The following is a 57,671-nucleotide window of genomic DNA, read 5'->3' as shown; positions in this document are numbered from 1 at the left end:
GTATTTTAGGATTGTTATAACGTTAAATTAAAGCTTTGTAACCGATCAAATTTAACTATACATATTTATAAATTACCACTACACATAGTGCTAAAATCGTTTATTTGCTTATATTTAGAGCCTTAACACAATTGAATTTTGTGTTTATTCTTTAAATCGATTCATCTTCTATAGATTTTAGCTTAAATGAAATTAATTAAAAGTATTCTCTACGTTTTAATGGTTGTTTTTACTATAGCAACTGATGCTCAGGAGATTCCTCCTATTCAAATTTTTACGCCGCAAGACTATGGTGCCGAAGATCAAAATTGGGCAATAGATCAGTCTTTAGATAACTATATTTATGTTACTAATAATAAAGGTTTATTAGAATATAATGGGGCGTCATGGACGCTTTATAATGCTCCGAATTCTGGAATTTTAAGATCAGTTAGAATTGTTGGTGATAAGATTTATACAGGAGGTTACATGGATTTTGGTTTTTGGACCAAAAACGAGCAAGGTAGGTTAGTATATTCCTCTTTAGTTAAACATAAAGATCTCTCGATTAAAGTAGAAGAAGATTTTTGGGGAATTATTAATATTGAAGGTTATGTTTTGTTTCAGTCTTTTGAGAAGATCTATATATACAATATAGCTGAAGACAGTTTTGATATTATACATTCTGATTCACGAATTAATAAAATGTTTAATGTAAATGGATCTATTTATTTTCAAAAAACTGATTTAGGTATTTATAGGATAGAAAATGGTGAACAAACATTAGTGTCTTCTTCAGAAATAATTAAACGTAAAGAGGTAGTTAATATTTTTAAGTCTAATTCTGGATTATTGTTTTTAACTAAAGAAGATGGTTTTTTTGATTTAACGAATGGAGAAATACATCCGTGGAATCAAGATTTAAATAATTTATTAAAAGGGTTTAGTATTTATAGTAGTGCTAGATTAAATGACGAAAGTTTTGTTTTAGGTACAATTGCTAATGGCATGTTACATGTCGATAAAAATGGTAAGCTACTACTGCAAATTAATCAATCCTATGGATTAAGTAATAATACCGTTTTGTCTTTAATGGATGATAGTTTTGGGAATATTTGGCTTGGATTAGATAATGGTATTAATGTTGTTAATTTAAATTCACCTTATAAAGTTTACACGGATAAACAAGGTGTTTTAGGCACAGTGTATGCGTCTGCAAAAACGGATAACTATTTATATTTAGGTACTAACCAGGGGTTATTCTATAAGTTAATTGATACAAATGATCAGTTTAAGTTTATTGAAGGTACAAAAGGTCAGGTTTGGAGCTTGGCAATTGTGCAAAGTACATTGTTTTGTGGTCATGATAAAGGAACGTTTATCATTAATGGCACTCAAGCAAAAAAAATATCCAGTGAAATTGGAACGTGGGGAGTAAAAGAAGTTAAGGGGTTTCCTAATCTTTTAGTTCAAGGTAATTACAAAGGTTTAAATGTTTTAGAACGTGTAGATGATGCCTGGAGGTATAGAAATAAAATTGAAGGTTTTAATACATCTTCAAGATATTTTGAGTTTGTTAATTCAAATGAATTGCTGGTAAATCATGAACATAAAGGTGTTTTTAAAATAAAGGTTGATGCAGATTTTCGTAAGGTTATAGACTATAGTAAATTGCCAATTAGTAAGGGTGACAAGTCGAGCATAGCAACATATAATAATAGAATACTCTATAATTATGAAGAAGGAGTTTTTGGTTATGATAGTACATCCGAAACATTTGTAAAGGATACAGTCCTAAGTAAATTACTTAGTGGCGAAAATTATTTTTCAGGTAAACTTTTAAGCGATAGTAATGGGAAAAAGCTTTGGGGCTTTTCTAAAGATGCTATTATTTATGTTGAGCCAGGGAAATTGTCTAGCGAACCACTAGTTAACTTAGTGCCTATTTCTAGTGAGGTACGTAAAAGTAAAACGGCATTTGAAAATATCCATGACTTGTCTAACAACAATTATTTAATTGGTACAACTGAAGGCTATCTAATCATTGACTTAAATAAATTAGAGCTTAAAGCATTAGATATCAATTTAAATAGGGTTGGATTTGGTAAACATCCAGACGAACTCTTTCCATCAGATTTAGTGAAGCCAGAACTGTTTTCTAATAAAAATAATAATATTAAGTTTCAATATAGTGTAACTAATTTTAGCAAGTTCGCCACAACGAGCTACCAGTATAGGTTAATAGGGTTATATGATAATTGGAGTAACTGGTCTTTAAGTTCAGAAGTTGTGTTTAAAAATTTAACCCATGGTGATTACACCTTTGAAGCTAGAGCAAGGTCAAATGGTATGATGTCTAATAATGTGTTATCTTATAGTTTTACTATAGAAAAACCATGGTACATTAAACCTTTAGCTATAGTGTCTTATTTTATCTTCGCTATACTTTTTATTTATATTCTGTACTACTTCAATAGAAAGCATTATAAAAAGCAACAACAAAAGCTTATTGCTAATAAAGAAAGAGAATTAAAATTAGAGCAATTAGAAAACCAGCGTCAGTTAATTCAGATCAAAAACAAAAACTTACAACAAAATATAGATAATAAGAGTAGAGAGCTTGGAATGGCAACAATGAATTTGGTAAAGCGAAATGAGTTACTTAATAATATTAAGAGTGAACTATCCAAAAGTAAATCACTTAACGATGTTAATAAAGTCGTAAAACGCATAAACTCAAGTATAAATGATACTAATGATTGGGAGCTGTTTGAGGAAGCCTTTAATAATGTGGATAAAGATTTTATGAAAAAGATAAAGGCAATTCACCCTTCTATTACTCCAAATGATTTAAGATTATGTGCGTATTTAAGACTAAACTTGTCTTCAAAAGAAATAGCTCCACTTTTTAATATTTCTCATAAAAGTGTGGAAGTGAAGCGTTATCGTCTTCGTAAAAAAATGGGCTTAGACCACGAACAGAGCTTATCTAATTATATAATTGAACTATAGCGCCTATACAGCGACAATTTTCAACTATACATTACCTATACAAGTCTGGTTTTTGGGACTTTATTAACTAATTATAAGTGATTTGTTAAGTTAAAGTTAATTCCGAGAATTCCGTAATTTAAAGGGTTAAGCAATGCTGTTTTGGTAATTTTTAATCGCATTTATTGCACTGTATGTTTTTTGTATAGCCTGTTTTTGGTAAATCACGATTTTTATTTTCTAATATTACGTTATCTAATAAACTAATTATGAAAATAAACTTTTTAACGCTCATTTCTTTCTTGTTTACAATGGCAGTATTTGGGCAAAATGTAGATGTTACTGGAACGGTTACTGAAGCTTCTTCAGGGCAACCGTTACCAGGTGTTAATGTAGTCCTTAAAAACACATCTAAAGGAGCTTCAACAAATTTTGATGGCGAGTTTACGTTATTAGACGTGCCATTAAATTCTGTAGTCGTTATTTCCTATTTAGGTTTTTTAACGCAAGAGATTACTATTGTTAATAGTGAACCTTTAAATGTTGTTCTAGTAGAAGACACGGAATCTCTTGATGAGGTGGTCGTTATTGGTTACGGAACACAAAAGAAACGAGATGTTACAGGAGCAGTATCTATTGTAGATTCAAAAACATTAGATGAACTTAAGCCTGTTAAAGTAGAACAAGCACTTCAAGGTACGGTCTCTGGTGTGAATGTAACATCACAATCAGGTGCGCCTGGTGCAGGACTAGATATTAGGATTCGTGGTATTTCTACTAACGGTACTAATGGTCCTTTAGTCATTATTGATGGGTATCAAGGTGATTTGGGTATTGTAAATCCTAACGACATTGAATCAATAACAGTACTTAAAGATGCCCAAGCAGCTATCTATGGTACAATTGGTGCAAATGGTGTTGTTTTAATTACAACAAAGAGTGGTAAAAAAGGTGGTAAAACTCAAGTTTCAATCAATAGTTATACAGGTTTTCAAGAGGCAACACGTCACTTATCATTATTGAATGCGACTGAGTATGCTTTAATATTGAATGAAAGCTATGCAAATGGTGGTCAAGCATTACCTTTCCCTAATGTTTCTGGATTAGGGCAGGGCACAGACTGGCAAGAAGAAGTTTTAAACAAGTCGGTGCCATTAATGAATCACGATTTTAGTATTTCAGGGGGCTCAGAGAAGATAGCCTATTCTATTAGTGGATCTCACCTGTATCAGCAAGGTATCGTCGGACCTAAAAAGTCTGATTTTAGAAGAAATACGGCGAGAGCTTCTATTAGCGGAGACATTTCAGATAAACTTAAATTTAATACGAATATTACATATACGTATTTAGATAGAGATTCTGTAAACGACTTTGGTTTAGGTTCGGTGTTGTTTAATGCCTTAAATATTCCGGCAACGTATTCTACACATGATACCAATGGAGATTTTACTTTAATTCCAAGCAGTTCAGGATTAGGAATTGAAATTATTAATCCATTGGCACAAATAGAGAACACTTATAATGATTATGATTTAAAGAAATTAAATGGTACAGCATCTCTAGAATACCAAATGCTAAATAATTTAAACGTCACTGGTAGAATTGGTTTTAATACCGCTAACAGTGAAAGTAAATCATTTGCTAAAATGGTAGACTACGGAGGCAAAGTATTTGATGTAGGGCGAAGTAGAGTAGATCAAAATGCCATAAATGACAATGATTACTCATTAGATATATTTGCGACCTATCAAAACACATTCTCTGATAAGCACAATGTTACTTTTACAGGTGGTACAACCATCTATCAAAGTTTTGGAAATGGTTTATTTGCTACAGGATATGATGTGCCAAATAACTCATGGAGCTTTGCAGATATTGCATTAGCTCAAGGAACTGGTGGAGATGGAGTAAGAGATGTTGGGTCTTATGCTTATGATGAAAGACGCTTGTCTTTCTTTACAAGATTGCAATACGATTTTAAAGGAAAGTACTTATTCTCTGCAATGTTACGTAGAGATTCATCAACTAAATTTGGTCCAGATAATAGAGTGGCTTATTTTCCATCAGCAACGGCTGGTTGGGTAATTTCAGATGAAGATTTCTTTGGAGACTCAAGTATATTTAGTTTTATGAAACTTAGAGCGAGTTACGGTATTTTAGGAAACGATCAAATTCCTAACAATGGCTACGTAGGTCAATTAAGTGGAGAAGCGACTTACCTTTTTGATGATGTATTAACAAATGGTAGAGCAATTGGACAATTACCAAACTCAGAATTACAATGGGAGGAAGCTAAAAAGTTTGATGTTGGTTTAGATTTTAGGCTATTAAATAATAAAATAGACATTACAACAGATTACTTTATAAACAAACGTGATAATTTATTAATTACTAACATCCCTGTTTCTGGTATCACTGGTGTATTTGGACCTGGTGGAGGATCACCGACAGTAAATGCTGGTGGAGTTGAAAATAGAGGATTTGAATTTGCAATTAATTATAGAGAAAACTTCTCAGATGATTTTAGAGTTTCCGCGAGCTACAATGTTACTACATTACAAAATGAAGTAACTGAAGTAAATAACAGTACAGGTTTCTTAGAAGCTGGTAATTTTAGTGTTGGTCAGCCTGTGATTTCAAGAATGGAAGTGGGGCAACCAATAGGCTACTTTTATGGTTATAAAACAGATGGTATTTTTCAAAACCAAGATGAGGTTAATGCACATCCTTCACAATTAGATTTAGGGGCAGAAGCATCACCAGGTGATATTAGATACGTAGATATTAATAACGATGGTGAAATTACAATAGATGATAGAACAAATCTGGGTGATCCAATTCCAGATGTTACAATGGGACTTAACCTAACATTAAACTACAAAGACTTTGATTTTACTGCATATGCATTTGCCTCTATAGGAAATGACATGGTAAGAAACTACGAAAGAACAGTAACTGATGTTAATAGATTAAATTATGTATTAGATAGATGGACAGGTGAAGGTACAAGTAATACAGTGCCAAGAGTCACTACTGCAGCGACAACAAACAGATTGTTTTCAGACTTTTTTGTTGAGGATGCATCTTACTTAAGAATACAAAATGTTCAAATAGGTTACTCAATTCCTCTAAATACAATTGAAAAAATAGGTCTTAGTAAAATGAGAATATATTTTGGTGTTAACAACCTTTACACATTTACAAAATATAAAGGTTTTGATCCAGGAGCTAGTAGTGGAGCACCGATAGGAGGAGGTATTGATTATGGTTTCTACCCAATACCAAGAACTTATTTATGTGGTGTAAACCTTAATTTTTAAAAAAAGAGAAAATGAAAAAAAATAGAATAACACAACTTATAGCTATCGTTATGGTAGTCTTTGCAATTCAATCTTGTTCTGACGAATTTATAGATAGAAATCCAGTGTACTCAATCGATTCCGAAAATTACTTTAACTCGGAAGACGATTATTACAAAGCATTAATTGCAGCGTATGACTTATTACAAACCACTTATGTTAATGCGTTGTTAGGTGAAATAGCCTCAGATAATACTCTAAGTGGAGGTGGAGACGCGACAGATGTTATTGGTTATCAACAAATCGATGATATGATCCATACTCCTGTGAATAGCAACCTTAGAGATATATGGAATTGGATGTTTGCAGGTGTAAATCGTGCAAACTATTTGTTAGAATTTCAAGATAGAACTGATTTTGAGGGAAAAGAGGTAATTATAGCAGAAGCAAAATTTTTAAGAGCTTATTATAATTTCGAATTAGTAAAGTGGTTTGGAGGTATTCCTTTGAAAGTAGACCAGCGTTTCGCTTTGGGTGATGAAAAAGTTACCCCAAGATCTTCACCTGAAGAGGTGTATGCATTAATTGAATCTGATTTGCAATTTGCAATTGATAATTTATCCTATGCAGCACCTCAAGTAGGACGAGCAACAAAAGGATCAGCTCAGGCTTTATTAGGAAAGGCGTATTTATATCAAGATAAATTTACAGAAGCAGCTTCTGTTTTAGATAACTTAATTAGCAACGGACCTTATGATTTAGTCGAAGATTACGATTCAATTTTTGAACATGCAGGTGAAAACAATATAGAATCGGTATTTGAAGTACAATATACAGATATTGAAGGTGCTAGTTTTGATTGTATGCAATGTAGTGAAGGAAATATTGCTGTTGGATTTAGTGGTATTAGAAATTATAATGGACCTTTATTTTCATCAGGCTTTAGTTTTAACGTACCAACGCAAGATGCTGTAGATGCATTTGAAGCTGGAGATTTAAGAAAAGATGTTGCCATTTTAGATATTGAAAATTGGGCTGCTTTAACCGGAGCTACTTATGGTACAGGTTATAAACATACAGGGTATTTTAATAGAAAATATTTGCCTAGAAAACGAAGTGAAGATGCTGCAGGTGATTTAAACTTAACGAACCCAAACAATTATAGAGCTATTAGATTTGCTGACGTATTATTAATGGCTGCCGAAGCTTTTAATAGAGGTGGTATTAATGATGGAAAAGCACAACTTTATTTAAATAGAGTAAGAAATAGAGCTTTTGGAAACACTAATAATGAGATTAACTCTACAGGTTCAGCATTGACTGAAGCTATTTTCCATGAAAGAAGAGTTGAGTTAGTTGGTGAAGGACATCGCTTTTTTGACTTGGTAAGAACAGGAAGGGGTTCTGAAATAGATGGATTTACGGAAGGTAAGCACGAATTATTCCCTATACCTCTTGAGGAAATTCAATTTGCTAATGGAAATTGGGATCAAAACCCTGAATATTAAAAAATAAAAGCATGAAAATATTAAAACACACATTAAGATTATGTCTTTTAGTAATGGTTTTTTATGGCTGTACTGAAGATGACGCAAGCACTAGTTTTGTCGATGAATTTAAAGCTCCTACAAACATTTCAGCGAATGTGGTGGTAACACAAGACAATACAGGCTTGGTAACTATTACACCACTAGGTGAAGGTGTTTCAAGTTTTGAAATTAACTTTGGTGACGGCTCAGAAGTTTCAGAAGGAATAGAGCCTGGTTACGGAATTAATCATACCTATGAAGAAGGGACTTACGAAGCTTCTATAATTGGGTATGGTTTAAATGGAGCTTCTGCAACTGCTTTACAGACCATTGATGTCTCTTTTCAAGCACCAGAAAATTTAGAGGTTACTATTGAAAATGATGCGGCACTTTCTAAAACAGTAAACGTAACAGCTACAGCTGACTCGGCAATTTTTTATGAAGTAACGTTTGGTGAGGATGATTCAGCAGATCCGATTTCAGCTAATATTGGAGAAACAGTATCATATACTTATCAAGACGTTGGGACGTATACCATTACAGTTGTCGCCATGGGTGCCGCAATTGAAACGACAAGTTACACTGAGGAGTTCGAAGTAACAGCGATATTGCAGCCGTTAAATTCTGCACCAGCACAACCTGCAAGGGCAGAAAGTGATGTTATTTCTATTTTTAGTGCTGCTTACAATGATGTAGAAGGTTCTGACTATTTCCCAGATTGGGGACAAGGTGGTTGTTGTGGTAGTGGATGGGCACTGTTTAATTTAAACGGTGACGATATGTTACAGTATTCAAACCTAAGTTATCAAGGTAATCAGTTTGCAGATCCAATAGATGTGTCTCAAATGGAATACATTCATTTAGATATATGGACTGCTGATGTTTTACAATCTGTAGATGTATTTTTAATCAGTGCAACCGAATCTAACGGTGAACGCGCTGTAACCGTGGATTTAACACCAAACGAATGGACAAGTGTTTCTATTCCAATTTCAGAATTTACGGATCAAGATGGCTTTGATGTGACTGATATTCATCAATTAAAATATGAAGGAACGCCGTCTAGTGAGGGCACAGCATTTATTGACAATATTTATTTTTATAGAGCAGCAACCCAACAATTATCAATTGCTGGAACGTGGAGAGTTGCAGCAGAAGATGGTTCATTTGCAGTAGGACCTGCTGTTGGTGATACAAGCTGGTATTCTTGTGAAGGTGAATGCGTGGCAGCAAGAGCCTGTTATTTTGATGATGCTTACGTATTTGGTGCCGATGGATCATTTACAAATATTTTAGGGTCAGAATCATGGATTGAGCCATGGCAAGGTGGTGAAGATAATTGTGGTGCACCAGTAGCACCTCATGACGGAAGTGGGTCTGCCACATATACATTCGATTCAGAATCAGGAGCCTTAACTCTGAATGGAGTAGGAGCTTTTATTGGCTTACCAAAAGCTAACAATCAAGGAGAGTTACCAAATGTAGCTGTCCCAGAATCAATTACGTATACAGCGACACTTTCTGACAATAACAATACAATGAATGTGTACATAGAAGCTGGTGAAGGAGTCTTTTGGCAGTTTAAGTTAGTAAAAGATGGTGTTCAAGACTCTCCAATTATTGGAACTTGGCAAATGGCTGCAGAAGCTGGATCATTAGCTGTTGGGCCACATGTTGGTGACACAAGCTGGTATTCTTGTGATGATGGCTGTGTAGTAGATAGAGCTTGTTACTTTGATGACACTTATGTGTTTGGAGCTGACGGTTCTTTTGCAAATGTTTTAGGAACGGAAACATGGATAGAACCATGGCAAGGAGGTGATGATACTTGTGGCGCACCTGTGGCACCACATGACGGATCTATACCTGCAACATATTCTTATGATATAGGTTCTGGTACACTGACCATAATGGGTGAAGGTTCTTATATTGGATTACCAAAAGCAACTAATCAAGGGGAATTGCCAGATGTAGATGTTCCTGGTTCTATAACTTACACAGCAACATTGTCAGATAATAACAACACGATGCACGTAAATGTTGAGACAGGTACAGGTGTGTTTTGGCAGTATAAGCTAGTTAAAAATTAAAAAAATAAGATTATGAAAAATATAAAGTATACCTTAATAAGTTGTCTTGCTGTTTTATTTGTCGTTTTAGGCTGTGAAGAGGAAGATGCAGTTTTCGGAGATGTAATTGCACCTAGTAACCTAGTTGTAACTGCCGATGTTGTAGGACAAGATGCTTCAAATCCAAATGGAGATGGAAGTGGAGTTGTAACGCTATCGGCATCTGCAGACAATGCAATTAGCTATAAGTTTATCTATAATGGAACAGAGTCAAGTGCGCCTTCAGGAACAGTTGATGCCTTATTTACAAATCTTGGAGTTAACACTTACGTTGTAAATGTTATTGCATATGGTACAGGTGGAGTTTCTACAACAACATCAATAACTGTAGATGTATTAGCAACCTATACACCACCACAAGAATTAGTGGATAAATTAATTGGAGACGGTACAAAAGTTTGGAGATTAAAATCTGAAACACCTGGCCATTTTGGCTTAGGTCCAGTTGGAGGAGGAGTAGTTTCTGAATGGTATGGTGCAGGACCTCAAGAAAAAGTTGGAGTTGGTATGTACGATGACCGATTTATCTTTGGTAACGATGGTACATTCACACACATTACAAATATTAACAATGAAGATGCTTCAGGTACAATATTTGGACGTGGAGGATTAGTGAGTGAAATTGGACAAGGCGGAACACCAAACGGTGATGATGTTGAAAATGTTCCATATAATGATTATACAGAGAGTTTTGTAATAATTGCACCAGGTGGAGTTGAAACTATAAACTTAGGAGGTTTAGGGTTTATTTCTTATTACACAGGCAGTCATAGTTATGAAATTTTTGACAGATCAGTTCCTAATGAAATAATATTAAAAACAACAGATGCTAATAATGATTTTGACTGGTGGTTTATATTAACCTCAGAAGATGAATCTAGTGGCGGAGAGTTTAATTCTGTTTTTAATGATTTAGTTTGGTCTGATGAGTTTGATGTAGATGGTGCTCCTGATGCTGCAAACTGGACTTACGATCTTGGCGCAGGTGGTTGGGGAAATCAAGAATCTCAAACATATACTGATAATGCAGAAAATGTAATTATTGAAGATGGTTTCTTAAAAATTACAGCCAAAGCTAACGGTAATAGCTATACGTCTGCAAGAATAAAGTCAGAAGGTTTGTACGATTTCACATACGGAAGAGCTGAAATTAGAGCAAAATTACCAAGTTCTGTTGGTACTTGGCCAGCAATTTGGATGCTTGGTTCTGATTATCAAACAAACACTTGGCCTGCATGTGGTGAAATTGATATTATGGAGCAAAAAGGACAGGATAAAAATACAGTTCTATCAACTGTTCATCATCCTGCTGTATCTCCAGGTGCTGGTGATTCTGCAAGTACGCAATTAACAACATCAACCACAGAGTTTCATCTTTATTCGGTAGAGTGGACTGCCCAATCGATTACGTTCTTAGTAGATAATGAAGTTTTTCATACTATAGAGAACTCTGCGAATTTACCATTTCATAGTGACTTCTTCTTTATTCTAAACGTGGCAATGGGAGGAACTTTAGGAGGAACAATAGATCCAAATTTCACAGAAGATAGCATGGAAGTTGATTATGTAAGAGTATATCAATAAGCCAAGAGCTAAGAGATTTTAAATAGAATTTAATAGCAATCTAATATTGTATATCATAAAAGGTTGAGCTGTACTGTTCAGCCTTTTTTATCCCATCAAATACATTTCGAAAAGTGTTTCTTAGAAGAATAATCTTATTTTTTTAATAGCGCTTCATATTGAAAGAATATAATTACCAATGACAAAAAAACCCGTATACATAGGAAATAATAGAGCTTCAAACGATGAATTTGAAGTTAAAGGAGAACTTGTGTCGCTTCATAATGAAGACTATTATAAAATCTCTAACAGTGATAAAATGAGACCGTTTTTTATGAGTCTTGTTAGTAATTCTAATCACTGGATGTTTATTTCAAGTAATGGAGCATTAACTGCAGGAAGAAAGGACTCTAATAATGCATTGTTCCCCTATTATACCGATGATAAGATCACAGAATCTTTAGAAACTACTGGTAGTAAAACCATAGTTCAGGTTCATAAAGACGATAAAACATTTTTATGGGAACCGTTTTCTAACCGATACCAAGATGTCTATGCAACAAAACGAAATCTTTACAAAAACAGCTATGGAAATAAATTGCTTTTTGAAGAAATAAATGATGATTTAAACTTAACGTTTAGATACGAGTGGAATACAAGTGATCAATTCGGGTTTGTAAGAAAGGCTAATATTATCAACAATTCAAACGAAAATGTTGAGGTAACTATTTTAGATGGTATTCAAAATATTTTGCCTTATGGCTTAACGTCGGTATTTCAAAATGCCACGAGTAATTTAATCGATGCCTATAAGAAGTGCGAATTAGAAACAGATTCAGGGATTGGTATTTTTGCCTTAAGCGCCATTATTGTAGATAAAGCAGAACCGAGTGAAGCTTTAAAAGCGAACACAGTTTGGTTTTCAGGATTAGAAAATCCAACGCATTTAATATCTTCCTTACAGTTAAATGATTTTAGGAATGGTAAAGCTATTTCACAAGAAAAAGATATAAGAGCAGAAAAAGGAGCTTACTTTATTTGTAAGGATTTAAGCTTAGAGCCAAACGCAGAAAACAACTGGATGTTTGTGGCAGACGTCAACCAAACGATTAGTGCGATAAATAATATTTCAGAAAAAATAAAAGGACATACGAATCTTGAAGACCTTGTACAGCAAGATATCGATGCTGGTACAAAACACCTTTTAGAATTGGTTGGCGCTTCCGACGGTATTCAATTAGGTAACGATCAATTAAGAAATACAAGACATTTCGCCAATACGCTTTTCAACATTATGAGAGGTGGAATTTTTGATGATGATTACAAAATTGAAAAAGAAGACTTTCTAAAATACATGGCCAAGGCTAATGTAAAAGTGTCTAAAAGTAAAGAAGCTATTTTAACTAGTTTACCTGAGCTTTTTACGGTAGATGTGATTAAAAACATTGCTGATCAAGATGATGATAGCAATTTTAAACGCTTATGTTACGAATATTTACCACTTAAATTTAGTAGAAGACATGGAGATCCAAGTCGACCTTGGAACAAGTTTTCTATCAACACACGTAGTGAAGTAGATGGTTCTAAAATTTTAGATTACGAAGGTAATTGGAGAGATATTTTCCAAAACTGGGAATCATTAGCGCATTCGTATCCTGCTTTTATGGAAGGCATGATTCATAAGTTTTTTAACGCCACTACCTTCGAAGGTTACAATCCTTACCGCGTAACAAAAGATGGATTCGATTGGGAAGCCATTGAGGAAGATGATCCGTGGTCTTATATTGGATATTGGGGAGATCATCAAATTATCTATTTATTAAAGTTCTTAGAGTTTATTGAGAACCATTATCCTAATAAATTATCTAAGAGTTTTACCCAAGATGTGTTTGTTTACGCCAATGTGCCTTACAAGATTAAGAGTTATCAAGACACTTTAAAAAATCCTAAAGACACCATTGATTTTGATCACGAATTACACAATAAAATCAATCTTGTAAAAGAAAGATTAGGTGCAGATGGTGCTTTATTAAGAGATGAAAATTACTTCATCCATAAAGTTAATCTTGTTGAAAAATTATTAGCAACCGTTCTCGCAAAAGTATCCAATTTTATACCAGAAGGCGGTATTTGGTTGAATACACAACGCCCAGAATGGAACGATGCAAACAACGCTTTAGTGGGTAATGGAGTTTCAATGGTAACATTATATTACCTCAGACGTTTTATCAATTTCTTTGAAGGTATCGTAGAGAATGCTACTGATGCAGAATACAACCTATCAATAGAATTAAAAACCTTCTTTGAAGGTGTGGTGTCAACATTAAATGACAATGAAAGTGTACTGTCTGGTAAAGTTTCAGATTCAGAACGAAAAACCATTTTAGATGGCTTGGGTTCTGCAGGAAGTAATTACAGGTTAAACATATACGAAACCGGATTTACAAGTGATAAGGCATCCATTTCAAAAGCGGATCTATTAGCGTTTTTCAAAGTATTAAAGCAGTACTTAGACCATACGATTAAAGCGAATAAGCGCACAGATAATTTATATCACGCCTATAATTTAATGACGGTTGAAAATGATACAGAAGTGTCTGTTTCTTATTTGCCAGAAATGTTAGAAGGTCAAGTTGCTGTGTTAAGTTCGGGTTATTTAGAGCCAAAAGAAGCGTTGAGTTTATTAGATGCCTTAAAAGCAAGTGCACTTTTTAGAACAGATCAATACAGCTATATTTTATATCCCAATAAAGAATTAGCGCGTTTTGTAGATAAGAACAACATTCCATCTAAAGCTGTAGAAAAATCAAAGTTATTGAAGCAATTAATTGCCGATAATAACACGCAGATTATTGAAAAAGATACCACAGGTCAATATCATTTTAACGGTAATTTTAATAATGCAGACAGTTTAAAAGCTGCATTAAAAGACTTGCCAGAAGGACAATATGACGATTTAGTTGAAGCGGAAAAACCATTATTGTTAGCCATTTTTGAAGAGCTATTCGATCATAAATCATTTACAGGTCGTTCAGGTACATTCTATGGTTACGAAGGTTTAGGATCAATTTATTGGCACATGGTGTCTAAATTATTATTGGCAGTTCAAGAAAACTGTTTATTGGCGGTAAACACTAACGAAAGTGAAGAAATCATCGGTAGATTATTAGAGCATTATTACGAAATTAACGAAGGAATTGGTGCTCATAAATCACCAGAATTATATGGGGCGTTTCCAACAGATCCTTACTCGCACACACCAGGAGGAAAAGGGGCACAACAACCAGGAATGACAGGTCAGGTAAAAGAAGATGTCTTATGTCGTTTTGGAGAATTAGGAGTTTTTGTGGAAGACGGAAAACTATATTTTAATCCAAGACTTTTAAGAACCGAAGAATTTTTAAGGACCTCAAAAGAATTCCACTATACAAGTATTAATAAAGAGCAAAAAACAATTCAACTGAATGAAAACTCACTTTGTTTTACCTATTGCCAAGTGCCAATTATTTATAAGCTTGAAAATGAAACTAAAATAGAAGTTGTAAAAACTGATGGTTCTGTTTTAAAGTTTAAAGATTTAAAACTCGATACAACAACAAGTAACGACATTTTTAATCGCACAGGAGAGGTCAATCAAATTATAGTGTCGGTAAATAAGTAGAAAAACAGTTAGCATGAAAGGAATTTTAAAATTAACGGTATATGTTTTTGCAATGCTATTGGTCATTTCATGTAAGGATGAAAAAAAAGAAGAAGACAACGATACAACCGTAAAAGAAGAACAAACTGTGAGTGCAAAAGACATTTTAGGAAACCCGGAATATTTGGCAATTTCTTATGGAGGTTACCGAGAAAAACAACGGGAGGTGCAACCTTCAATTCTAGAGCTTAAAGAGGATATGAAAATCCTAAGTGCTATGGGAGTAAAAGTGTTGCGAACGTATAATGTTCACTTTGCACATGCCGAAAATGTGCTTAAAGCCATAACGGAATTAAAAAAAGAAGATACAGATTTCGAGATGTATGTGATGTTGGGTATTTGGATTGATTGTGAAAATGCATTCGATACTGGAAACGGAGATCCAAACCATAATGCAGAAAGTGAAAGAAATCCTGTTGAGGTAAATACAGCTGTAGAGTTAGCGAAACAATATCCTGATGTTGTGAAAATTTTGGCGGTAGGAAATGAAGCAATGGTCAGATGGGCGACAAGTTATTTTGTAGAGCCATGGATCATTTTAAAATGGGTAAAGCACCTTCAAGATTTAAAGAAGTCTGGAGAATTACCTAAAGATTTATGGATTACAAGCTCAGATGATTTTGCCTCTTGGGGAGGAGGCGATCCAAGTTATCATACAGAAGATTTAGAAAAAATTGCACATGCCGTAGATTATATTTCGATGCATACGTATCCATATCACAATTCACATTACAATTCTGAATTTTGGAAAGTCCCAGAAAATGAGATGCATTTATCAAATAAAGAAAAAATAGATGCTGCTATGTTACGTGCCTTAGAGTTTTCTAAAAGTCAATACGATAGCGTTTCAAATTATATGAAAAGTATTGGAGTCAATAAACCAATTCATATTGGAGAAACAGGTTGGGCAACAGTATCTAATGGTCATTATGGTGAAAAGGGTTCGAGAGCCACAGACGAATATAAACAAGGACTCTACTATAAGTATTTGCGCGAGTGGACCAACACGGAAAATATTTCTTGTTTCTATTTTGAAGCTTTTGACGAACAATGGAAAGACGGACATAATGCATTGGGATCAGAAAATCACTTCGGGTTAATCAATTTACAAAGCCAAGCAAAATATCCACTTTGGAATTTGGTAGATGAAGACATATTTGATGGTTTAACCAGAGATGGAAAACCAATTACCAAAACCTATAATGGTAATCTAGACGCGTTAATGAAGGATGTTTTAGTACCAAATACAGATTATCAAAAGAATTAATAATGAAAAATAGCTTATTCATAACCGTAATTTTATTCGCTTTTATGTCATGTAAAAACGAAACAAAAAAAGAAGCTGTACCTGTTGAAAGTGACATTGTAACTAACGATGTTGTTTCAGTGTCTGGGCGACAACTCATGGTTAATGACGAATTTTATTTAATCAAAGGCATCTGTTACCATCCAGTTCCAAAGGGCAGTGAGGTTAAAAGAGATTTTGGAACCTTAACGCAAGATTTAGAGTTAATGGTTGAAGCTGGCATTAACACCATAAGAGTTTATGCACCAATTGTAGAAGAAAGTGTGCTTGACGAAATTAATGAAGCAGGTTTAAAAGTAATTATCGGATTTGGTTATAACCAAGGTGGTAAAAATGATATTCTTTCAGGTTCATTTATAGATTATGTGAACAAATACAAAAATCACAATGCCATTTTAATGTGGGAATTAGGTAATGAGTACAATTATCATCCAGAATGGTTTGATGGAGATATTAAGAATTGGTACACTGCCATGAACGATGCAGCAGCTTTAATTCACAAAAATGATCCATCACATCCTGTAACTACTGCACATGGCGATTTACCAAACGAATTAGCATTGTCTATGAGTCCAAATATTGATGTTTGGGGAATGAACGTATACAGATTTGTACGACCAGAAACCATTTTTAAAGAATGGAAAGAAGTTAGCGAAAAACCAATGTATTTAGCCGAAACAGGAGCTGATAGTTATATGCAAATCGCAAAAGATGGTTATGAGCAAGGTGTAAATGAATTAGCACAGGCAGATGCTACAGAAATTATTCTGAAAGCAACATTTAATGGTCAGGATATTTGTTCTGGAGTCACTTTGTTTCAATATACAGATGGCTGGTGGAAAGCAGGAAACAATGAAGTACAAGATACTGGAGGAACAGCACCAAACAGTACAGGTGTACCTTTTGATGGTAGCCCAAATGAAGAATTTTGGGGCATCGTTGATATCGATAGAAACAAAAAACAAGTATTTGATGTGGTAAAGAACATCTATACAAATGTAAATCAAACTAATAATTGATAACGTTGAATATGAAAACAACAAGAAACAGCATATTGGTTCTCTTAACTCTCACAATAATGAGTTGTAATTCTGAAAAAAAAGAGAATAAAGAAAGCAAAGACTTAAATGTTGAGGTATACGAAACTTCAGAAAGTGGAAATAAACTGACCAGAATTACGGAGTTTTCTAAAGTAGATTCTTCAGCAGTTATAAAAATATTACCAGAACAAAAGTTTCAAACTATAACAGGTTTTGGTGGTTCGTTTACAGAGTCTTCTGCTTACTTATTAAATAAGTTGAGTAAAAAGAATCGCGACACTATTCTTCAAGCGTATTTTGCAGATGAAGGTGCACGTTATTCATTAACAAGAACACATATCGCTTCATGTGATTTTTCTTTAAATAACTATACGTATGCGCCAGTTGCAGATGATATGGAAATGAAAAATTTCAGTATTGAGGAAGATCGAGATGATTTAATTCCGATGATTAAAGAAGCTCAAGCCATTTCAAAAGATGGTTTCGGAATCATAGCATCACCTTGGACATCACCACCATGGATGAAAGACAATAAAGAATATGTAGGTGGTACATTATTACCAAAATATTACGATGCATTTGCTCTCTATTTTTCTAAATACTTAGAGGCTTATAAAGCTGAAGGTATAGATATTTGGGGTTTAACACCAGTTAATGAGCCACATGGAAATGGAAATAACTGGGAAAGTATGCACTTTACACCAGAAACAGAAACGGATTTTGTACAAAACCATTTAGGACCAAAATTAGAAGCTGATGGTTATGGAGACGTTAATATCCTTGGTTACGATCAAAACCGAGCAGGTTTAGGCGAATGGGTAGATGCCATGTTTAAAGATGAAGCTTCTTCTAAATATTTTGCGGGTACAGCAATCCATTGGTACGAGAGTACATATGATTATTTTCCAGAAGAGTTGCAATATGCTCATGAAAAAGCACCAGACAAGTACTTAATAGAAACAGAAGGATGTGTAGATTCAGAAGTTCCTGCATGGCAAGATGATGCTTGGTACTGGAAAAAAGAAGCTACGGATTGGGGTTATGACTGGCGTGAAGATGATAAGAAACACTTGCACCCAAAATATGCACCTGTAAACCGCTACGCAAGAGATATTATTGGTTGTCTAAACAATTGGGTTGACGGTTGGATAGATTGGAACATGGTTTTAGATCGACAAGGTGGTCCCAACTGGTTTGAAAATTGGTGTGCGGCACCAGTAATTGTAGATCCAGATGCGGATGAAGTTTACTTTACACCATTGTATTACACTATGGCTCATTTTAGTAAGTATATAAGACCAGGAGCAGAGGTTATTGGTGTAGAGAATGGAGTAAAGGACCTTATGGTTACAGCAGCAACAAATCCAGATGGATCTATTGCAGTGGTGTTGTTTAACGAAGGGAAAACACCAAAAGACTTTACACTATCGCTTGGAGAAGACACCGTTAATGTAAAAATTAATCAACAAGCCATTCAAACGATATTGATTCCATCTAAAACACTATAATTATGTCCACACTAACCAACAAAGTTCCATTTGGGCAAAAAGTTGCCTTTGGAGTAGGAATGTTTGCTAATCAAATGTTTCCTGCCATAATGGGAATATTTATGGTGGTTTTGGTCGAGGACTTAGGCTTTCCTGGTTGGATGTGGGGCGTTATTTTCTTTGCGCCAAGAATATTCGATTCAATTACGGATCCTATTATGGGTTTTATTTCAGATAATACAAAATCTAAATGGGGACGTCGAAGACAGTATGTGTTAATTGGCGGCATCATTATGGGAATTGCCTACATTTTTATGTGGCAACTTTATAGAGATAATTCTTTGGAATTTAATTTCTGGTATTTCTTTATATGGTCGCTGATATTTTATTTAGGACTTACGCTGTTTAGCGTGCCATACGTAGCAATGGGATATGAGATGAGTGACGATTTCCACGAGCGTACTAATATTATGGCGATTTCTCAATTTATTGGGCAATGGGCTTGGGTAATAGCACCTTTATTTTGGATTATAATGTACGATCAAGATTGGTTTCCATCTGCAGATGTAGCAGTTAGGCAATTATCTGTTTGGGTTGCCATTCCGTGTGCAGTTTGTGCCATGGTGCCTGCATTATTTATAAAAAGCGAGTCAACACTTAATAAAGATTATGAGCCTTTAAACAGAGCAAACATTGGAAATAGCTTACGGAAAATATATGACAGCTTTCTTGAAGCTTTTAAAATTAAAGAATTTAGAAAAATATGTGGAGCTACCTTTTTAATTTTTAATGCCTTTAATACGGTAGCAGCACTTACGTTTTTCGTAATTGTATACAAACTATTTAATGGTGATGCAGAAGCCTCTGGTGTTTGGGTATCTTTATTTGGTTGCTTGGGTGCATTAGGAACAACTTTTATTGTTATACCTGCAGTAGCGAAGATGTCTAAAGCATTTGGAAAGAAAAAAGCATTTATGTTAGCGCAAGGCATTTCAATCATAGGCTATGTATTATTGTGGTTTTTATTTGTTCCTGGTAAACCGTGGCTGTATATCATAGCGCTTCCATTTTTCTCTTTCGGTATTGGAAGCTTATTTACTATAATGATGTCTATGACCGCGGATATAATAGATGTAGATGAACTCAATACAGGCATGCGTAGAGAAGGAATTTTTGGAGCTATTTATTGGTGGATGGTAAAAGTAGGTTTTGCTATTGCTGGTGCTTTAAGTGGATTTATTATTTGGATAGTAGGTTTTGATTCAAATTTAGCAACGACAGACCAACAATCTGCGGTAGATGGTTTACATGCTTTCTTTTGCTTTTTTCCATTGGTAGGAACGCTTATCGCTATGTATATAATGCGTAATTACGACATCACCGAAGAAAAAGCTAATAAAACGAGAGCCCAATTAGATCAACGTAAAACGAATACAACCTAATAACTGAATATTAATTATGTCTTTAAGAGGAGAAAAATTTTTGGCATTAGCATCTTTAGATTATGCTGATAAGGATATTGAAGGACTAAAAACGATATATAAAAACATTTTATCTCAAGGTGTACATGGTCTTTGTTTTAGTCCTTATATGGATGGCCAAGAGCCTGGTGACCAATTATCCGAATCTCAAGTAAGAAGACGTATAGAAATCATAAAACCTTATACCAATTGGATTCGTTCCTTTTCATGTACAGAAGGTAACGAGTTAATTCCAAAAATTGCAAAGGAATACGGACTTAAAACATTAGTTGGTGCTTGGTTAGGAAATAATAAAGCTATAAATGAAAAAGAAGTTTCGGGACTTATAGAGCTAGCTAATCAAGGGTATGTGGATGTTGCCTCAGTAGGCAATGAAGTGATGTATCGTGGAGATTTAACGGAAGAAGAGCTATTACAACACATTTATAATGTTAAGAAATCTATTAAAAATATCCCAGTTGGCTATGTTGACGCCTACTACGAATTTGTAGATAGACCTCACATTACAGAAGCTTGCGATATTATTTTAGCAAATTGTTACCCGTTTTGGGAAGGTTGTGATCAGGATTATTCGCTATTATACATTAAAGACATGTATCATAGGGCATTAAAGGCTGGCAACGGAAAAAAGGTAATCATAACAGAAACCGGTTGGCCAAATAAAGGGACTAACTTAGAGGGTGCGTTTCCTTCTGAAGAAAATGCACTTAAGTACTTTATTAATTCTCAACAATGGTCTAAAGAAGAAGGTATTGAGATGTTCTACTTTTCATCTTTTGATGAATCTTGGAAAAAGGCTGCAGAAGGAGATGTTGGATCGTTTTGGGGCATTTGGGATAAAAATGAAGTGTTAAAATATTAAATAAAAACACCCTTAGATTAGAATAACTATTCGCTAAAAAAGCCATATTGAATTAATCAATATGGCTTTTTTTGTTTTAACAACTATCTCATTGGCCTATTTTGGTTGGTCGTGCATATTAGACACATTTCTATCGGTTAAATTTAAACAATTAATGTTCTGTTAATCGTCAACAATATTATACAATATCTTTGCGTTTTGGTACTTTGTAAATGCTAGGTTCGATGCGGCACTAACTTCTTTTTTTGATATTAATTAAGCTCAGATTATTTATATTTTCATGGTAGTATTTATTCAATTTAAGGCCTAATTAATTTAACTTATTACGTCAAGATACTTCATTGTGCTCGCAGTAGCCACAACATGCTTATTAAGCAACACTACATTACCTATACAATGGGTTATAATTCATAGCTTTTCTATCTATTTAGCAATTAGTGAAATGCCCATAAAATCAAGGGTAAATTGCCAACTTTTCAATCATATAAGAAAATTATTACGATGTATGCTTTTTGTATTGTAAAATATTTGGGAATCATTAATATTTCATTTTAGATTTGAAGCAATCAATATTAGAGTTCTCTAATTATGGTTACAAAAAACCATTGCATAGCTCTGTAATATTGTATTAAACTAAATAATTAACCAATATAATTTATTATGAAAAAAATTACATTTTTGTTTGCTTTTATGATTGTCGCCTTTGGGTACAGTCAAGAGTTGCCATTTACATTTACGCAAGATGGTAATCCAACAGTACACGGTATTGTAGGTGATGTTCCTGAAGTTATTATTGCAAACGTTACAGATCCAGACGATCCAACTAATGATGTATTATCAATTACTGGTAATGGTAGCGAATGGGATAATGCTCAAGTATTTTTTGAGAATAACTTGGATTTATCTGATGACAATAATAACACCATTACATTCAGATTTAGAAACACAACTGATGGTGGTGTGCGCACACATGCATTAAAATTTGAAGAAGGTACTACTAGTAATACCGAATTGGTGTTCACAACAGAAGACGATCAATGGAAAGAGATTTCATTAGATTTTCCTTCTGGTCTTGGAAATTATGGTAAGATGGTGATATTCACAGATTTTGGCGTTGGTAATGCAGAGACTGGAACGTATTTAATTGATGACATCGCTGGACCACCTCATGTAACAGAGACTCCAGCATTTAATTTACCAGTAGATTTTAGCGATGAGTTTAATGATGTTATGTATGCTTTTGAAGATGCTGTTGCGACAATAATAGAAGATCCAGATGATGCTACAAATAATGTATTAGAAATTGCTGGTTCTGGTGCAGACTGGGATCATGCTCAAGTTGTGCTAGAAAACCCTATAGATCTTTCTGATGAAGCTAATAATACAATAACATTTAGAGTAAGATCAACGACTGCTGGTCCTGAGGAAGTGAATGAACACCTTTTTAAACTTGAAGAAGCATCGTCTGGTGGTCCTGTGCAATTACCGTTTACAACAACAGGAACCGATTGGCACGATATTGAATTAAATTTTGGTAGTGGTTTATCCTCTTATAGTAAATTAGTCATATTTGTAGATTCAGGTATTGGTTCTTCTTCAGATGTTGTTGGAACCTATTTATTCGATGATATTTCAGGAGCTGTTGCAGATTCAGAAGAACCAGAACCAGAACTTCCAGATCCAGCTGACAATACAGCATGTTCAGGTATTTCGGATGAAGCAGGACAAGGAGAGTTTACAACAGGTTACCTTTACTCATTTGAGACTACTGGTACGTCTGTAGAGATTACATTTCAACTACTTGATGATAAAGCAGGTCTTGTGGCTTATTTATGGCAACAAACTCCTTTTACTGAATATCCAATGGATAATCTTGGTGATAAAACGTTTTCAACGACGATTGATGATTTAACCATTGGTGAAGAAGTTACCTATGCTTGTAAATTTGCTTATGCAGGCGGACTTTCGGTTACAAAATATTTTACCTATGAAGTTGGTGATGACTGTACATTAAGTACAAGTGAGTTTGAGGCAGCTGCGTTTAAAGTTTTCCCTAACCCAACTAATGCTGACTGGAATATTGAAAGTAATACAACTATAACTTCAATTACTGTATTTGATATTTTAGGAAATAAAGTAAGTACTTTAAAGCCAAATGCAACTGAAGCAAAAATTAATACATCTGCTTTAAAATCAGGTGTATATTTTGCCAGAGTTGAGGGTCTTAATGGAACTAAAAGTGTAAAGCTTATAAAGAAATGAGATTAATTAATAGCAATAAATAAATCTTGTATAAAAGCGTGTTTATAATATTTAAACACGCTTTTTTTATGATTTAAGTTCATGATGCTTTAATTTAGTGCTATAAATGTGAATTGCTAATAATAGCTGAATAGTTTATTTTAGATAACTAGTACGAAAAAAAAGTTATAACAGTTGTGTATTACAAAAGAGGATAAAATACGTGTTATAAAGGAACTGTTTTCCTCACTTTTGATTAAATAATATAAAATGACAACACTCAAAGAATTAGCTGCCCTTTTAAATATTTCTGTTTCAACCGTATCAAAAGCGTTAAATGACAGCCATGAAATCAGTGAAAATACAAGGATTAGAGTTAAGGAGTTGGCAGCTAAGTTAAACTATAAACCGAATAGGATTGCACAACAACTAAAAACTAATAAGACCAAGATAATTGGTGTTATTCTTCCAACAGTAACCAATCCCTTTTTTGCGGAAGTATTACATGGCATTGAAAAAACGGCAACAAGTAATGATTACGATATTATTGTTTGCTTATCTAACGAAACCTTGCACAAAGAAAAGCGAAGCTTAGATCTATTGGCTAATGGAAGTGTTGATGGTTTTATTATTGCAGTTGCTAGAGAAAGCCAAGTGAAGGAACAAACGGATCATATTAAGTCTGCCATAAAAAGTAAGCTTCCCGTTTTAATGTTTGATAGAGTTGTTGATGATATAGAATGTAATAAAGTCATTGTAGATGATTTTCAATCTGTTTACGAGGCTACCGAACATTTAATTGTAAAAGAGAAACGAAAAAACATTCTTTTAGTCAGTAATATTGAAGAACTTAGTGTTGGTCAGCTTAGAATAAGTGGCTATACGAAGGCATTGGAGGATTATAATTTAGAACCTAATATTTTAAAATTAGATAACGCAGTTGACCTTGATGTTGAAAAGAGAATTTATAGCTGCTTAAAAGAGAATACATCTATCGATGCCATTCTGTCTATAGATCACGTTACAGGAATTGTAGCAATAAATATGGCTAAAAAATTAGGAAAAGAAATTCCTAAAGATTTATCGGTAGTAGGTTTTGGTTATGAGCATACTCAGGTATTATCGAGTCCAAAAATCTCAATTATTCATCAAAAAGCGCATAAAATAGGTGAGATGTCAACAAAGTTACTGATTGATAATATAAAAGATGAGACTCTAAAATTAGAGACTATTGTTGTTCCTAGTGAATTGAAATTAAGCGAATCGTTTAAAAATTAAATTTTAGAAATAAGGTATGAAAAAAGGCTTGATTTTTAAATCAAGCCTTTTTTTTATTTTTTGATATTTAGGATATTATAATCCTTTAGCTTTATCTATAGCATCGTTACCAGCTTTTTGAGCTTCGTCAACGGCGTCGTTACCAGCTTTTTTTGCGCCTTCAACGGCATCGTTAGCAGCATCTTTAACATTGTCAACTGCATCTCCAGCAGCATCCTTTGCGTTATCTATAGCTTCACCTGCTGAATCTGCAGCGTCGCTAGCAGCATCTTTTGTACTGTCAATAGCTTCGTCAGCAGCATCAACGGCATCGTTGGCAGTATCTTCAACTGCATCAGCAGCATCTTCTAAAGCATCTCCTGTAGCGTCAGTAGCGTTTTCTACGGCGTCTCCAGTTTTTTCAGCGGTTTCTCTACATGATGTAAATGATAATCCTAATACAGCAACTAGTGCTAAACTTAATACAACTTTTTTCATTTTATTGGTTTTAGTGTTAATTTATGTTAATATACGAAAATAATGATTTTAACGAAACATTAAATTTTTTTCGATAAAAAACGGCGTACATCCATATTATATACGTTTAAACTTTACTATTTGGATTATATTTAATCTATTTTTACTAAATATCTTTGGAATTATGACCCATTGATAGTTAGAAATAAAGTCAAATAATATGTGAATGTCATATCTTAAATTCTGTATTGAATTGTATGGCAAAAATATGGACTAGATAATATTAAAAATCAATCAAACATGATTTCAAAAGCGAACAAAAAAAACTCACTTTTCATAACCCTTTTATGTTTTTCACTTTTAAGCTTTTCACAAAACAACAGAAAAGAAAAAAACATAATAAAAGCCGTAGATAACCACACAGAAAGTGCTGTCAACTTGATTAGAAAAACAGTCAATATGAATAGTGGTACTATGAATTTTGAAGGTGTACGCGACGTTGGAAAACTGTATCAAATAGAACTAGATAAATTAGGCTTTAAAACAGAGTTGACCAATGGTGATGCTTATGGTAGAGCAGGACATTTAATAGCCACTAGAAAAGGTAATAAAGGCCCAAAATTTCTAATGATTGGTCACTTAGACACGGTTTTTGAATTGGATAGTCCGTTTCAAGAATACACTATGCTCAACGATTCCATTATGAAAGGCCCTGGAGTTGCTGATATGAAAGGAGGAGATGTAATTATAATTCTAGCCATGCAAGCTTTATATGAAGCCGGACTTTTAGATGATATGTCCATAGAAATTGTAATGACTGGAGATGAAGAAAAAAGTGGAGATCCTATAGAGTTATCTAAGAAAGCTTTAGTAGATGCAGCAAAACGCGCCGAGATTGCTTTAGGATTTGAAAATGGAGATAACAACCCAAAAACCATTGTCGTTTCTAGAAGAGGTTCTTCAGATTGGCAGCTTAAAGTCACCGGAAATCCTGCACATTCCTCACAAATTTTTACGGAAGACATTGGAGCAGGAGCGATTTATGAAACCTCAAGAATTTTAAATGCGTTTTACGTACAATTGGCCAAAGAAAAAGATTTAACCTTTAATCCAGGATTCATTATTGGCGGTACTACTTTAAAGCCAGATGAGGATGGAACTGGTGGACACGCTTTCGGGAAATCTAATGTAGTTTCTCAAGAAACCATTGTTCGTGGCGATTTGAGAGCTGTGTCCTTAGATCAATTGATAAAAGCTAAGGAAACTATGCATAAAATTGTTTCAGAAAATTATCCTAACACAAAAGCAGAATTAACGTTTTCAGCAGGTGCTTATCCACCTTTAACGAGAACGGATGGTAATGTAAAATTATTAGGTTATTATAATACGGTAAGTGAAGATTTAGGTTTCGGTTCAGTGACTGCGGTAAATCCAAGAAATGCTGGTGCTGCGGATATTTCATTTACATCAGAATATGTAGACATGGCTATTGATGGTCTAGGACTTACAGGTGGAGGAGGCGATCATACCATAAACGAAACTGGTGATCTAAAGACAGTCGCGACGCAAGCAAAAATAACAGCTGTTTTGATGTATCGCTTAGTGAATTCGAAATTTTAAGGATTGGTATCATTTCTCTTTGTGATATATGGACTTATTTAATTCAGAAATAGCATCTAATATTTTACCTTTTGATGGTGAAGTGAATTATTATGGATCCATAATGTCTTTAGCTAAAGCCCAAGTTTATTACGAAAAATTACTTCAAAATATCCATTGGGAAAACGATAAAGCCATCATTTTCGGAAAACTCATTATCACCAAACGAAAAGTGGCTTGGTATGGAGATCAACCTTTTAGTTACACCTATTCTAAAACCACAAAATCGGCTCTGCCATGGACTAGAGAACTTTTGGAGCTCAAAGAATTGGTAGAACAAAAAACTGGAGAAACCTTTAACTCTTGCTTACTCAATTTATATCACAGTGGAGACGAAGGCATGGCTTGGCATAGCGATGATGAAAAGGATTTAAAAAAGAATGGAGCTATTGGGTCTTTAAGTTTTGGTGCAGAACGTAAATTTTCATTTAAACATAAGGCAACCAAACAAAACGTTTCTGTTCAACTAGAAAAAGGAAGTCTGTTAATCATGAAAGGAGCGACACAAACCCATTGGTTACATCGATTACCACCAACGAAAAGAGTGAAAACTCCACGAATCAATTTAACGTTTCGGACTATAGATATTTGATTTGTAATGGAGACGTTACGAATTGAAATAATTCATAATCTGAAGCACAGCTCCAGTATTAGAAGCGATATAAGACTTCGTAATTTGTCCTTGCTGTTTCCTCAAAGTATTATCAGTAATCAAAGCTGTTAACGTAGAGTCAAAAGCAGTTGCACTTGCCAAGCTGGTGACACCACCTAAATCAATAAGTGTTTTTGCCTCAGGAAACTTGTCATAGTTTTTTCCAATAAGAATAGGCATTCCAAACACTGCAGGCTCTAATATATTGTGCAAGCCAGTGCTTCCTGCACCTCCACCAACATAAGCCATATCCGCATAACTATACACTTTGCTTAAATACCCAATGGTATCCAAAATAAACACCTTATAATCTGCTAAATTGTCGTTCTCATTTAATTCCGAATAACAAATGGTGTTGACCTTCAGTTGTGATTTTAAAGAAGCCACATAACTCGCTTTTATATTATGTGGAGCAATCACATACTTTACATCTGTATGCTTATTAGAATTGATAAAATCCATATATAATTTATCATCGTCAGGCCAAGTACTGCCAAAAACTACACATAATTGGTCGTTTTTAAATCTTTCAATAAAAGAAACGGAATTATCGATTTTTAGTTGATTAGAAACCCGATCAAAACGTGTGTCCCCAGAAACGGAAACGGAATTATAGTCGATACGTTCTAATAATAGTTTTGAATTTTCATCTTGTGTAAAAATATGCTTAAAACCAAATAATGCCGATTTTGCATAGTTGCCATACCATTTGAAAAAAGCATGATCTTTTCTAAATACGGCTGAAATTAAAATCGCATTCAAATCACGTTTTTTTATTTCATGTAAAAAATTAGGCCATATTTCATATTTAACAAAAAGTATATAATCTGGATGCACCAAATCTAAAAACCGTTTAGCATTTGCTGTAGTATCAAGCGGAAGATAAACCACAACATCAGCTATTTTAGCATTTTTTCTAACTTCATAACCAGAAGGCGAAAAGAAGGATAACACTACTTTATAGTCAGGATGTTTGGCTTTTAAAGCTTCAAAAACAGGTAAGCCTTGCTCGTATTCACCTAAGGATGCACAATGAAACCAAAAGCTTTTGTCTGTAGGTTGAATCGTATTTTCAAGTTTAGTAAAGGTTTGTTTTCTGCCAATAACTCCTTGCTTCAATTTAGAATTGAATACAGCTGCAATCTTTACAACAAAACTTGCGATATAAATTCCTATGGAATAGAGTCCTTTCAAAAACAAAAATTTGTGCTAAAATACATTTCTTTCATTTAATTGCGTTGCCGTAGCGCTTACAATTTCGTATTTTCGCTAACAGCTTTTAGCTTTTTTATATTCATACTTAAATGCAATATTCAGAATGAAAAAAATTCAAATGGTTGACCTTCAGAGTCAATATGCCAAAATTAAAGATATAGTAGACCCTTCGATTCAAGACGTTATGGACAGTGCCACTTTTATCAATGGACCAAAAGTGCATGAGTTTCAAAAAAATCTCGAGAATTACTTAGGTGTTAAACATGTTATACCATGTGCGAATGGTACGGATGCTTTGCAAATCGCTATGATGGGTTTAGGATTACAACCGGGTGATGAAGTTATTACGGCAGATTTTACCTTTGCAGCAACTGTTGAGGTGATTGCTTTACTACAGTTAACTCCAGTTTTAGTTGATGTAGACCCTGTGACTTTTAATATTGATGTCGAAGCCATAAAAAAGGCGATTACACCAAAAACGAAAGCTATTGTGCCAGTGCATTTATTTGGCTTAGCTGCAGAAATGGATGAGATTATGGCCTTAGCAAAAGCACATAATTTATATGTTATTGAGGATAATGCTCAGGGTATTGGAGCAAGTTATACACATAAAGATGGTAGTAAAACCAAGACTGGTGCTATTGGTGATGTCGCTTCAACATCATTTTTTCCATCTAAAAACTTAGGTTGTTATGGAGATGGTGGAGCCATTTTTACTAATGACGATGATTTGGCGCATGCCATTAGAGGTATCGTTAATCATGGCATGTATGAACGTTATCATCACGATGTGGTCGGTGTAAATTCACGCTTAGATTCTATTCAGGCGGCAGTATTAGATGCTAAATTGCCACATTTAGATACCTACAATGATACAAGGCGTAATACAGCAAGAAAATATAATGAAGCCTTTAAAGATCATCCAAACATTACAGTTCCTAGTGGATTAACGGATTGCGAAGGGATTTGCGATACTTGTGATTGCCATGTGTTTCATCAATATACTTTAAATTTAAAAGGTGTAGATCGTGATGCATTAGTGACGCACTTACAATCGAAAAACATTCCATGTGGAGTGTATTACCCAATTCCATTACATAGACAAAAAGCCTATTTGGATGACCGCTATAATGAAGCAGATTTTACAGTGACAAATGCATTGGTTAAATCTGTAATTTCATTACCAATGCATACAGAACTCGATGATGAACAAATTGAATTTATTACAAGTACAGTTTTAAATTTTATAGATACCAATAAATAATATGAAGATTTTAGTAACAGGCGGATTAGGTTTTATTGGGTCACATACCGTTGTAGAATTACAAAACGAAGGTTATGAGGTTGTAATTATAGATAATTTATCTAATTCATCCATTGATGTTTTAGACGGTATTACAGCGATTACCAATAAAAAACCACATTTTGAAAAGTTAGATTTAAAAGTAAAAGCAGACGTTCAAGATTTTTTTAAACGTCATAATGATATTGTTGGTATTATTCATTTTGCAGCCAATAAAGCCGTTGGTGAAAGTGTTGCAGAACCTTTAATGTATTATGAAAATAATATAACAAGTTTGGTTTATTTGCTTCAAGAATTGAGAGGTTTAAATAAAAAGAATTTTATTTTCAGCTCGTCTTGTACTGTTTATGGACAAGCCGATGAGTTACCAATTACGGAAAATGCACCTGTGAAACCTGCAGAATCTCCTTATGGAAATACCAAGCAGATTGGTGAAGAAATCATCAGAGATACTTGTCGTGTTAATGGCGACGTTAAGGCGATTGCATTACGTTATTTTAATCCTATTGGAGCACATGATTCAGCTGAGATAGGTGAATTGCCTATTGGTGTGCCTCAAAATTTAGTGCCTTATATTACACAAACCGCTATTGGTATGCGCGAGCAATTATCTGTATTTGGAGGAGATTATCCAACGTCTGATGGAACGTGTGTAAGAGATTATATTCATGTTGTAGATTTAGCAAAAGCACATGTTGTGGCTTTACAGCGCTTGTTAAATGTAGAAAATGACTCAAATTTTGAATTTTTCAATCTCGGAACAGGAACAGGAAGTACGGTTTTAGAAGCTGTTCAATCTTTTGAACGTGTTTCCGGAACAACGTTAAATTATAAAATCGTAGATCGTAGAGAAGGTGATGTTATTGCCGCTTATGCCGAAACATCTAAAGCAAACAAGGTTTTAGGTTGGAAAACAGAACTAACCCTTGATGATGCAATGGCTTCAGCATGGAAATGGGAACAAAAAATTAGAACTAAATAGAAACAAACACTCACAGATGAAAACTTTACTCAGAATTTTAATGTTGCTATGTGTAGTATCACTTTCGGCACAAAATACGTATTTACATTGTGGTAAATTAGTAGATACAAAATCTGGGAAAGTACTCAAAGAGAAAACCATTGTAGTTTCTGGGCATAAAATTATTTCAGTAGAAAATGGATACATTAATCCAACAAACCCTGAAGATGTTACAATTGATTTAAAATCTAAAACCGTAATGCCAGGTTTAATAGATATGCACGTGCATATTGAAGGAGAAACGAGTCCGAAATCTTACCTCAATAAATACACCTTAAATGATGCAGATGTTGCATTTAATTCAACAAATTATGCTAAAGTGACTTTAATGAGTGGCTTTACAACTGTAAGGGATTTAGGAGGTTCTGGGGTAAATATAGCATTGAGAAATGCCATAAACGCTGGGAAGATTGAAGGGCCAAGAATCTTTACATCTGGTAAGTCTTTGGCGACTACAGGTGGTCATGCAGATCCAACAAATGGTTCTAGTAAGAAAATTATGGGAGATCCTGGGCCAAAGGAAGGTGTTGTAAATGGAGTAGAGGATGCCAAAAAAGCGGTAAGACAACGTTACAAAAATGGTGCAGATTTAATTAAAATTACAGCAACAGGAGGTGTGCTAAGCATGGCAAAAAGTGGTCAGAACCCACAATTTACAATTGAAGAAATAAAGGCGATTTGTGAAACAGCTAAAGATTACGGGTTTCATGTAGCAGCTCATGCACACGGAGATGAAGGAATGCAACGTGCTATTTTAGGTGGAGTTAAAACTATAGAGCATGGAACAATGATGAGTGATGAGACTATGGAACTTATGAAAAAACACGATGTGTATTTAGTACCAACGATAACGGCTGGGAAATTTGTATCTGATAAAGCTAAGATTGATGGGTATTACCCTGAAATTATTGTGCCTAAAGCATTGAATATAGGTCCGAAGATTCAGAATATGTTTGGAAGAGCTTATAAATCAGGTGTCGGTATTGCCTTTGGAACCGATGCAGCGGTTTTTTATCATGGTGACAACGCAAAAGAATTTGGTTACATGGTTGAAGCAGGAATGCCAGCAATTGAAACTATTCAAAGTGCCACAATTACCAATGCGATGTTATTAAAAATGGACAACCAAATTGGGCAAATTCAACCTGGTTTTGTAGCCGATATTATCGCGGTAAATGACGACCCAACAACAACCATTTCTACTATGGAAAACGTCATTTTTGTTATGAAAAACGGTGTTATTTACAAAAAATAGGCCTTTTTTGTCGATTTTTTGTTTCTTGAATATGTAAATGATGCACTATCCCATTGCGAATATGTTAATTCTTATAGTGTCTGATTTTCAATATGATAATAACAAAAGCTCTTAACCCTGTTTTAACATCGATTTCTTGGAGTTGGTCATCAATCTTCGTTTTTTTGTAATGAATGATAATTGAAGACCATGAAATTGATAAGTATTAAAAGAGAGACCAAAAGCGAAGGTCGCTTCACGAAAAAAATGGGTGCATTACAGACTAAGGTTACCTATATTAAAAAACAATTCTTAAGTATTCCATACAAAACACTTCACAAATACAGAGAGACGTATTATGGTGAAGTTAAGGATTGTGAAGATTGTGTATTAGCGCGTTAAGCAATATTATCTTCAACCGTATCTTTTTTCTTGCTAAAGATTCCTGTTAATAATAAAAGAATCATTCCTGTGGTAACAGACATATCAGCAACATTAAAGATACCTGTTCTAAATACACCTCCTAAATTTATATAAAAGAAGTCAGTGACTTGGCCAAATACTATGCGGTCAAATACATTGGCTATTCCTCCTCCTACAATACAGCAGAATGCAATAAGACTTAAACGGTCTAATTCTTTAGTTTTTATAATATAATACATTACATAAGCCAATACAATTGTCGGTAGAATTAATAAGAAGATTAATCTTAATGTTGGATTCATATCACTTCCCATACCTAAAAAAGCACCTTTATTTTCAACCCAAATTAATTGAAAATAATCTTGAATCACATTGATTTGACCTTTTCCACCTTTAATCATTGTCGATCTTACGATTACCTTAGAAATCTGATCGATGGCAATATTAAACGTTATTAGCAGCGTAATAAATAGTGTTCTGTTCAAAGCAGTAGTATTTAGGCGTTAGTTTCAAAAGTAGCCGAAGTTGTTTCAGCACCTTTATGTATTTTCTTTACTAAACCTTGTAACACTTTGCCAGGACCAACCTCTGTAAAATGTACTGCTCCGTCTGTAACCATTTGTTGTACAGATTGCGTCCAACGAACAGGAGCCGTTAATTGTAAAATTAAATTGGCCTTGATTTCATTTTCGTCTGTTATAGCAGAAGCTGTAACGTTCTGATATATTGGGCAATTTGGTTTGCTAAATGTTGTGTTTTCAATGGCAGCAGCTAATTCTTCACGAGCAGGTTCCATTAGAGGTGAGTGAAATGCTCCACCAACAGGTAATACTAATGCGCGTCTTGCACCAGCATCTTTTAAAGCTTCGCAGGCTTTATTAATCGCCTCAACTTCACCAGAAATTACTAATTGCCCAGGGCAGTTATAATTGGCTGCAACGACGATGCCATCGGTAGTTTTACATATGTCTTCAACAATGTTATCTTCTAAACCTAAAACCGCAGCCATAGTACTTGGTTGTAATTCACATGCTTTTTGCATAGCTTGTGCACGTTGAGAGACTAATTTAAGTCCATCTTCAAAAGTCAAAGCTCCTGCAGCAACTAATGCCGAAAATTCACCAAGTGAGTGTCCTGCTACCATATCTGGTTTAAAACTATCTCCAAGGGTTTTTGCTAAAATTACAGAATGTAAAAAGATAGCAGGTTGTGTAACCTTAGTTTCTTTTAAATCTTCCTTAGAGCCCTCAAACATAATATCTGTAATGTTAAAGCCTAAAATGTCATTAGCTTTTTCAAACAGTTCTTGTGCTAAAGGTGAGTTTTCGTAAAGATCTAATCCCATTCCTGAGAATTGAGCACCTTGTCCTGGAAATATATATGCGTTCATTTGATATTAAATTTGATACGCGAAAATAATAATAATTTATTTAAACCGCTTGTATATATACCGTATTCAATACTATAATTTATTGCTTTTACGGTGCTTATAATTGAATATTAACAAGAATAAGGATGCTTTATATAAAGCATCCTTAAAACTAATCCCTTAATTAATTTTATTCTTGTTTTGAGTGTTGCGCGTGTCCGTTGAGAAATTTTAGACTAAGCATACAAAGGCTTAAATATTTTTGATAGCTTTTAATTGCCCTTTCTTTAAGAGCTCAAGAGTTTTGCTTATAATACCTTTGCTTTAATAGGGTTTCCATTCTACAGTTTGCTATTTTAAATTCATATAGAATTAGTAAAATAAATGTTATAGCCATTACAAGGCTAATCTGAAACTAACTTAATGGATTAAGTTGTACCAGAATTATAATTTGTACAGTAATAAGTGTTACCGATGATGCAATTAGTATACCAATTAAGATAGATTTTTTTTTCATTATAAGTAGGTTGTTATTTCTATACAATAGTAGGGTATAATTTAAAGTCGAAAAAAAAAATGTCGTGAAGTACCGAGTTTTGTCCGTAAATAATTAAAGTCAAATATTGATAAGAAATCCGTGTTAAGGTTATCTAATAAAATTTACGATGCGATTCTATGCTTAAAGAGAGTTATATCTTTTTTTAAAAGCTTTTCTATAGGTGTTAGATATTGGTATGTGTTGGTTATTAATTTGGATAAGTGTTCCTTTTACGCTATCAATATTGTCAATTTTCACAGCGTAAGACCTATGAACACGGCATACGCCTTCAATATTGTTTTCTTCAATAAAAGTGTCAATGCTATCTCTCTTTAAATACTTTTTTGTACTGGTATGAATTTCTATATACTTATCTGAAGATTCAATATACAGTAAATCATTCGTTTTAACTTTATGTAATTCATGACCAATTTTGATTGTAAAATAGGAATTGTTTTTAAGGTGTCTATCTAATACAATATTCAAAGTAGAATAAATACTAGCTTCGTTAAACGGTTTTAGTAAATACCCATCAGGAATTAATTTTGAAGCTTCCTTAACCGTAGAGGCATCAGCAAAAGAGGTGAGAAATATAAAAGGAATGTTTAAGTGGTCATTGATGTATTGTGCAATTTCAAAACCTTGATTTCTACCATGCATATTTATGTCTAGTATAGCAATATCAGGGCGTTCTGTTTGTAATGCCGCAATAGCGCTTTCAGCATTAAATGCTATTGCTGTAACTTCATAGTCTAAATCTTCTAAAATACTATTCAATTGCTCTGAGATGAATACATCGTCATCTGCAATTAAAACTTTTATTTTTTTGTTATCTCGCATTAAAAGTGATTTTTATCGCAAAACCATTGGAATTACAAATAGTTGTTTTTCCAAGTAATTGTCTAGTGGCTATTGAGTAGATTAACTTTAAGCCGAAAGATTTTGTGGTTGTTATATCTATAGATTTTGGTAAACCGATACCGTTATCAGAGTAGTCAAATTGTATGGTGTCATCCTTTTTTAAAATACTAATTTTTACTTCTTTTGTCTTGGTTTTTGGCCAAGCATATTTTATGCTATTTGTAATCAATTCATGCAATATAAACCCTAAAGCTTGCGCCTGCTCTACATCTGCCCATAGATTGTTGCCCTGTACGGTAAAATTATCATTTTCTAATTGAATAGGGGACAGTAATAACTGCATTATGTTATTAAAATATTCTTCAATATCAATCTGCTTATAATTCCCTTTTTGATACATTTTTTGATGTGCTAATTGCATAGCATCGATTCTCGTTTTACTATCAATTAAGGCTTCCTTAGCAATCTTGTTTTCTGTGTTTTTAGATTTTAAATACAATAAAGAGGCGACTATTTGCATATTGTTTTTTACACGATGGTGCACTTCTTTTAGTAAGATCTCTTTGTCGTTTAATGCGTCTTCTATAGTCTTGTTTTTTTTAGAAAGTACAGCTGCAATTTTCTTTTTTTGGTTGTAAAAATATGTGATGCATAAAACGATGAGTAGGAGGATTATACTACTAGAAATAGCAGTGTAAATTTTTAATTTATTACGTTCTTCTTTCTGGTCATAGTCATATTGAAGTAATTTAATTTCATTGACTTTGTTAATGCTATCTGCTATAGATTTTTGTTGGTAAACGTCTTTAATTTCTAGACGAATAATGTTTCTAATACCCTCTTCACTTCTAATTTTGTTGCTATAGCTATTAAATCTTTTATAGTAAGCTATAGCTTTAGATAAATCACCTTGATTCTCATAAGCTCTGCCAAGGCCCAGACTTGCCAATTTTAGTGTCTTAATATGGTTTGTAGTTTTAGCAATATTGTACGCTTTTTGATAGTATGTAAAACTTTCTTTTTTTTGATTTAAGACTTTGTAGGTTTTTGCGGCAACAATATAAGCTTTATCTAAATCCTCTTTAATTTTTAGATTTTCAAATTGTGTGATAGCTAGTGTAATGTTATTTTTAGCTTCTTTAATTTGGTTTTGCAGTAAATTATTATGGGCTAAATTGGCTCTTACTTTTGCTTCTAGTATAGTAGCTTTATTAGTTGTGGCTATATGTAAAGCTTCCTTATAGTTAATTTCTGCCTTTTCTAAGTTTTTAAGTTCTTGATGTAATTCTCCTAATTTGTTTAGTGAATTAACAAGTCTATTATTGTTGGTTAATCTTTTTGCGTATGCTATGGCTTTTAGATAGTTTTTTTCAGCAGTCTGGTATTCCTTAATGGTAATATTTACATCGCCAAGACTTTCGTATATAGAGGATTTAAACCCTGCGTACTTATGTTTGGTGCAAAAATCTAAGGCTTCTTCAAAAGTTTCTATACTAAGTTTATACTTCCCCTGAGATTCATAGATTTCTCCAATATTAATTTTAGCTCTTGCGTAATCTACATTAAGATTGTGTTTATCGGCATACTCTAAGCTTTTGAAGTGATAATCTAAAGCAAGTGAAGCATTTCCAAGGCTATTATTAAGATTCCCAAGGTCACCATAAATTTTTGAAATTCCCCGTTTAGATTCATGTTGTATTGCGTGTTCTAAACCTTCTTGATAGGTTGCACTAGCCTTGTCAATTTCTCCTAGCATCATATACGAATGCCCTAAGAAATGATGAGCCTGTGATCTTAAATTATGATATGTACTCGTTTTTGCTAGTTCTAAGTATTCTGAACTATGCTTTAAACCTTGATTAAAATCTAAATAAATGGTTTTCCAACAACAAAAACTATAGGCTTTAAGTCTAACTTTAGTTGGGTTTTTAGGGTTTGCTGCAATTTGATAAGCAGAATCAATGGCTCGTTGTTTTTGTGGTTGAACTTGCCCTAAACTCTTAAGGGAAAAAAATAACGCAATTAATAAAAAGGCAAATTTCATTTAAGGTAATGTATTCATTTAATTGATGAAATGCATCTAAGATTAAAAATTAAAAGTTAGCCGTTGCAGCTTCTGCACAGCGCTCACCATCCATAGCCGCAGAAATAATACCACCAGCATAACCACCACCTTCACCGCAAGGAAATAGGTTGGTAATTTCAGGGTGTTCTAAACTTTCATTCCTTGGAATGTTTACTGGAGAAGAGGTACGCGATTCTACACCAATAATATTAGCTTCCTCGGTATAATAACCTTTCATTTTTTGTCCAAATGCTTTAAAGCCTTTGCGTAAGGAACCTCCAATTATCTTTGGTAGTAAGGAATGTAACGGTGCCGATTTTAAACCGGGTTGATACGACGTTTCATTTAAGCTTGAAGACAATTTACCTTCCACAAAATCGGTGAGGCGTTGCGCAGGAGCCGACTGTCGTCTTCCGCCAGCAGTAAAGGCTAATCGTTCTAAGTCTTTTTGGTATTCTAGCGCTTTTAAAGGACCAAAATGTTCGTATTTATAAAGGTCTTTGTCGGCATTAATTTCTGTGACAATACCAGAATTCGCAAACTTATTATTTCGTTTTGAAGGCGACATACCGTTAACTACAACTTCTCCATTTGCTGTGGCTGCAGGAACGATAAATCCACCAGGACACATACAAAAGGAATACACGCCTCTGTGATTCACTTGCTCTACTAAACTATAAGAGGCAGCTGGTAATAATTCGTCTCGTGGTTCACCTTTGCAATGGTACTGTATACCATCAATAATATCTTGAGGATGCTCAACCCTTACTCCCATGGCAAATGATTTGGCTTCCAATTTAATCTCCTTATCATTCAGTAAATAAAAAATATCTCTTGCGGAATGTCCTGTGGCTAAAATGACTTTTTCAACATCTAATTCTTTGCCGTCTAAAAGTTGAATAGCAACTATTTTATTATTTTTAATTGTGAAGTCGGAAACTCGAGATTCAAAATGAACTTCACCACCAAATTTGATGATGTTTTCTCTAATATTCTGAACAACTTTAGGTAACTTATTAGTGCCAATATGAGGATGAGCATCGACAAGAATCTGATCCGTTGCACCATGATAAACTAAATTCTCAAAGATTCGTCTAACGTCACCTCGCTTTAAACTTCGCGTATATAATTTTCCATCAGAATAGGTGCCAGCGCCACCTTCGCCAAAACAGTAATTTGAATCTTCGTTTACAAAATGATCTTGGTTAATGGCTTTTAAATCACGTCGGCGATCTTGCACATTTTTACCGCGTTCTAAAACAATGGGTTTAAAACCTAACTCAATACAACGCAAGGCTGCGTACATGCCTGCAGGTCCGAAACCAATAATATGAACCGGTTTGGCGTTGGAAACATCTTTGTAATCAAAATGATAGTCTGAAGTTTCAGGCATGGGTTCATTGATAAACACTTCAACTTTATAATTAAATATAATGTTCCGCTTACGCGCATCAATTGATTTTCGTAGAATTTTTATGCCTGTAATTTCAGAAGTCTTCACATTTAAATCATGTGCAGCTTTTTTTAGCAAACCATCAGGCTGTCGTTCTTGATGTAAATTGATGCGTAGTTGTAAGGCTTTTATCATCTTGCAAAATTAAAGAAAAGAAACCGTATCTAAATTTTTTAAATGAAATCAAGTTGTAATGTTTTAATTTAAAAAATAGGCATAAAAAAACCACGTTAATTAACGTGGTTTTCTAAACTTAAATAAAACAAATTAAGGTTTTGATTTTGGTCGATCTCTATTGATTTCTGTAATATCAATATCAGTAGCTTCAATCCCAAGGAAGTGTTTGCTAAAATGATCGGCACGCAGCCAAAATGAATATTCTGTCATATTTCCAAAGCTATGACGCTGACCTGGCATTAGCATAAAATCGAAACGTTTGTTCGCTTTAATTAAGGCATTTGCCATTCGTATTGTTCCACCTGGATGTACGTTATTGTCTACATCACCTGTAATAAGCATTAAATTCCCTTTAAGGTTTTTTGCTAAAGACTGGTTGTCGTCAATAAGATATTTGTATTTGGTATTACCATCATTATCCATTTCTTCTTGTACACCATGATGTGTTTCGCTCCACCAACTGTTATAAATATTATTATCGTGGTTTCCGGCAGAAGACACAGCGGCTTTAAAGAAATCTGGATAAACCAGCATAGCTGCGGTTGACATAAATCCGCCTCCTGAGTGACCATAAATACCTACTTTCTCAATGTCAATAAAATCATGTTGGTCAGCAAGTTGCTCAGCAACATGTCTTTTATCGGCTAAACCATAATCTCTAAGGTTGCCATAACCATAGTTGTGATACCATTTAGAACGGTCTGGATGTCCACCACGGTTACCCATAGTTACCACAATAAATCCAACTTGAGCCATACGATCTACACGATCCATTCTAATAGAAAACGATTTGTTTACGGCTTCCGTTTGTGGACCTGGATAAACGTATTCTAAGAGAGGATATTTTTTAGTCTCGTCAAAATCAAAAGGTTTGTACATTACGCCGTATATATCTGTAATCCCATCATCGGCTTTCATTTTAAAGGTTTCAGGAAATTGATAGCCAGTAGCCATTAATTGTGATAAATCGGCTTCTTCTAATTCCATAATGAGTTTTCCTGTACTAGATCTTAACTCTGATTTAGGAACGGTATTTACTCGAGAATAATTACTCACAAAATAAGCGTTAGAATCCGCCATATCTGTACTAGAATTGTAGTCACCAGGATTTAAGGCTTTAAGACCTGAGCCATTTAAGTTAATGCTGTACATGTGCTCGTAATAAGGGTCTTGGTCTTTAGGAATGCCATGAGCAGTGAAGTAAAGCGTTCGGCTTTTTTCGTCTACACCAATAGCACGTTCTACATGGTAGGAACCAGAAGTGATCTCATTTTTTAAATTGCCTTTAGTATCATATAAATAATAATGCGCCCAACCTGAACGTTCAGCCCAATGTAGCATTTCAGTTTCGTTATTAAGTAATACTAATGGACGTGATTCTATATAGGTGTTAAAACGTTCTTCAATTAAAACTTTGGTTTCGCCTGTATTGATGTCAGCCACACAGATATCGAATTTTTTACGATCTCTGCTGATGGTGTTGTAATAAATTTTACCTTTTTTAGATAACAATAATGATGGGGTAAAGTCATCGTCATAGCTTGATTTTTTTCGTGGCTCACGATACACTTGAATACTTTGTTGTTTCACCGTATCGAGTTGTACTTGGATATTTGATTTAGAAGGGATATCAAAGACGTGAAGTTCGGTTTTATAATATTCGTCTTCACCTGGCATATGGTATTTGTAGGTTTCTAAAGTTGGGCGTTTGCTCGAGGTTGTATTTATAACCCAAAGATCTTTTATATGTCTTGAGTCTCTTCGTTGAAAAACAAATTTCTTAGAATCATGAGACCAAATGCCACGAACAGACTTACGTTTGTCTTTATTCTTTAGTTTGGTTTCGTTGTTTTCATTTCTTCCGCTACTGCCATAGCTGTAGTTTTCTTCACCATCTTTTGTCCATTGATTTTCTACAATTGTAGTGTCTTTTTCATTTTCTACAGCTTTTAGGAAATTTTCCTTATCCATCCAGTATAAATTATGGTGCTTTGAAAACAATACTATAGAGCTATCTGGAGCGATATTAGCCCATCTTTTCCAGTTTTCTTTTTCTTTCTTTTTATTGCTGATCACGGTTAGACCGTTGCTACCAAGTCGGTATTCAAAATGATATACTTTATTAACTTTTTTTGCTCTTTTGGCTTTGCCTTTTTTCTTTTTGTCTGTTTTGGTAGAATCTGTTTCTTTAGTATTCTCTATTTCATCTTTGTCTTCCTTTTCTTCATCCACTTTCTCGGTAGATGTTACATAAAAACGGATAGCGGTTTCATTTTTTACGAATTCAAAATTGAATCTTGGTAAATGTTTGGCGTCGTATGGATCTTTTGTAATTTCCGTGAGCCATTTTGCCATTTTTTCATTATCAAAAAGCTCTTTTTTAGATTTTTTATCAGCATCAACAATATAATATTTAGAGCCTTCGGTTGTTTTATATTGGTACCAAAATCGGTTGCCATTTTTTAGCCAATGAGGTCGTACTGATGTTGAATGAACTAGTTTCCCTAAGTTTTTTGGAGAATATTTAGCGGCAGCTCTGTAGTTTGGTGTTGGTGTTTGACTTTCTTTCTCGGTATTTTGTGCAGTTATCAGGTTAAATGATAAACCTAAAACTAGTAGAAATATTAATTTTTGCATGCTTTGTGATTAGTTTAGTGTGGGTTTATGTGTTGAGTTGACTAAAGTACACGATTATTATAAAATTGGTAATTTTTTAACATTAGCCTAACGATTTAATTGACGAAGTATACTTTGAGTAAGGCTATTTTAGTATATTGAAAATTCTAAAAAACTATTTAATTGAGCTGGTTAAAAAAAGACCCTTTTCAAATAATTGCGTTTCAAAGTTATGGGACCAATTCTCATTTTTATGCTCGTGGACGCGCTTTAGAGGATGAGTCTATTGACCTAGAAGCCAGGAACACATGGCGACTTCTTGTAAATTCATGGAAACGCTTTGAAACTGATGAGGTCAAAAACGTTGGGTTAGATTTAAAACTACCGAACAACACTATTATTAAAGCGACGACTGATCGTAAAGGTTATTTTATAGTTGAAGCTAATCTTCAAGACTTAAAAACGCTCACCAATGACGAAGGTTGGTTGTCTTTTGAGTTGTCTTTTAACGACGTTACAATTAAACGTAATATTCAAAATCAAAATCGGTTTCCGGGAGAATTATTAATTCCATCTAGTAAAGCACAGTTTGGCGTAGCAAGTGATATTGACGATACGATTTTGCAGACGGGAGTGGTGTCTTGGTTAAAATGGAGATTGATTTATAATTCTATTTTTAAAAGTGTTAAAAGCAGAATGCCTTTGGAAGGTTCTGTAGATTTGTTTCAACGATTACATCGTGGATTTTCAGGTAAAAACGCGAATCCTATTTTTTATGTGAGTCATAGTCCATGGAATTTTTATCGCTATTTAGAACTCTTTTTAAAACAAAATAACTTTCCTAAAGGGCCAATTTTATTGCGTAGCGTAAGTGAAGCCTTAAAGAAAAAACAAGAGGGAGAAAAACCACAGAAACAGAAAGAAATTTTAAATATTCTAAAAACATATCCAAAATTACCATTTATCTTAATTGGTGATAGCGGAGAGCATGATCCTGATATTTATATTGAGATCGCTGAAATGTTTCCAGATCGAATTTTAGCTATTTACCTTAGAAGTGTAAAGCATAAAAAGAAAATGTTGCGCGTTAGAAGTCTCGTTAAAAATTTTAAAACCACACCAATGATGTTGATAGATAATAGTCAACAAGCAATTGAACATGCTAGAAAACACGGTTTTATTACTTAAGGATATTGTCTGGTTTTTTTTGTTATGTTGTTGTAATACTGAAGTGAAATAGGCACTTAGAATAACCCGTTTACTTGTGCATCAATTTTATTAATAATATCTCCTAAGTCTTCAGGATTATCAACAAAATCGAGATTATCTACATCAATGATAAGTAAATTTCCTTTATCGTATTTTGAAATCCAAGCTTCATAACGTTCGTTGAGTCGGCTTAAATAATCGATGCTAATTGTATTTTCGTAATCACGACCTCTTTTATGAATTTGAGAAACTAAATTAGGTATAGAACTGCGTAAATAAATCAATAAATCGGGACCTTTTACAAACGATTCCATCAATTCAAATAATGATGAATAATTTTCAAAATCGCGATTGGTCATTAAACCCATAGCATGTAAGTTGGGTGCGAAAATATGAGCATCTTCATAGATGGTTCTATCTTGAATGATGTCTTTACCACTATCGTGAATTTGATTCACTTGGCGAAATCTGCTGTTTAAGAAATAGACTTGCAAATTAAAACTCCAACGTTCCATCTGATTATAAAAATCATCTAAATACGGGTTGTCAACCACATCTTCCAGTTGTGCTTCCCACTTAAAGTGTTTGGCAAGTAATTTTGTGAGCGTTGTTTTTCCAGCTCCTATATTTCCAGCAACAGCAACATGCATAATCTATTCTATTTTTAATTGGTAATGACGCAGTAAATTCAAGCCGTAAATATACACCGTTTCATTGGTTACCAAAAACTGTTTTATTAACATTTTTGGATGTTTTATGGGTTGAATTATGGACTCGTTTTTCTCTAAGATAAATAACGATTCTCCCTTTTTTAATACTAAATGCGCTTCGTTAAATGCTAAACTGTCGTATCCCGAATTTTCTATTGTACGTATTAGACTTCCAAAATAATTATAAACGTAGAGGTGAGTTTTAGTCAATAAATAACAATAATTATAATCGCTTTTTAAATCTAAAACTTCAGACTGAACAGGAACCGTTTTGAGTTTTATGGTATTGGTTTTATAATCGTATAATTCTAAATATTGAAAATCGTCATTAAATAACCAAATTGAATTATTAAAGCCAGATGAAACAAAAGAAACATTCTTGTACGGCTGAATTGAATTAAAGTTAATTTTTGAAATCTCAGCCAAACGATTATCTAAAATTACAACTGTATTAAAATCTCTATAGAACAGATTTATTTTTAAAGGATTAAACGTGTTTGCAGAGGTGATGTCTCCCAATTGAAAATTGGCATATGTAATTGTAGTATCCTTTGTTTTTTTATGAAATGAATTGTTTTCTGTAGCATAGTAAAGGGTGCCGAAATTATCAACTCCAAAAATTGATTTGGCTTCAATGTTTGTTGAATCTTTTAAAATCGCAGTAAAATGTTGTGCTGTGTTCTCTTGTGCGACACAAAATGAACAGAAAAATAGAAGTAAAAAGACAAGCTTTTGCATGAATGTGGACGAATAAGCTTGAAAAGTACGAAAAATGTGCCAATCTTAAATATTAAGACCTCCTAGATTATTTGCTGCAAGACCTGTAAGGTTTTAAAAACCTGACAGGTCTTTGTCAGGTTTAATCCGTCAATTTATATCCAAAACCACGCACATTAATTATCTGAATATTCTCATCTGCTTTAAGTTTTTTACGTAATTTGGTAATAAAAACATCCATACTTCTAGCCGAGAAAAAATCGTCGGTTCCCCAAAGTTTGTTTAAAATAAGTGAACGGTCTAAAACTTGATTTTTGTTTTTTATTAAATGAAAGAGTAAGTGCGCTTCTCTATGTGTTAAATGAATAGCATCTGCAGATTTAAACTGTAATTGTTGTTTTGGGAAATCGAAAGTATAATCGCCAATTTCTAACACCTGAGCTGTTTTCTGTTCTTTAGTTCTGCTGACTAAATTATGAATTCGTACAATCAGCTCTTCTATACTAAAAGGCTTTTTTAGATAATCGTTTCCTCCAATAGAAAAACCTTCAACTACATCTGCGGTTTGCGATTTTGCTGTAAGGAATATTATAGGGATTGTATCATCGATCGCTCTAATGTCTTTTGCTAAAGTGAATCCATCTTTTTTAGGCATCATAACATCTAATACTAATATTTCGGGTGTTTCTGATTTATATTTTTCAAATGCTTTTTCGCCATTATCACAGAGAATAACGTCAAAGTTTCTGGTTTCAAGACTTTCTTTTATAATTTGTCCGAGAGCTGCTTCGTCTTCAGCTAATAATAATTTGATCTCATTAGCCATTAGGAAGTGTGATTTTAAAGGTGGTTATATTTTGATTTAATTCTAAAGCTATTGAACCCTTATGTTTATCGATTATGGTTTTGGTGTAAAACAATCCAATTCCAAAACCTTTTACATCGTGAGTGTTACCTTTTGGAACCCGATAAAATTTTTCGAAAACCCGATCTTTATGTAACTTGGTTAACGTATTACCATTATCTGAAATTAACAGATTTATACTTTTTTCTTTCGGAATTACATTGATGGTAATAGTATTGCCACCATATTTTACAGCATTGTCTAAAATATTATTTATAGCATTTTCAAAATGAAATATATCAACATTAATTAATAGGGTGTCTACTTTAAAATTGGTGTTAAATATCTTATCAGTAAATTGACTTTTATAATGATTAACGATGGTGTTAAGTAATTCTACAACATCAACAGATTCTTTATTTAATTCCAGATTATCACTATCTAAAGATGCAGTTTCTAGTAGTTTTTCAACCATAATGTTTAACTTTCCGAGTTGCTCAGAAGACATATTCAGATATTTTTTTGCTTTCGTTTTGTCTTCAATAGCATTAAAACTGTCCATGCTTTCTATCGCAGCACTTATGGTGGCAATTGGAGTTTTAAACTCATGTGTGATATTACTGATGAGATCGTTTTTAATTTCAGCCAATTGTTTTTGGTGTTTAATGATTTTTAATAAATAGAACAGGCAACTAATTACAGCTATGACTAAAAGAGCTGGGATTAAGATACCTCCTAAAATTCGGAATAAAATAACTTTTGTTGTATTGGTAAAAAGGATGGTTAAAAAAGAGCCTTTTGGAAGAAACGTGGATTTTGAATCGGTTTGAAGATAATTATCAGGTCCGTGATTAGGATCCAACATAGGTATTTCTTTTGTCTTTATTTGGTAGTCTATAGTAATTTCAGGCTTTTTGTAATCTAAATAAAAATCGACTTCAATATTTTTTCGTTTTAACTCCTTTGCTATTAGTTTTTCAACAGCTTCAATATCAAGCGTGTCGTTTTTTATTGAAATCATCACCTTGGATGTTAAAAATTCGGCATTGGTTAAACTAATATCAGCATTTTTATTTTTTAGGCTGTCCATTTTTTGTTTTAATGCATCAATTGATACAGACTTTTGATTTTTGTCTTGTTGTTTAGACATAGAGTCGGCCTTTAACCCTCTAAGTACTGTTATGTTTTCAATGGAGTTTACATCTAAGGAATCAAGATTTTTAAATTCTCTATTAGTTTCGTCAATCTTTTCAAAGAGTTTTTCGAGTTTGCCACCTTCTTCAAAGGCATTCTTTTGCTCATCGCCTTCAAGGAAAACACCAATAGTGGTACGTTCTGCTAAAGCTGTATAATAATCATCAACGGCTTTGTCTAAACTAATCTGAACATCATTAATGAGTTGCTGTTTATTAGTTTGGTAGTTTTTATAATTCCAATAGACTTGTATGCCAATTGTGGCTATAATTACAGTAATAATGGTATATAATATCCATTTATATCTTTTGTTATTCATATTTCAAATGTATAAAGGAAAAATATAGTAACAATAATCGGTTAACACACGTTAACACTTGTTAACCTAAAAGACAAAATATGGTTCTGATATTTGTAAGGTATTAATGAAAAAACTAATTATAATGAAAAAGTTATTTGCTTATGTAATGGTATTGGTTTCGCTTTTTGGATTTAGTCAATCTCAAAACGATGAACAAAATGTTTTAAAAAATGACAACAGCGAGTTTCAAAATCTTGATATGATTATTACTGTAGATTCTTTAGAAGAACTAGAATCTGAATTAAACGTGTCCGATTTAAAAGATTTGTTTGAAGAGATCAAGGCATTTAAAAGGGTGTCCTTTCAATTGGTTTGTAATGACATGAGGACATCTAATGTTTATAAAAAAAACATGTCTGTTAAAATTGAGAGCACAATAGAAAATGAAGCTTTATTTTTAAAACGAGTTCAAAATTTAAAAGCAATGGCTATCACTTATTATCAAAATAACAATTAAAACTAACCAGATGAAAAAAATAATTAACATTATACTATTAACTGTAATAATAGCATTTTCCACTGTAAATGCCCAAGACTTTCAAGGAGTAGCAACCTATAAAACCCATCGTGATTTCGATATAAAAATGGATAGCACCAAGATGAATGATGCTAAGCAGAAACAAATAATGGAGATGATGAAAAAGCAATTTCAAAAAACATACATTTTAACTTTTGATAAAAAGGAGTCCTTATATCAGCAAGAAGAAGAATTAGATAAACCACAAGTCGGGAGTGGTTTTCAAATGTCTTTAGGCAGTAGTGGATCAGATGTCTTTTATAAAAACATAAAGGATAAGCGTTATGTAGATCAAAAGGAAACCATGGGAAAACGATTTTTAATTAAAGATTCTATCTCTCCAATTGAATGGAAGCTAGAATCCGATACCAAACATATAGGAGAATATATGTGTTTTAAAGCTACGTACACAAAACAAGTTCCTAAAATAAATTTCAACTTTAGTAGTAATTCAAACAACGATGAAGAGAAAGACGAAGCGGAAGCACCAGAAATGATAGAGCGTACTGTTACGGCATGGTATACACCTCAGATTCCAGTAAGTAATGGACCTGCAAAATACCAAGGTTTACCTGGTTTAATTTTAGAAATTCACGACGGAAAACTCACGGTCATTTGTAGTAAAATTGTCATAAACCCAGAAGAAAAAAATGAGATTGAAGCGCCATCAAAGGGAAAAGAAGTTTCGCAAACGGAATATGACGACATCATGGAGAAGAAAAGTAAGGAAATGTTGGAACGTTATGCACCAAGTAGAGGGGCTAAAGATGGAACGATTCATATAACTGTAGGAGGATAATAATCTTTTTATTCGAAATTTTTAATACCGAAAAAGAATAGGTAATGTTAATTTTGATGTAAAGTGAAAAAATAATGTTTAACAAAAACTTATATTTGTTAAACAAAACAACTCGATTATGAAATCACTTTTATTAAAATTTAGTGCAATTGTGCTTACTTTAAGCCTGTCTAGTCTTTCAGATACAAAACAAAATGAAAAAAAACAGAGTTTTCAGGGTAAAGCCTATTATCTCTCAAAAGCCAAAATGAATTTAGGTACTTGGGGAGCGCGTTTAAGCGAAGGTCAGAAAAAAGAAATTGAAGCGCGTCTGAAAAATAGATTACAAAAAAGTTATGTCTTAACTTTTAATAAGGAAGAATCTTTTTTTAGTGAAGAGGATCAATTGGATGCTATGTCTGGTGCTACTGATTCTTGGGGGAAAAATTTTGCACCTGGTGATCAATATAAAAATGTAAAGACGAACTCGCAGATACAAAATCAAGAGTTTTATGGAAAAAACTTTTTAGTTAACGACAATTTGCAACCAATAGAATGGGTATTAGGAAAAGAAACTAAGCAGATAGGTGACTATATGTGTTTTAAAGCTACAGCTTCTATTCCTACAAATGAATTAACATGGTTTAATTTTTCTTGGAGTAAATTACGAGATTCCAATCCAAAAGAAACAGATACAATACAAGCGGAATCTAAAGCTGTTGAAATTGCAATGACAGAAGTTGAAGCTTGGTACACTCCTCAAATACCAGTAAGTCATGGTCCTATGGAATATTGGGGACTTCCAGGCTTAATTTTAGAGGTAAGTGCCGGAGAAACCACTATGTTGTGTTCTAAAATTGTAATGAATCCAGAAGAGAAGATGGAGATTAAAGCACCTGAAAAAGGAACACAAGTGACAAAAATGGAGTATCAAGAAATTATAAGCAAGAAAATGAAGGAATTTAGAGATAACAGAAGCGGACGTCGTAGAGGTTAAAACTCTTAACACAAGTTTAACATGTTGAAATTTAACTTTTCTTTATTTGCAGAGTCTTATGGTCGTAAGATTAACCAACAAAACGTTATTCTTTTTAACTAGAAACTTAAAAATGAAGAAATTACAAATTACAATTGCATTACTGTTTACTGTGTTTTTTACCAGTTCTCAATTGTTTGCACAAGATGACTTTCAAGGAAAGGCTTATTACATGTCTAAAACCACAATGGACCTAGATCAGTTTGGAGGACAAGACATGAGTGCAGAACGAAAAAAGCAAATCCAAGAACGAATGAAGAGCTTTTTGGAGAAAGAATTTACCTTAACGTTTTCTAAATCTGAATCTATTTATAAAGAGGAAGAAAAGTTAGAAGCACCAGGTGCGGGTGGACGACGAGGTTTTGGAGGAAGCATGGCTGGTGGACCAAAATATAAAAATGTTCAAACTAAAGAAATGCTTCAAGATCAAGAATTTTTTGGAAAGCAATTTTTGGTTAAAGACGAATTAAAGCCTATAGAATGGCAAATGGGTACAGAAACTAAAAAAATTGGGCAATACATGGCTTTTAAAGCTACGGCAACTATAGAACCTAGTGGTTTTGATATTAGTAGTTTTAGAGGACGAAGAGGAAGAGGGCAAAATAATGATACGGAAAAAGATTCTACAAATTCAAACGAATCTGCTACACCAAAAACCATTGAAGTTGTTGCGTGGTACACGCCACAAATTCCTGTTAACCAAGGACCAGATGATTATTGGGGTTTGCCAGGTTTAATTTTAGAAGTAAATGCAGGTAGAACTACTATTCTTTGTACTAGGATTGTATTAAATCCTTCAGATAAGGAAATTATTGAAAAGCCTAAAAAAGGTGAAGAGGTGACGCAAAAAGAGTATACAGAAATTACCACTAAAAAGATGGAAGAAATGCGAGAAATGTACGGAGGACGTGGTGGTCGTGGCGGACGAGGCGGCAGAAATTAACACTATATTATATTCAACTTTAATTCTGAGCGTTACTTAAACTACGCTCGCCATAACCAACCCAAAGATATTAGTATGAAAAATATTTTAGCACTACTATTTACATTAGTAGCAATGAGTTCTTTTGCTCAAATTAAAATGCAAGGAACTGTAAGAGATAGTATTGGTTCACCTTTAGAACTCGCCAATATTATTGCCATCAATAAAGCATCTAACACTTTAGAATCTTATGCCATTACAGATGCTGATGGAAAATATGTGATCTCATTAGGTGAAAACGGTTCTTACAATATTCAGGTTAGCTATATTGGTTTAAAATCGGTAGATGAAACTGTTGAAACTAAAGAGGCTGATATTACAAAAGACTTTAGTATGGTTTCTGATAACATGTTAGATGCTGTGGAACTTACATATGATATGCCAGTGACTATAAAAGGAGATACCTTAATCTATAATGCAGATTCCTTTAAAAGTGGTACAGAGCGAAAGCTTGAAGATGTCTTAAAAAAATTACCAGGCGTTGAAATAAATACTGATGGCCAAATTGAAGTCGAAGGCAAGGTGGTTAACAAACTAATGGTAAATGGAAAAGATTTCTTTGATGGAGATTCTAAATTAGCGACTAAAAATATTCCTTCAAATGCTGTAGATAAAATTCAAGTATTGCGAAATTATGCCGAGGTAGGGCAATTAAGCGGAGTGCAAAACAACCAAGATAATGTTGCTATTAACATTAAGCTGAAAGAAGGTAAAGAAAACTTTTGGTTTGGAGATGTTACTGCAGGTGGAGGTGTAGCGCCATCACCAAATGACGAGTTGTATATGGTACAACCCAAATTGTTTTACTACAGTCCAAAGTACAGTATTAACGTTATAGGCGATTTAAATAATATTGGAGAAGTTGCATTAACAGGAAGAGATATTCGAAATTTTGGAGGAGGTTTTAGACGTCCAAGTTCTAGTAGTGGTACAAATCTTAATCTTGGGAATAATGGCCTAAGAGGTTTAACCAATATAGACGATTCGCAATCTATAGAATCTAAATTAGGAGCGGTAAACTTTAGTTACTCACCAAATAAGGCTTTAGACCTTAGCGGATTTTTAATTTATAATGCAAATCGTTTAAAAACTAGACAAGAAAGTTTTGTACGTTATACCAATCCAGAATTAGGAATTCCTGATGAAGAAACTATACAAACAGGAAGGGAAGCTACCAATCAAGGTTTAGCGAAACTAAGTGCGAGCTATAAGCCAAACGCTAGTAATCAATTAGACTATGATGTTTTAGCACGTATCTCTGATGATTCCGAATTACAAAATGAATTTTCCGATGTGGTAGGAAATACCACTCAGTTAGACGAAGCAAAACCATTTAGTATTAATCAAAATTTAAATTATTACTATACACTAAACGAGACTAACATTTTTGCTTTTGAAGCGCAACATTTAATTAAAGATGAGGACCCTTTCTATAATGTCATTGGTTTAAAAGAAGAAGGCGCTTTTGAAAGTACAGCAACAAGTTTAGGGTTAGATACCAATCAGAATAGTTATAATCTTAATCAAGAACGACGAGTAAAATCGAACCAATTAGATGCTAAATTAGATTATTATAATATTTTGAACTCAAAGAGTAATATCAACCTAACTTTAGGTACAATTTTAAGCAAACAGGAGTTTAATTCTAATATTTTTCAGTTTTTAGACGATGGTTCATTCTTTGATCCTACGGCAAGTTTAACTAACGAAGAAGGTGAAGTATTACGAAATGAAAATGATACCGAATATAATTTTAGTGATATTTATCTCGGAGTTCATTACAGATTAAAAACAGGGAAATTTACCATTACACCAGGATTCTCAGTTCATGCTTATGGAAACAAAAACACACAATTTGGTGAAACTTATGAAGAAAACTTCTTTAGAATATTACCAGATTTTGAAACTCAGATTCAATTTAAAAAGAGTGAAAGCTTAACGTTCCGTTATAATATGCAAAACTCATTTACAGACGTCACGAGTTTAGCAGAAGGTTTGGTTTTAAATAATTATAACAGTCTTCAGTATGGTGAGCCAAGTTTACAGAATTCATTGTCGCACAACTTAAATTTGCGTTACTTTAGTTTCAACTTGTTTAATTATACAAATGTGTTCGCATTTCTTAATTATAACAAGAATATAGATCAAGTAAGATCATTCACTAATTTTGATAACGTAATCAGAACCAATACCTATTTTAATTCTAATTTCGCCGACGAAAGTGTTTCTGCTAGTGGTCGTGTTCAGCGAACTTTTGGTAAGTTGAGAGCGAGTATGCGCGTTGGCTATAATTACAGTAAGAGTAATCAGTTTATTCAAGATGTGAGATCTGTAAATGAAACGTTTTCTCAAACGTATTCACCAGAACTACGTACCAATTTTAGAGATGCGCCAAATGTAACGTTGAGTTATAGATATAGTATTTCAGATACAAAGCAAGGTGATAATAATGAGACACAATTTATCACCAATGCTCCATCGGTAGAATTTGATGCTTATATATGGAAAGCTTTAACGTTTAGAACAGATTATTCTTACACAAGTCAAAGTAGTAATGTTGGTCCTACAGATTCTTTTCAAACCTGGAATGCGAGTTTAGCCTACAGAAAAGATCAGGATGCAAAATGGGAATACCAACTAAGAGCCACCAACTTATTAAATATAGATTCTAATGTAAATAATGGATCGAGTAATATTTCGGTGTATAGTTCGGAAACGTTTATCTTACCGAGATTTATAACATTTAGGTTGACGTATACGCTTTAAGAAAAGGACATAAATTCTGTTGCAGACAGACTCAAAACGAAAGATTTGTTTACTGTTAATTAGAAGAAGCTTACTAAATGTTTTAATATAATAGCGAAAGCCTCGCATTCAAATTTATGGATGTGAGGCTTTTTTATTAGAACAATTTAGTAGTTTAAAGTATTGTGTTCTAAGACTTAATTCTAAGAAATTAATCGGGTTTTAATCAGAATTAATTTAATTGTTATTCAGGCGAGTCCTGTTAATGTATTAAGGATTTTTATCAGACATGAGATCCTTTTTTTGAATTCTAACAATAAAAAACCCCTCAACATTAATTGACATGCTGAGGGGGTTTATGTTCGTGTATTTCTAAAATCTAGCTTTTAGAAATATCTACTTTTTCAATAACTTTTTCAACCTCACCTGCTTCGTTTGTAAGTGAAGCTTCAAAAGCTTGTAATTCTTTTTCAACTTCAGATTTAGTGCCTTCAAATACCATGACTTCAGATGTTTTTATGCCGTTTTTCACTGTAGAATAATCAACAGTTGCTTTGGTTATTTCTTGAGAATCAACGGTCATTTCAATAGAAACTTCGGTGTCGTTATTTGCTACACCAGTTTCAGTATGACCACCTAAAATAGGTGCAATCACTAAACCAATTAAACACGTTAATTTAATTAATATGTTCATTGAAGGACCAGATGTGTCTTTAAATGGATCACCAACCGTATCACCAGTTACAGCAGCTTTATGAGCTTCAGAACCTTTATAAGTCATTTCTCCATTAATTTCAACTCCAGCTTCAAATGATTTTTTAGCATTATCCCAAGCTCCACCTGCATTGTTTTGGAAAATAGCCCAAAGCACACCAGAAACCGTAACACCTGCCATATAACCACCTAACATTTCAGCGATAGCTAATGGATCCATTCCAAATAGCATTGGTACAAACGCAATAACTAAAGGAAACCCTATAGTCAATAAACCAGGTAGCATCATTTCTTTTAAAGACGCTTCTGTAGAAATTGCCACACACTTATCGTATTCTGGCGTTCCTGTGCCTTCCATAATGCCAGGGATATCTTTAAACTGACGACGTACTTCTTGTACCATTTCCATGGCAGCTTTACCTACAGCATTCATGGCTAAGGCAGAAAATACAACAGGTACCATTCCACCAACAAATAGCATAGCTAAAACGGGCGCTTTAAAAATGTTAATACCATCAATTCCTGTAAACGTCACATAAGCCGCAAATAAGGCTAAAGAAGTTAATGCTGCAGAGGCAATAGCAAAACCTTTTCCTGTTGCAGCTGTTGTATTACCAACAGAATCTAAAATATCTGTACGTTCCCTTACAATTGGTTCTTGTTCGCTCATTTCAGCAATACCACCAGCATTATCAGAGATTGGTCCAAAAGCATCAATAGCTAATTGCATCGCTGTTGTTGCCATCATTGCCGAAGCAGCTAAAGCCACTCCGTAGAAGCCTGCAAAAGCATAAGATGCCCAGATGGCTCCAGCAAATAATAAGACAGAAGGGAATGTAGAGATCATACCTGTCGCTAAACCTGCGATGATGTTTGTTCCAGCTCCTGTAGACGATTGTTGTACTATTTTTAAGATAGGTTTTTTACCTAATCCTGTATAAAATTCAGTTACCGATGAAATCACAGCTCCTACAACCAAACCAACTAAGGTGGCGTAGAAGACACGCATTGAAGAAATTTCTATCAAGCCTTCACCAAAGAAATTCATTTGCATGGTTTCAGGTAACATCCAAGTTACTAACCCGAAACAAGATGCTGCAACCAAAATAATAGATGTCCAGTTACCAACATTTAAAGCTCCCATAACCTGAGCTTCTTTAGCGTCATTATTTTTAATTTTTACTAACATCGTTCCGATGATAGAAATAATAATTCCTGCACCAGCAATTGCCATTGGTAATAAAATTGGGCCAATACCTCCGAAGGCATCAGTGATGGCTCCTCCCATATCTTTAATTACATAGTTTCCAAGAACCATAGCTGCTAATACAGTTGCTACGTAAGACCCAAATAAATCGGCTCCCATACCAGCAACATCACCAACATTGTCACCAACGTTGTCTGCAATGGTTGCAGGATTACGAGGATCATCTTCTGGGATACCAGCTTCAACTTTACCTACTAAATCGGCACCAACATCGGCAGCTTTCGTATAAATACCTCCACCAACTCTTGCGAATAAGGCGATAGATTCAGCCCCAAGAGAGAAACCAGCGAGTGTTTCTAAAACAATGGTCATATCCATTGTGTTTGTCCAAAGTCCTCCCATAAATACATGGAAAAATACGATGAAGAAAACGGTTAAACCTAAAACCGCTAAACCAGCGACACCAAGTCCCATTACAGTTCCACCACCAAAAGAGATTTTTAAAGCGTTTGGTAAACTTGTACGCGCGGCTTGTGTAGTTCTTACATTAGTTTTTGTTGCTATTTTCATTCCGATGTTTCCAGCAAAAGCAGAAAATACAGCTCCAAAAATAAAAGCGATAACAATAAGCCAATGTGTAGTTGGTACTATAAATGAAACCACGGCAAGTAAAATACTAACGATAACTACGAAAATAGCTAGCAGTTTATATTCGGCATTTAAGAATGCTAAAGCACCTTCGTATATATGATCTGAAATTTCTTTCATTTTACCATCTCCAGCATCTTGTTTCATAACCCAAGATTGCTTTACAATCATGTAAATTAAGCCTAAAAGTGCCAATGCTATTGGCATGTAAATCATCATTGATTCCATAGTATAATTTTTAAATTTGATTAGTTTTTAGCTGGGCAAAAGTAGTAAAATGAATTATATTTTACGAAAAAAGCAATACCAATTACATGATATTGCTTTTTTAATAGTTTTAAGCTTAAAAAGTTAGAATTTCGAAACTGTGATGCTATATAGTAAAAGTGCGTTTCTTTTTGTGTTCGCTCTCATCGTAGCGTTGCACACATTCATTATAAATCTTAACGGCTTCTTTAGCATCTCCCCAACCACCAACATCAACTTTCTTCTTCTCTAAATCTTTATAAACTCTAAAGAAATGTTCTATTTCCTTTAATCTATGTGGATTTAAATCATTGATATCTCTATTGTTACTCCAGATAGGATCTGAAACAGGAACGCAAATTATTTTCTCATCAGGTCCTTTTTCATCTGTCATATGGAAAACGCCAATTGGCCTTACTTCCATAACTACCATTGGGTAGGTTGGCTGGTGTCCTAACACTAATACATCTAAAGGGTCACTATCTAAGGCTAATGTTTCTGGTATAAAACCATAATCTCCAGGATACATCATGGATGAAAAAAGCATACGATCAAATCTAATTTTATGTAAGGTAAAATCGTATTCGTATTTATTTCGACTTCCTTTTGGTATTTCGATTAATACATCGAAAGTAATGTCTTGTGTTTCTGCCATTTTTTTATTATTATTTGGGTGTTCTTTTTCTATTTAGAACTGTTGTTATATGCGCTATTAAAGCTTTTTAGCCGTGCAAAGATAATATATTGTGTGAGTTAAGCAATTGGTGTGCCGTAATTATTAGGTTATTATTAAAGGATTACGTCTAGATTGAATTTTCTAATGCAAAATCGTCTTAATTTACTAGGCTGTACTTTTCTTGTTCAAAATAGTTTCATTAATTTCGTTTAACATAATAATGTGCAATCTGAAGAAATGAATTGTACATGGTTAAAAGCCGTGATCTCACCATGAATTCGAACTTAATACATGTTATCAATCAGCATAAAGAAACCGTCAAGGTGTCTTTAACGTTAAAGGAAGAATCACAACGATTTACAAAATTACTTTATAAGGCTTTCTATGATTGTGATACAGATGCAGAACAGGCTTTAAAGGAACTTGAAGTGCTTTTTGTGAAAATAAGAAACATTGCTTGTCCGCAAATTAAGAATTTGCCATGTAAACGCTGGGATGATTTTAAATCCAATATTCCCGAACTATATACCAATTTAAAGAAAGATGCTGAAGCGATCTTTAATAACGATCCAGCATCGCAATCCGTTGAAGAAATATACTTAGCTTATCCAGGATTTTTTGCTATTTCTACCTATAGAATGGCACGTGTTTTTTATAAATTAAAGTTGCCGTTAATTCCACGATTAATGACAGAATATGCACATTGTATTACCGGAATAGATATACATCCTGGTGCAAATATTGGTGATTCATTTTTTATAGATCATGGCACAGGAGTTGTTATTGGTGAAACTACAGAAATACATAGTAATGTTAAGGTGTATCAAGGTGTAACTTTAGGTGCACTTACGGTTAAAAAACAATACCAAGACACAAAGCGTCATCCAACCATTAAAAGTAATGTGACCATTTATGCTAATGCAACCATTTTGGGTGGTGATACTATAATTGGTAAAAACAGTATCATTGGTGGTAATACATGGTTAACGGAATCCGTACCTGAAAATTCGATAGTAACACACAATCATAAGGTTGAGGTTTTTGCCAAAACAAAGAAGTAATATGAATAAAACGCTTATAGATCAAATCGGAAACACACCTATTGTAAAATCAATAGCGTTGAACACAAATCCTAATGTAAGTTTATATTTTAAACTCGA

41 protein-coding genes (1 of these 41 cut by a window edge) are annotated in these 57,671 nt (G+C 33.8%); 27 read left to right on the top strand and 14 right to left on the bottom strand.

The features are described from left to right. Window positions 1-186 precede the first annotated feature (186 nt). The 13 genes from ITJ86_RS10080 to ITJ86_RS10020 all read left to right on the top strand — a co-directional run bounded on the left by ITJ86_RS10080 (window position 187) and on the right by ITJ86_RS10020 (window position 24,885). Window positions 187-2,991 (top strand): helix-turn-helix and ligand-binding sensor domain-containing protein, encoded by a 2,805-nt coding sequence (locus ITJ86_RS10080; RefSeq protein ID WP_230080267.1) that lies wholly within the window; start codon window positions 187-189, stop codon window positions 2,989-2,991. 248 nt (window positions 2,992-3,239) lie between these two features. Further along, complete coding sequence (locus tag ITJ86_RS10075) at window positions 3,240-6,290, top strand: SusC/RagA family TonB-linked outer membrane protein (protein ID WP_195871518.1); 3,051 nt, start codon at window positions 3,240-3,242, stop codon at window positions 6,288-6,290. Window positions 6,291-6,301: 11 nt separating this feature from the next. Continuing rightward, the gene (locus ITJ86_RS10070) at window positions 6,302-7,777 is read left to right on the top strand and encodes a RagB/SusD family nutrient uptake outer membrane protein (RefSeq protein ID WP_195871517.1); all 1,476 of its coding nucleotides are present in this window, start codon (window positions 6,302-6,304) and stop codon (window positions 7,775-7,777) included. An 11-nt stretch (window positions 7,778-7,788) separates the two neighbouring features. After that, window positions 7,789-9,888, top strand: coding sequence for a hypothetical protein (locus ITJ86_RS10065; protein ID WP_195871516.1), 2,100 nt, complete (start codon window positions 7,789-7,791; stop codon window positions 9,886-9,888). Between the two features lie 12 nt (window positions 9,889-9,900). After that, window positions 9,901-11,511, top strand: coding sequence for a glycoside hydrolase family 16 protein (locus tag ITJ86_RS10060; RefSeq protein WP_195871515.1), 1,611 nt, complete (start codon window positions 9,901-9,903; stop codon window positions 11,509-11,511). A gap of 178 nt (window positions 11,512-11,689) precedes the next feature. Next, window positions 11,690-15,151, top strand: a complete 3,462-nt coding sequence (locus tag ITJ86_RS10055; RefSeq protein ID WP_195871514.1) for a hypothetical protein — start codon at window positions 11,690-11,692, stop codon at window positions 15,149-15,151. Between the two features lie 13 nt (window positions 15,152-15,164). Further along, window positions 15,165-16,457, top strand: coding sequence for a glycoside hydrolase family 17 protein (locus ITJ86_RS10050; RefSeq protein ID WP_195871513.1), 1,293 nt, complete (start codon window positions 15,165-15,167; stop codon window positions 16,455-16,457). A 2-nt stretch (window positions 16,458-16,459) separates the two neighbouring features. Further along, a complete protein-coding gene (locus ITJ86_RS10045; RefSeq protein ID WP_195871512.1) occupies window positions 16,460-17,515 on the top strand; it encodes a glycoside hydrolase family 2 TIM barrel-domain containing protein in 1,056 nt (351 codons plus the stop codon). Between the two features lie 11 nt (window positions 17,516-17,526). Further along, window positions 17,527-19,044: a glycoside hydrolase family 30 protein gene (locus ITJ86_RS10040; protein WP_195871511.1), complete on the top strand. Its 1,518-nt coding sequence runs from the start codon at window positions 17,527-17,529 to the stop codon at window positions 19,042-19,044. 2 nt (window positions 19,045-19,046) lie between these two features. Then, entirely contained in the window at window positions 19,047-20,465 is a 1,419-nt protein-coding gene (locus ITJ86_RS10035) for an MFS transporter (protein WP_195871510.1), read from the top strand. A 16-nt stretch (window positions 20,466-20,481) separates the two neighbouring features. Next, window positions 20,482-21,366, top strand: coding sequence for a glycoside hydrolase family 17 protein (locus ITJ86_RS10030; RefSeq protein WP_195871509.1), 885 nt, complete (start codon window positions 20,482-20,484; stop codon window positions 21,364-21,366). A 660-nt stretch (window positions 21,367-22,026) separates the two neighbouring features. Beyond that, entirely contained in the window at window positions 22,027-23,628 is a 1,602-nt protein-coding gene (locus ITJ86_RS10025) for a T9SS type A sorting domain-containing protein (protein WP_195871508.1), read from the top strand. A gap of 249 nt (window positions 23,629-23,877) precedes the next feature. After that, window positions 23,878-24,885 (top strand): LacI family DNA-binding transcriptional regulator, encoded by a 1,008-nt coding sequence (locus tag ITJ86_RS10020; RefSeq protein WP_195871507.1) that lies wholly within the window; start codon window positions 23,878-23,880, stop codon window positions 24,883-24,885. 75 nt (window positions 24,886-24,960) lie between these two features. Here the strand turns inward: ITJ86_RS10020 and ITJ86_RS10015 are convergent, their stop codons facing one another. Continuing rightward, complete coding sequence (locus tag ITJ86_RS10015) at window positions 24,961-25,362, bottom strand: hypothetical protein (protein WP_195871506.1); 402 nt, start codon at window positions 25,360-25,362, stop codon at window positions 24,961-24,963. A gap of 279 nt (window positions 25,363-25,641) precedes the next feature. Between ITJ86_RS10015 and ITJ86_RS10010 the strand changes: the two genes are divergently transcribed. Together ITJ86_RS10010 and ITJ86_RS10005 are read left to right on the top strand one after the other, a co-directional pair. Then, the gene (locus ITJ86_RS10010) at window positions 25,642-26,961 is read left to right on the top strand and encodes a M20/M25/M40 family metallo-hydrolase (RefSeq protein WP_195871505.1); all 1,320 of its coding nucleotides are present in this window, start codon (window positions 25,642-25,644) and stop codon (window positions 26,959-26,961) included. A 28-nt stretch (window positions 26,962-26,989) separates the two neighbouring features. After that, window positions 26,990-27,592: an alpha-ketoglutarate-dependent dioxygenase AlkB family protein gene (locus tag ITJ86_RS10005; protein WP_195871504.1), complete on the top strand. Its 603-nt coding sequence runs from the start codon at window positions 26,990-26,992 to the stop codon at window positions 27,590-27,592. 15 nt (window positions 27,593-27,607) lie between these two features. Here ITJ86_RS10005 and ITJ86_RS10000 read toward each other — a convergent pair whose 3' ends face one another. Next, window positions 27,608-28,846, bottom strand: coding sequence for a 3-deoxy-D-manno-octulosonic acid transferase (locus ITJ86_RS10000; RefSeq protein ID WP_195871503.1), 1,239 nt, complete (start codon window positions 28,844-28,846; stop codon window positions 27,608-27,610). Between the two features lie 124 nt (window positions 28,847-28,970). Between ITJ86_RS10000 and ITJ86_RS09995 the strand changes: the two genes are divergently transcribed. The 4 genes from ITJ86_RS09995 to ITJ86_RS09980 all read left to right on the top strand — a co-directional run bounded on the left by ITJ86_RS09995 (window position 28,971) and on the right by ITJ86_RS09980 (window position 32,827). After that, window positions 28,971-30,131, top strand: coding sequence for a DegT/DnrJ/EryC1/StrS family aminotransferase (locus tag ITJ86_RS09995; RefSeq protein WP_195871502.1), 1,161 nt, complete (start codon window positions 28,971-28,973; stop codon window positions 30,129-30,131). 1 nt (window position 30,132) lies between these two features. Next, on the top strand, window positions 30,133-31,152 hold the full coding sequence (gene galE / locus ITJ86_RS09990; protein ID WP_195871501.1) for a UDP-glucose 4-epimerase GalE: 1,020 nt from the start codon (window positions 30,133-30,135) through the stop codon (window positions 31,150-31,152). A gap of 16 nt (window positions 31,153-31,168) precedes the next feature. Beyond that, window positions 31,169-32,446, top strand: coding sequence for a metal-dependent hydrolase family protein (locus ITJ86_RS09985; RefSeq protein ID WP_195871500.1), 1,278 nt, complete (start codon window positions 31,169-31,171; stop codon window positions 32,444-32,446). Between the two features lie 189 nt (window positions 32,447-32,635). After that, a complete protein-coding gene (locus ITJ86_RS09980) occupies window positions 32,636-32,827 on the top strand; it encodes a hypothetical protein (RefSeq protein ID WP_195871499.1) in 192 nt (63 codons plus the stop codon). Here the strand turns inward: ITJ86_RS09980 and lspA are convergent. The 6 genes from lspA to ITJ86_RS09950 form a co-directional block, all read right to left on the bottom strand. Then, on the bottom strand, window positions 32,824-33,333 hold the full coding sequence (gene lspA, locus ITJ86_RS09975; RefSeq protein WP_195871498.1) for a signal peptidase II: 510 nt from the start codon (window positions 33,331-33,333) through the stop codon (window positions 32,824-32,826). The genes ITJ86_RS09980 and lspA overlap by 4 nt on opposite strands. Before the next feature lie 11 nt (window positions 33,334-33,344). Continuing rightward, entirely contained in the window at window positions 33,345-34,238 is an 894-nt protein-coding gene (fabD, locus tag ITJ86_RS09970; protein WP_195871497.1) for an ACP S-malonyltransferase, read from the bottom strand. 658 nt (window positions 34,239-34,896) lie between these two features. Further along, window positions 34,897-35,595, bottom strand: a complete 699-nt coding sequence (locus ITJ86_RS09965; RefSeq protein ID WP_195871496.1) for a LytR/AlgR family response regulator transcription factor — start codon at window positions 35,593-35,595, stop codon at window positions 34,897-34,899. Next, window positions 35,585-37,660: a tetratricopeptide repeat-containing sensor histidine kinase gene (locus ITJ86_RS09960; RefSeq protein ID WP_195871495.1), complete on the bottom strand. Its 2,076-nt coding sequence runs from the start codon at window positions 37,658-37,660 to the stop codon at window positions 35,585-35,587. Before ITJ86_RS09960 ends, ITJ86_RS09965 begins: the two co-directional genes overlap by 11 nt. Window positions 37,661-37,709: 49 nt before the next feature. Next, window positions 37,710-39,269, bottom strand: a complete 1,560-nt coding sequence (locus tag ITJ86_RS09955; RefSeq protein WP_195871494.1) for an NAD(P)/FAD-dependent oxidoreductase — start codon at window positions 39,267-39,269, stop codon at window positions 37,710-37,712. Window positions 39,270-39,401: 132 nt separating this feature from the next. Next, complete coding sequence (locus tag ITJ86_RS09950) at window positions 39,402-41,948, bottom strand: S9 family peptidase (protein WP_195871493.1); 2,547 nt, start codon at window positions 41,946-41,948, stop codon at window positions 39,402-39,404. 162 nt (window positions 41,949-42,110) lie between these two features. Here ITJ86_RS09950 and ITJ86_RS09945 point away from each other — a divergent pair, with 162 nt between their 5' ends. Next, entirely contained in the window at window positions 42,111-43,115 is a 1,005-nt protein-coding gene (locus ITJ86_RS09945) for an App1 family protein (RefSeq protein WP_195871492.1), read from the top strand. Window positions 43,116-43,171: 56 nt separating this feature from the next. Here the strand turns inward: ITJ86_RS09945 and ITJ86_RS09940 are convergent, their stop codons facing one another. The 4 genes from ITJ86_RS09940 to ITJ86_RS09925 form a co-directional block, all read right to left on the bottom strand. Continuing rightward, on the bottom strand, window positions 43,172-43,786 hold the full coding sequence (locus tag ITJ86_RS09940) for a deoxynucleoside kinase (protein ID WP_195871491.1): 615 nt from the start codon (window positions 43,784-43,786) through the stop codon (window positions 43,172-43,174). A gap of 3 nt (window positions 43,787-43,789) precedes the next feature. Next, window positions 43,790-44,584 (bottom strand): hypothetical protein, encoded by a 795-nt coding sequence (locus ITJ86_RS09935; protein ID WP_195871490.1) that lies wholly within the window; start codon window positions 44,582-44,584, stop codon window positions 43,790-43,792. Window positions 44,585-44,705: 121 nt separating this feature from the next. Beyond that, a complete protein-coding gene (locus ITJ86_RS09930) occupies window positions 44,706-45,389 on the bottom strand; it encodes a response regulator transcription factor (RefSeq protein ID WP_195871489.1) in 684 nt (227 codons plus the stop codon). After that, window positions 45,382-46,920 (bottom strand): sensor histidine kinase, encoded by a 1,539-nt coding sequence (locus ITJ86_RS09925; RefSeq protein WP_195871488.1) that lies wholly within the window; start codon window positions 46,918-46,920, stop codon window positions 45,382-45,384. Before ITJ86_RS09925 ends, ITJ86_RS09930 begins: the two co-directional genes overlap by 8 nt. A 124-nt stretch (window positions 46,921-47,044) precedes the next feature. On the opposite strand from ITJ86_RS09925, the gene ITJ86_RS09920 reads away from it, so the two are divergent. The 5 genes from ITJ86_RS09920 to ITJ86_RS09900 all read left to right on the top strand — a co-directional run bounded on the left by ITJ86_RS09920 (window position 47,045) and on the right by ITJ86_RS09900 (window position 53,041). Beyond that, window positions 47,045-47,419 carry a hypothetical protein gene (locus tag ITJ86_RS09920; RefSeq protein ID WP_195871487.1) on the top strand — a complete coding sequence of 125 codons (375 nt, stop codon included), beginning with the start codon at window positions 47,045-47,047 and terminating at the stop codon, window positions 47,417-47,419. 10 nt (window positions 47,420-47,429) lie between these two features. Continuing rightward, on the top strand, window positions 47,430-48,278 hold the full coding sequence (locus ITJ86_RS09915) for a GLPGLI family protein (RefSeq protein WP_195871486.1): 849 nt from the start codon (window positions 47,430-47,432) through the stop codon (window positions 48,276-48,278). A gap of 118 nt (window positions 48,279-48,396) precedes the next feature. Next, window positions 48,397-49,254, top strand: coding sequence for a GLPGLI family protein (locus ITJ86_RS09910; protein ID WP_195871485.1), 858 nt, complete (start codon window positions 48,397-48,399; stop codon window positions 49,252-49,254). Between the two features lie 112 nt (window positions 49,255-49,366). Continuing rightward, window positions 49,367-50,236: a GLPGLI family protein gene (locus ITJ86_RS09905; RefSeq protein WP_195871484.1), complete on the top strand. Its 870-nt coding sequence runs from the start codon at window positions 49,367-49,369 to the stop codon at window positions 50,234-50,236. Window positions 50,237-50,311: 75 nt separating this feature from the next. Continuing rightward, window positions 50,312-53,041 carry a TonB-dependent receptor gene (locus tag ITJ86_RS09900; protein ID WP_195871483.1) on the top strand — a complete coding sequence of 910 codons (2,730 nt, stop codon included), beginning with the start codon at window positions 50,312-50,314 and terminating at the stop codon, window positions 53,039-53,041. Between the two features lie 358 nt (window positions 53,042-53,399). Here ITJ86_RS09900 and ITJ86_RS09895 read toward each other — a convergent pair whose 3' ends face one another. Beyond that, entirely contained in the window at window positions 53,400-55,817 is a 2,418-nt protein-coding gene (locus ITJ86_RS09895) for a sodium-translocating pyrophosphatase (RefSeq protein ID WP_195871482.1), read from the bottom strand. A gap of 145 nt (window positions 55,818-55,962) precedes the next feature. After that, window positions 55,963-56,490 (bottom strand): inorganic diphosphatase, encoded by a 528-nt coding sequence (locus tag ITJ86_RS09890; protein WP_195871481.1) that lies wholly within the window; start codon window positions 56,488-56,490, stop codon window positions 55,963-55,965. Window positions 56,491-56,783: 293 nt separating this feature from the next. Between ITJ86_RS09890 and epsC the strand changes: the two genes are divergently transcribed. Continuing rightward, the gene (epsC, locus tag ITJ86_RS09885) at window positions 56,784-57,572 is read left to right on the top strand and encodes a serine O-acetyltransferase EpsC (protein ID WP_195871480.1); all 789 of its coding nucleotides are present in this window, start codon (window positions 56,784-56,786) and stop codon (window positions 57,570-57,572) included. A 1-nt stretch (window position 57,573) separates the two neighbouring features. Continuing rightward, window positions 57,574-57,671, top strand: partial view of a cysteine synthase CysM gene (gene cysM, locus ITJ86_RS09880; protein ID WP_195871479.1) — the 5' portion only. Its footprint extends 781 nt past the window's final position; only the first 98 of its 879 coding nucleotides appear in the window; it begins with the start codon at window positions 57,574-57,576; its stop codon lies off the right edge, out of view.

Origin of the sequence: Winogradskyella marina (genome assembly GCF_015645385.1) — a bacterium.
Lineage (GTDB): Bacteria > Bacteroidota > Bacteroidia > Flavobacteriales > Flavobacteriaceae > Winogradskyella > Winogradskyella marina.
This window is presented reverse-complemented; position numbering and strand designations above follow the sequence as displayed.

Excerpts from the sequence above, each read along its gene's own strand:
- ITJ86_RS10080 (WP_230080267.1), top strand. The coding sequence starts at position 187 with ATGAAATTAATTAAAAGTATTCTCTACGTTTTAATGGTTGTTTTTACT.
- ITJ86_RS10075 (WP_195871518.1), top strand. The coding sequence starts at position 3,240 with ATGAAAATAAACTTTTTAACGCTCATTTCTTTCTTGTTTACAATGGCA.
- ITJ86_RS10070 (WP_195871517.1), top strand. The coding sequence starts at position 6,302 with ATGAAAAAAAATAGAATAACACAACTTATAGCTATCGTTATGGTAGTC.
- ITJ86_RS10065 (WP_195871516.1), top strand. The coding sequence starts at position 7,789 with ATGAAAATATTAAAACACACATTAAGATTATGTCTTTTAGTAATGGTT.
- ITJ86_RS10060 (WP_195871515.1), top strand. The coding sequence starts at position 9,901 with ATGAAAAATATAAAGTATACCTTAATAAGTTGTCTTGCTGTTTTATTT.
- ITJ86_RS10055 (WP_195871514.1), top strand. The coding sequence starts at position 11,690 with ATGACAAAAAAACCCGTATACATAGGAAATAATAGAGCTTCAAACGAT.
- ITJ86_RS10050 (WP_195871513.1), top strand. The coding sequence starts at position 15,165 with ATGAAAGGAATTTTAAAATTAACGGTATATGTTTTTGCAATGCTATTG.
- ITJ86_RS10045 (WP_195871512.1), top strand. The coding sequence starts at position 16,460 with ATGAAAAATAGCTTATTCATAACCGTAATTTTATTCGCTTTTATGTCA.
- ITJ86_RS10040 (WP_195871511.1), top strand. The coding sequence starts at position 17,527 with ATGAAAACAACAAGAAACAGCATATTGGTTCTCTTAACTCTCACAATA.
- ITJ86_RS10035 (WP_195871510.1), top strand. The coding sequence starts at position 19,047 with ATGTCCACACTAACCAACAAAGTTCCATTTGGGCAAAAAGTTGCCTTT.
- ITJ86_RS10030 (WP_195871509.1), top strand. The coding sequence starts at position 20,482 with ATGTCTTTAAGAGGAGAAAAATTTTTGGCATTAGCATCTTTAGATTAT.
- ITJ86_RS10025 (WP_195871508.1), top strand. The coding sequence starts at position 22,027 with ATGAAAAAAATTACATTTTTGTTTGCTTTTATGATTGTCGCCTTTGGG.
- ITJ86_RS10020 (WP_195871507.1), top strand. The coding sequence starts at position 23,878 with ATGACAACACTCAAAGAATTAGCTGCCCTTTTAAATATTTCTGTTTCA.
- ITJ86_RS10015 (WP_195871506.1), bottom strand. The coding sequence starts at position 25,362 with ATGAAAAAAGTTGTATTAAGTTTAGCACTAGTTGCTGTATTAGGATTA.
- ITJ86_RS10010 (WP_195871505.1), top strand. The coding sequence starts at position 25,642 with ATGATTTCAAAAGCGAACAAAAAAAACTCACTTTTCATAACCCTTTTA.
- ITJ86_RS10005 (WP_195871504.1), top strand. The coding sequence starts at position 26,990 with ATGGACTTATTTAATTCAGAAATAGCATCTAATATTTTACCTTTTGAT.
- ITJ86_RS09995 (WP_195871502.1), top strand. The coding sequence starts at position 28,971 with ATGAAAAAAATTCAAATGGTTGACCTTCAGAGTCAATATGCCAAAATT.
- galE (WP_195871501.1), top strand. The coding sequence starts at position 30,133 with ATGAAGATTTTAGTAACAGGCGGATTAGGTTTTATTGGGTCACATACC.
- ITJ86_RS09985 (WP_195871500.1), top strand. The coding sequence starts at position 31,169 with ATGAAAACTTTACTCAGAATTTTAATGTTGCTATGTGTAGTATCACTT.
- ITJ86_RS09980 (WP_195871499.1), top strand. The coding sequence starts at position 32,636 with ATGAAATTGATAAGTATTAAAAGAGAGACCAAAAGCGAAGGTCGCTTC.
- fabD (WP_195871497.1), bottom strand. The coding sequence starts at position 34,238 with ATGAACGCATATATATTTCCAGGACAAGGTGCTCAATTCTCAGGAATG.
- ITJ86_RS09965 (WP_195871496.1), bottom strand. The coding sequence starts at position 35,595 with ATGCGAGATAACAAAAAAATAAAAGTTTTAATTGCAGATGACGATGTA.
- ITJ86_RS09960 (WP_195871495.1), bottom strand. The coding sequence starts at position 37,660 with ATGAAATTTGCCTTTTTATTAATTGCGTTATTTTTTTCCCTTAAGAGT.
- ITJ86_RS09955 (WP_195871494.1), bottom strand. The coding sequence starts at position 39,269 with ATGATAAAAGCCTTACAACTACGCATCAATTTACATCAAGAACGACAG.
- ITJ86_RS09950 (WP_195871493.1), bottom strand. The coding sequence starts at position 41,948 with ATGCAAAAATTAATATTTCTACTAGTTTTAGGTTTATCATTTAACCTG.
- ITJ86_RS09940 (WP_195871491.1), bottom strand. The coding sequence starts at position 43,786 with ATGCATGTTGCTGTTGCTGGAAATATAGGAGCTGGAAAAACAACGCTC.
- ITJ86_RS09935 (WP_195871490.1), bottom strand. The coding sequence starts at position 44,584 with ATGCAAAAGCTTGTCTTTTTACTTCTATTTTTCTGTTCATTTTGTGTC.
- ITJ86_RS09930 (WP_195871489.1), bottom strand. The coding sequence starts at position 45,389 with ATGGCTAATGAGATCAAATTATTATTAGCTGAAGACGAAGCAGCTCTC.
- ITJ86_RS09925 (WP_195871488.1), bottom strand. The coding sequence starts at position 46,920 with ATGAATAACAAAAGATATAAATGGATATTATATACCATTATTACTGTA.
- ITJ86_RS09920 (WP_195871487.1), top strand. The coding sequence starts at position 47,045 with ATGAAAAAGTTATTTGCTTATGTAATGGTATTGGTTTCGCTTTTTGGA.
- ITJ86_RS09915 (WP_195871486.1), top strand. The coding sequence starts at position 47,430 with ATGAAAAAAATAATTAACATTATACTATTAACTGTAATAATAGCATTT.
- ITJ86_RS09910 (WP_195871485.1), top strand. The coding sequence starts at position 48,397 with ATGAAATCACTTTTATTAAAATTTAGTGCAATTGTGCTTACTTTAAGC.
- ITJ86_RS09905 (WP_195871484.1), top strand. The coding sequence starts at position 49,367 with ATGAAGAAATTACAAATTACAATTGCATTACTGTTTACTGTGTTTTTT.
- ITJ86_RS09900 (WP_195871483.1), top strand. The coding sequence starts at position 50,312 with ATGAAAAATATTTTAGCACTACTATTTACATTAGTAGCAATGAGTTCT.
- ITJ86_RS09895 (WP_195871482.1), bottom strand. The coding sequence starts at position 55,817 with ATGGAATCAATGATGATTTACATGCCAATAGCATTGGCACTTTTAGGC.
- ITJ86_RS09890 (WP_195871481.1), bottom strand. The coding sequence starts at position 56,490 with ATGGCAGAAACACAAGACATTACTTTCGATGTATTAATCGAAATACCA.
- epsC (WP_195871480.1), top strand. The coding sequence starts at position 56,784 with ATGAATTCGAACTTAATACATGTTATCAATCAGCATAAAGAAACCGTC.